The organism is Vibrio sp. 10N.286.52.C3 (assembly GCF_041468865.1).
Classification (GTDB): domain Bacteria; phylum Pseudomonadota; class Gammaproteobacteria; order Enterobacterales; family Vibrionaceae; genus Vibrio; species Vibrio crassostreae_C.
Genome location: NZ_JBFRJM010000031.1, coordinates 57672 through 111782, shown reverse-complemented (window position 1 = coordinate 111782; position 54111 = coordinate 57672). Strand labels below are relative to the sequence as shown.

The 54111-nt window shown below is 45.0% G+C and carries 43 protein-coding genes and 2 tRNA genes (1 of these 45 cut by a window edge); 25 read left to right on the top strand and 20 right to left on the bottom strand.

What is annotated here, in order from left to right:
- Positions 1-160: 160 nt before the first annotated feature.
- Positions 161-9475, bottom strand: coding sequence for a VCBS domain-containing protein (locus AB4138_RS13620; protein ID WP_372306364.1), 9315 nt, complete (start codon positions 9473-9475; stop codon positions 161-163).
- A gap of 233 nt (positions 9476-9708) precedes the next feature.
- Here AB4138_RS13620 and AB4138_RS13615 point away from each other — a divergent pair, with 233 nt between their 5' ends.
- From AB4138_RS13615 to AB4138_RS13595, 5 genes are all read left to right on the top strand, one after another.
- Positions 9709-10173, top strand: a complete 465-nt coding sequence (locus AB4138_RS13615) for a hypothetical protein (RefSeq protein WP_102428572.1) — start codon at positions 9709-9711, stop codon at positions 10171-10173.
- Between the two features lie 99 nt (positions 10174-10272).
- Entirely contained in the window at positions 10273-11715 is a 1443-nt protein-coding gene (locus AB4138_RS13610) for a TolC family protein (RefSeq protein ID WP_372306370.1), read from the top strand.
- A gap of 11 nt (positions 11716-11726) precedes the next feature.
- Entirely contained in the window at positions 11727-13469 is a 1743-nt protein-coding gene (locus tag AB4138_RS13605; RefSeq protein ID WP_372306361.1) for an efflux RND transporter periplasmic adaptor subunit, read from the top strand.
- Positions 13466-16609, top strand: coding sequence for an efflux RND transporter permease subunit (locus AB4138_RS13600; protein WP_372306358.1), 3144 nt, complete (start codon positions 13466-13468; stop codon positions 16607-16609). Before AB4138_RS13605 ends, AB4138_RS13600 begins: the two co-directional genes overlap by 4 nt.
- A 107-nt stretch (positions 16610-16716) precedes the next feature.
- Entirely contained in the window at positions 16717-17247 is a 531-nt protein-coding gene (locus AB4138_RS13595) for a cupredoxin family protein (protein ID WP_017067600.1), read from the top strand.
- A gap of 126 nt (positions 17248-17373) precedes the next feature.
- Here AB4138_RS13595 and AB4138_RS13590 read toward each other — a convergent pair whose 3' ends face one another.
- From AB4138_RS13590 to AB4138_RS13580, 3 genes are all read right to left on the bottom strand, one after another.
- Positions 17374-17631 (bottom strand): hypothetical protein, encoded by a 258-nt coding sequence (locus tag AB4138_RS13590; RefSeq protein ID WP_017067599.1) that lies wholly within the window; start codon positions 17629-17631, stop codon positions 17374-17376.
- Positions 17632-17938: 307 nt separating this feature from the next.
- Positions 17939-18013 (bottom strand) — tRNA-Gly (locus AB4138_RS13585).
- Positions 18014-18051: 38 nt separating this feature from the next.
- Positions 18052-18126: transfer RNA gene (locus tag AB4138_RS13580), tRNA-Gly, on the bottom strand.
- 523 nt (positions 18127-18649) lie between these two features.
- On the opposite strand from AB4138_RS13580, the gene AB4138_RS13575 reads away from it, so the two are divergent.
- The 6 genes from AB4138_RS13575 (at position 18650) to AB4138_RS13550 (ending at position 24050) form a co-directional block, all read left to right on the top strand.
- Positions 18650-19813 (top strand): threonine/serine exporter family protein, encoded by a 1164-nt coding sequence (locus AB4138_RS13575; protein ID WP_017058966.1) that lies wholly within the window; start codon positions 18650-18652, stop codon positions 19811-19813.
- A 179-nt stretch (positions 19814-19992) separates the two neighbouring features.
- Complete coding sequence (locus AB4138_RS13570) at positions 19993-20331, top strand: zinc ribbon domain-containing protein YjdM (protein ID WP_372306355.1); 339 nt, start codon at positions 19993-19995, stop codon at positions 20329-20331.
- A gap of 99 nt (positions 20332-20430) precedes the next feature.
- Complete coding sequence (locus AB4138_RS13565) at positions 20431-20853, top strand: N-acetyltransferase (protein WP_017067098.1); 423 nt, start codon at positions 20431-20433, stop codon at positions 20851-20853.
- A 46-nt stretch (positions 20854-20899) separates the two neighbouring features.
- Positions 20900-21352 (top strand): GNAT family N-acetyltransferase, encoded by a 453-nt coding sequence (locus tag AB4138_RS13560; RefSeq protein WP_372074764.1) that lies wholly within the window; start codon positions 20900-20902, stop codon positions 21350-21352.
- 140 nt (positions 21353-21492) lie between these two features.
- Entirely contained in the window at positions 21493-22854 is a 1362-nt protein-coding gene (locus AB4138_RS13555; protein WP_102320746.1) for a DUF1800 family protein, read from the top strand.
- Between the two features lie 8 nt (positions 22855-22862).
- Positions 22863-24050 carry a DUF1501 domain-containing protein gene (locus AB4138_RS13550; RefSeq protein ID WP_372306352.1) on the top strand — a complete coding sequence of 396 codons (1188 nt, stop codon included), beginning with the start codon at positions 22863-22865 and terminating at the stop codon, positions 24048-24050.
- A 68-nt stretch (positions 24051-24118) separates the two neighbouring features.
- Here AB4138_RS13550 and AB4138_RS13545 read toward each other — a convergent pair whose 3' ends face one another.
- Entirely contained in the window at positions 24119-24730 is a 612-nt protein-coding gene (locus AB4138_RS13545) for a LysE family translocator (protein WP_372306349.1), read from the bottom strand.
- A 102-nt stretch (positions 24731-24832) separates the two neighbouring features.
- Here AB4138_RS13545 and AB4138_RS13540 point away from each other — a divergent pair, with 102 nt between their 5' ends.
- Complete coding sequence (locus tag AB4138_RS13540; protein WP_017064462.1) at positions 24833-25714, top strand: LysR family transcriptional regulator; 882 nt, start codon at positions 24833-24835, stop codon at positions 25712-25714.
- Between the two features lie 63 nt (positions 25715-25777).
- Here the strand turns inward: AB4138_RS13540 and AB4138_RS13535 are convergent, their stop codons facing one another.
- The 6 genes from AB4138_RS13535 to AB4138_RS13510 all read right to left on the bottom strand — a co-directional run bounded on the left by AB4138_RS13535 (position 25778) and on the right by AB4138_RS13510 (position 31718).
- Entirely contained in the window at positions 25778-26722 is a 945-nt protein-coding gene (locus tag AB4138_RS13535) for an ADP-ribosylglycohydrolase family protein (RefSeq protein ID WP_372306347.1), read from the bottom strand.
- A gap of 191 nt (positions 26723-26913) precedes the next feature.
- Positions 26914-27840 carry an amino acid ABC transporter permease gene (locus AB4138_RS13530; RefSeq protein WP_372306344.1) on the bottom strand — a complete coding sequence of 309 codons (927 nt, stop codon included), beginning with the start codon at positions 27838-27840 and terminating at the stop codon, positions 26914-26916.
- 138 nt (positions 27841-27978) lie between these two features.
- The gene (locus AB4138_RS13525) at positions 27979-28788 is read right to left on the bottom strand and encodes a transporter substrate-binding domain-containing protein (protein ID WP_017067595.1); all 810 of its coding nucleotides are present in this window, start codon (positions 28786-28788) and stop codon (positions 27979-27981) included.
- Positions 28789-28800: 12 nt separating this feature from the next.
- Positions 28801-29598, bottom strand: a complete 798-nt coding sequence (locus AB4138_RS13520) for an amino acid ABC transporter permease (RefSeq protein ID WP_102320751.1) — start codon at positions 29596-29598, stop codon at positions 28801-28803.
- Positions 29598-30344 (bottom strand): amino acid ABC transporter ATP-binding protein, encoded by a 747-nt coding sequence (locus tag AB4138_RS13515; RefSeq protein ID WP_065583924.1) that lies wholly within the window; start codon positions 30342-30344, stop codon positions 29598-29600. Before AB4138_RS13515 ends, AB4138_RS13520 begins: the two co-directional genes overlap by 1 nt.
- A gap of 225 nt (positions 30345-30569) precedes the next feature.
- Positions 30570-31718, bottom strand: coding sequence for an iron-containing alcohol dehydrogenase (locus AB4138_RS13510; protein WP_372306339.1), 1149 nt, complete (start codon positions 31716-31718; stop codon positions 30570-30572).
- A 193-nt stretch (positions 31719-31911) separates the two neighbouring features.
- Between AB4138_RS13510 and AB4138_RS13505 the strand changes: the two genes are divergently transcribed.
- From AB4138_RS13505 to AB4138_RS13480, 6 genes are all read left to right on the top strand, one after another.
- Positions 31912-32796 carry an AraC family transcriptional regulator gene (locus AB4138_RS13505; protein ID WP_017067592.1) on the top strand — a complete coding sequence of 295 codons (885 nt, stop codon included), beginning with the start codon at positions 31912-31914 and terminating at the stop codon, positions 32794-32796.
- A gap of 569 nt (positions 32797-33365) precedes the next feature.
- Positions 33366-34613 carry a RidA family protein gene (locus AB4138_RS13500; protein ID WP_372306336.1) on the top strand — a complete coding sequence of 416 codons (1248 nt, stop codon included), beginning with the start codon at positions 33366-33368 and terminating at the stop codon, positions 34611-34613.
- A gap of 213 nt (positions 34614-34826) precedes the next feature.
- Positions 34827-35183, top strand: a complete 357-nt coding sequence (locus AB4138_RS13495) for a hypothetical protein (RefSeq protein WP_017062659.1) — start codon at positions 34827-34829, stop codon at positions 35181-35183.
- A 94-nt stretch (positions 35184-35277) separates the two neighbouring features.
- Positions 35278-35427, top strand: a complete 150-nt coding sequence (locus AB4138_RS13490) for a hypothetical protein (protein WP_017067591.1) — start codon at positions 35278-35280, stop codon at positions 35425-35427.
- 118 nt (positions 35428-35545) lie between these two features.
- Complete coding sequence (locus AB4138_RS13485) at positions 35546-36010, top strand: acyltransferase (RefSeq protein WP_017062657.1); 465 nt, start codon at positions 35546-35548, stop codon at positions 36008-36010.
- Between the two features lie 69 nt (positions 36011-36079).
- Positions 36080-36598, top strand: a complete 519-nt coding sequence (locus tag AB4138_RS13480; protein WP_372306332.1) for a GNAT family N-acetyltransferase — start codon at positions 36080-36082, stop codon at positions 36596-36598.
- Positions 36599-36713: 115 nt separating this feature from the next.
- On the opposite strand, the gene AB4138_RS13475 is transcribed toward AB4138_RS13480, so the two are convergent.
- A complete protein-coding gene (locus AB4138_RS13475) occupies positions 36714-37160 on the bottom strand; it encodes a DUF417 family protein (protein ID WP_372306330.1) in 447 nt (148 codons plus the stop codon).
- Positions 37161-37441: 281 nt separating this feature from the next.
- Here AB4138_RS13475 and AB4138_RS13470 point away from each other — a divergent pair, with 281 nt between their 5' ends.
- Complete coding sequence (locus AB4138_RS13470; RefSeq protein ID WP_017062654.1) at positions 37442-37804, top strand: RidA family protein; 363 nt, start codon at positions 37442-37444, stop codon at positions 37802-37804.
- 128 nt (positions 37805-37932) lie between these two features.
- Here the strand turns inward: AB4138_RS13470 and AB4138_RS13465 are convergent, their stop codons facing one another.
- Entirely contained in the window at positions 37933-39519 is a 1587-nt protein-coding gene (locus AB4138_RS13465) for a BCCT family transporter (protein ID WP_017062653.1), read from the bottom strand.
- Between the two features lie 476 nt (positions 39520-39995).
- On the opposite strand from AB4138_RS13465, the gene AB4138_RS13460 reads away from it, so the two are divergent.
- A complete protein-coding gene (locus AB4138_RS13460; RefSeq protein ID WP_017072213.1) occupies positions 39996-43163 on the top strand; it encodes a chitinase C-terminal domain-containing protein in 3168 nt (1055 codons plus the stop codon).
- A gap of 292 nt (positions 43164-43455) precedes the next feature.
- Positions 43456-44919 carry a diguanylate cyclase domain-containing protein gene (locus AB4138_RS13455; RefSeq protein WP_372182646.1) on the top strand — a complete coding sequence of 488 codons (1464 nt, stop codon included), beginning with the start codon at positions 43456-43458 and terminating at the stop codon, positions 44917-44919.
- 135 nt (positions 44920-45054) lie between these two features.
- Here AB4138_RS13455 and AB4138_RS13450 read toward each other — a convergent pair whose 3' ends face one another.
- Entirely contained in the window at positions 45055-45309 is a 255-nt protein-coding gene (locus tag AB4138_RS13450; protein ID WP_017068159.1) for a YgjV family protein, read from the bottom strand.
- A 268-nt stretch (positions 45310-45577) separates the two neighbouring features.
- On the opposite strand from AB4138_RS13450, the gene AB4138_RS13445 reads away from it, so the two are divergent.
- The 3 genes from AB4138_RS13445 (at position 45578) to AB4138_RS13435 (ending at position 47997) form a co-directional block, all read left to right on the top strand.
- A complete protein-coding gene (locus tag AB4138_RS13445) occupies positions 45578-46165 on the top strand; it encodes a DUF4136 domain-containing protein (protein ID WP_102394546.1) in 588 nt (195 codons plus the stop codon).
- 178 nt (positions 46166-46343) lie between these two features.
- On the top strand, positions 46344-47528 hold the full coding sequence (locus AB4138_RS13440) for a D-alanyl-D-alanine carboxypeptidase family protein (RefSeq protein ID WP_017064476.1): 1185 nt from the start codon (positions 46344-46346) through the stop codon (positions 47526-47528).
- A 175-nt stretch (positions 47529-47703) separates the two neighbouring features.
- The gene (locus AB4138_RS13435) at positions 47704-47997 is read left to right on the top strand and encodes a YkgJ family cysteine cluster protein (protein ID WP_080582263.1); all 294 of its coding nucleotides are present in this window, start codon (positions 47704-47706) and stop codon (positions 47995-47997) included.
- Positions 47998-48163: 166 nt separating this feature from the next.
- Here the strand turns inward: AB4138_RS13435 and AB4138_RS13430 are convergent, their stop codons facing one another.
- From AB4138_RS13430 to AB4138_RS13405, 6 genes are all read right to left on the bottom strand, one after another.
- Complete coding sequence (locus AB4138_RS13430) at positions 48164-49840, bottom strand: pseudouridine synthase (protein ID WP_372306326.1); 1677 nt, start codon at positions 49838-49840, stop codon at positions 48164-48166.
- A 150-nt stretch (positions 49841-49990) separates the two neighbouring features.
- Positions 49991-50611: a glutathione S-transferase family protein gene (locus AB4138_RS13425; RefSeq protein WP_017064479.1), complete on the bottom strand. Its 621-nt coding sequence runs from the start codon at positions 50609-50611 to the stop codon at positions 49991-49993.
- A 35-nt stretch (positions 50612-50646) separates the two neighbouring features.
- On the bottom strand, positions 50647-51678 hold the full coding sequence (locus tag AB4138_RS13420) for an NADP-dependent oxidoreductase (RefSeq protein WP_371722083.1): 1032 nt from the start codon (positions 51676-51678) through the stop codon (positions 50647-50649).
- A gap of 143 nt (positions 51679-51821) precedes the next feature.
- Entirely contained in the window at positions 51822-52412 is a 591-nt protein-coding gene (locus AB4138_RS13415) for a TetR/AcrR family transcriptional regulator (protein WP_017062643.1), read from the bottom strand.
- A gap of 172 nt (positions 52413-52584) precedes the next feature.
- Positions 52585-53058 (bottom strand): FKBP-type peptidyl-prolyl cis-trans isomerase, encoded by a 474-nt coding sequence (locus AB4138_RS13410; RefSeq protein WP_017062642.1) that lies wholly within the window; start codon positions 53056-53058, stop codon positions 52585-52587.
- Positions 53059-53134: 76 nt separating this feature from the next.
- Positions 53135-53761 (bottom strand): thioredoxin domain-containing protein, encoded by a 627-nt coding sequence (locus AB4138_RS13405; protein ID WP_017062641.1) that lies wholly within the window; start codon positions 53759-53761, stop codon positions 53135-53137.
- Positions 53762-54019: 258 nt separating this feature from the next.
- Here AB4138_RS13405 and AB4138_RS13400 point away from each other — a divergent pair, with 258 nt between their 5' ends.
- Positions 54020-54111, top strand: partial view of an OmpA family protein gene (locus AB4138_RS13400; RefSeq protein WP_104216162.1) — the start only. 544 nt of this gene lie beyond the right edge of the window; only the first 92 of its 636 coding nucleotides appear in the window; its start codon is at positions 54020-54022; its stop codon lies off the right edge, out of view.

Below are 54111 nucleotides of genomic sequence, written 5' to 3'. Positions count from 1 at the left end.
AAAGAGTCTATAAGTACCTATAACAATATGAGGCCGCACCTTAGTCTCAGGATGAAAACTCCAAATGAGGTGCATGAAAAAAGCCAACAGCTGATGCTGTTGGCTTAGTAGAAATACTGTCAACGTATTTTAGGACGAGACAAACCGAAGGGGTGATGTTCTAGTTATTTGGGTCTATGTCAGGCAGTCCGTCAACGTCATTATGATGGTGTAAAGAATCATCAATAGATGGGTTATCGGTATGGTGAGACAGCCCATCACTCATACCATCGTCAGTTTGCTCAGCCCCATAAGCACTCTCGGCATCACTGAAAATGATATCGATATCATGCGCTACTGGTACATTGTGTGACGGTGAATCTATAGACGGCGAGTCAGCATTAATACCCAGAGCGTCTAGGTAAGCATGGGCACCAGAACGCTGTTCGTGTTCGCCTATCGCTGTATGTTCTAGGTTTGCCGTCACCTCATCAAAATTAAGAGTAACTTCATCAGGGGTGCTGAAAGAGGCATCCGGTTCATCCGCTTGGCTCATGCCGGGTGCTGGAGGAGGTGGTGGAGCGATTGGCGATAAATCCATGCCAGTTAGTGTGGTTTGGTCAATGTGATGTCCGCTGTTTCCATGGACGGATTGCGAGTGCAAATGTAGGTGCACCGCGACTTGTGAGTTTTGATCGCCTCCTAGGGTTAAAACAAACGAGTCGGTTTCGTCTGTACCACTACCGTAAGAGCCTCCTGTATGTGTCTTAACGACGCCTGATGAAGTTTGTTGGTAATCGTAACTCAACTCTCCGGTTGCAGGATTGACATGCAAAGTACCAAATTGACCGTGTAATGCAGTGAGAGAGTGTCCGTGGTGATCTGATATTCCCCAGCCTGTCATTGGCGTAGGCGTTCCTTGGTGAATAATTGGAGGAATTCCGATTGAGGCATGCAGGTCCTGATTGCCTGCACTGCCGGTAATTTTTGCAGGGGCAACTAGGGTTGGCATTGGTGGAACATCGCTGTGTCCATCAATGCGCATTTCAACTTCTTGAGTTGTAATGCCCCCGTGTCCATCATCGACTAATAGAGAAAACTTATCGGTCAATTGTTCACCATTATTTAAAGCATTAACATGGCTATTGCTGTTATTAAGTGTGTAGACCCAAGTTTGTGTATTGCTATTATAGGTAACAGAACCATACTGTGGCTGATGTTGGCTATCAATACTGACAGAATGTTGATCGCTATGATCAACATCGCTGATAATAATTTGCCCAGAGGTCGCATTTGCAACATCTTCATCAATGTTATGTGCACCTGCGATAACTTCAGAAACTGTTGGTTTATCATTAGTGCCATGCACATTGATGGTAATAATTTGTTTATCACCACCAGCGGTCGTTACTTCATATTGAACCTGCTCGACTTGCCCTGCCGCTAAGTGCTGAATATTGGCATTGGGAACCGAATAAGCCCAATCACCGGCTTTTCCAATGGTCAGATGACCGCCATAGGGATCACTGATCGCATGGGCATTACGAGTGTCGTAAAAATGATCTTCACCGGCATCAGGATCGATAACATTCAACACGCCAGTGACAAATATCGTATGTTGGGCATCACCTTGTACGTGGCGATCTTCTGTTATTTGACCGCTTTTATCTCCGGTGAAGATCGCAGCATCGCCAACTGCCGAGAGTGTTGTTGATGCGCCAGTGTGGGTCACACCACCGTGAGCATCTTTAACATCATAGCTAAAATGCACTTGGCCGTTATAGTCTTTATCTGGGGTAAACGTGAAGGTGCCATCGGCATTTAATGCAATAGCACCGTGGTCAGCCTGTAGGTTTTCAATGGATAATTTGCCAATATCGTTGTCGTCAACATCGCTAGAATTGGCCAGTAGCTGTGCTGGGGTGAGGACTATCTGGGTATCTTCTAAGCCATTCGCTAAACGTACTTCAGCTGATGCAACTGGGGCATCATTGGTGCCATGAACGGTCACTGTGATATCTTTTTTAGCACTGCCATCAATAGATTCAACGGTAAAGGTTTGCTGGAAGCTTTCCCCTGCGCCTAAATGTTGGACTTTATCATTGTCAATATCGTATGACCAATGGCCCTTTGCGTTGATATTGAACCGACCACCTTCGGCGGTGGTGATGGTTTGTGCAATAAAACCGGCTTGGTCGTGATCGGGGTCAATCACGTGTAACGTGCCACCACTGCTGAGCTGATTAGTGGTATTGCCAAAGGAAGTGTGATCTTCGTAAACATGATTATTGAGGCTGGAGTAGGGCGTTACTTCAATTTTTGCTTGGTTATCTTCACCGGTCACCTTCACCATAATGGTGAGCTTTTGACCATCATTGGTTTCGATTTCGTAGGGGAGCTCCATCGACTCGCCAGCATGTAGGCTACCAATGAGATCGTCCGCATGACGATTGGTAACAGCTTCTAATCTGAATTGATAAGTGCCATTAGGCCAAACATCAAGGTGACCAGGCTCAACCCCTTGGCCTAAATACTTCCCGCTAAAAACAAACTGAGTGTTATCACCACTATCAGGGTCAATTAGCTGAAGCTGGCCTCTATAGAATTTAAATTCACTATCCAGCGCTTGTGTTTCAGTGAGCTGAATGACATTAGAAACCAGTGTGGCTTTATCATCTGTCCCGGCAATCGTAAGCGTGGCGGTTTGTTGCGTACTTCCACCATGGCCATCTTCTACTTGATAGGTGATAGCGATTTGTTGCGACTGACCATTGGCCAAATGGTTAAATGCGGGATCAGTGGCATCAACAATTAATGTATGACCATCAGTATCTAAGGTGATACCTGCGGGGATTTTCCCTGCCTGAAGTTGACCATCGATGGCATATTCAAGGTGACTGACGCTTAAAGCGTCGCCGTCTTTGTCTGTGGCACCTACTAGCAGATTGAGGGTGTGATGATTATCGGCCCCCTCACTGACACTGTCGGTTAAAGGCGTCACATCAGGGTTGTCGTTAACCGCAGCTAAGTTGGTGGTTGCGCCGGTGTGTGTTACACCACCGTGTGCATCTTTGACGTCATAGCTAAAGTGCACCGCGCCGTTGTAGTCTTTTTCTGGGGTAAACGTAAACGTACCATCGGCATTGTTTAGAATAGAGCCATGGTCAGCATGCAGGTTTTCAATGGTTAGTTTACCGGCGTCATTGGCATCCACATCGACGGTATTCGCTAATAGTTGCGCGGTGGTTAAGGTTTGGCGTGTATCTTCACTGCCATTTGCAAGCACCACTTCAGATGAACAGTAAGGTCTGTCGTTACTGCCGTGAATGGTGATGACAATATCGTGTGTTGTACCATCTTTTGAATGGACTGTAATCGTATCGGTTAAGCTTTGCCCTTCACCAAGTTGGTCAATTGCAGTGCCACGCGTTGTGGGTCTAGCACCTATACCTGATAGATGCCCAGCATCGGCATGGTAATGCCAGGTGCCATCGGTGAGTAAGATTAGATCGCCATAGGTGCCGTGATAGTCGTAACCATTGCTGCCTTGGCGTTCAAATCCTGACTCGCCTACATCGGGGTCTGTGATGGTCAGCTTGCCATCAGCATAGAGTGTTGTATTGCCAAGTGTGGCGATGCCTGAGTGAGCATAGTCGGGTGACATGTCGACACCCGCGCTGTTTTCGGTTATTGAACCAGTATCAACGCCAGCGATTTGGGCTTTATCGCCAACAGCCGAGAGCGTCGTTGATGCGCCAGTGTGTGTTGTACCACCATGCGCGTCTTTCACATCGTAGGTGAAGTGGACGCTGCCGTTGTAATTGTGGCTTGGAGTGAAGGTGAAGGTTCCATCGTGATTGTCTTGAATCGAGCCATGGTCAGCATGCAAATTAGCGATAGTGAGCTTACCTGCATCGTTGGCGTCTACGTCAACAGTATTAGCGATTAGCTCGGTTGCTGTGATGGTTTGAGCAAGATCTTCTTTACCGCTGTTCAGTTGCACTTCACCAGAACAATACGGACGGTCGTTATCGCCATGAACGGTGACAACAATATCGTGAGTGGTGCCATCAGCCGATTTGACGGTGACAGTATCCGTTATCGATTCACCTTGGCCGAGGTGATCAATCTTTCTACCTGTTGCGTCTTGGCCTATGGAAGCGTAGTAGCTCCAATCTCCGTTACTCTGAAGTATGACACGACCATGAGTGCCGTAATAAACGCCGGTTTGGGCATGGCTTTCACCGGAGTCTGGATCAACAATGTTCAGGTGACCATCAGTGTGTATTTCGTCGTTCCATAATTTGCCGATGTTTCCATGCATATGATCTGGTGAGCGATCATCGACGTAGCCACCAGACATTGTACCATCTGGTGCTGTATAGGTATGCCCTTCATGAACATCTCCAGTATAGACACCGCCGATAACGGCAGAATTATTAACCCCTGTAATCGTTATTGAGAGGTTTTGAGTGCTGCTCGCATTATGCTCGTCTGTGACTGTTACTGGAACAGTCAATGTCTTCGTGACACCTGATGCTAACGATTGATAGCTAGAGTGAGCAGGATCGAAGCTATAACTGCCGTCCGGATTAACCACCAAGCCATCAATCTGCGGTGCGCTGTAAGTCAAGGCCGCACCGGTATCAATATCTTGGCCAACCATTTGTCCATTTAGAACGCTTCCACCTTCAGTCACTGAGTGGGACTGAGCATTGATGGTTGGGGCATCGTTGGTACCATGAACCGTTAGCTCTATCGTGTGTGTTGTACCATCTGCTGAGCGTATAATGGCTGAATCGTGTTTAACTTCGCCTTGCGCTAAGTTCTGTATATTGCGGTTGTCGAGGGTATAGGTGTAGTGACCGTCGCGCATGAGCAGTATGTGCCCACCCAGTTTGGTGTCGTAGCCAATACCTTGATAGGTTTGTGAGCCTATATTCGGATCAAACTGTGCCTCTCCCTTATCAGGGTCTTGGATGTTTAATCTGCCGTCGTAATGCAGTTGGTAGTGGGTATCTATATAGCCGCGATCTTCAGTTACTCCCCGTAAGTCTGCATTGGCTTGTGCGTCGGTAATAATCGCGTTATCTGGAGTTGCGATAAGATCAAACTTAGCTTGAGTGCTGACGCTGCCCCCATGGCCGTCAACCAAATCATAGGTGAGTCGAATCTCACCATTGAAATCTTTATCTGGCGTGAAGGTATAAGTGCCATCTTTATTATCAGTCAGGCTACCGTGTGTCGCTTGCAAATTTGTCACGTGCAATACATCGCTACTATCCACATCGCTTGCATGTGTTAGCAAGTCAGAAGCCTTGATGGTTACGGGTTGATCCTCTTTACCCGCAGGAAGCTGAGTCCACGCACTGACAATTGGTTTGTCGTTGCTGCCTTGCACATCGATAACGACTTTATGAGGGACTGTCGCTCCTGTTGAATCGGTAGCGGTGATCCAGAATGATTCAGACTGATGTTCACCAGCCGCGAGTTTATCCGCGGCACCGCCGGTTGAATTGTCTAGCTGATAGTGCCAATGACCATGCTGATCAATCGACAGCGTTCCCCATTGACCTTGGGGTTGATTGATTGCCCACGTAACGGTGTCGGACTTATCTATATCAGTCGCGATTAAGCTCCCTGTCGCATCGGGGTTTCCTGCCGTGTTCAAGCCCTGTTCGATCACCGCGCCACTTGAGGTACCTGAGATAGTAGGGCGGTCATTGGTGCCATTAATCGTCACTTTGATGGTCGACGGTGTGCCATCAACGGAAGAGACGGTAAAGGTTTCTTCGACTTTATCGCCGACGTTCAATTGATTAAACGCACTGTTGGCGGTGAATGTCCATTGGCCATTAGCACCAATGGTGAGGTTGCCGTTGGTGCCAGTAATCGAATCCGGTGTGAATGCGTTATCTGGATTATCGACATCGTTGCTGGTTAATGTTCCTGAAGTCGTTACTGCTTTGTCGGTTTCATCGATAGCAACGGTCGCACTGCTGACAGTAGCTGCGTCATTAGTGCCGTTAATCGCGACTTTAATGGTCGAAGGTGTGCCATCAACAGACGATACAGTGAAGGTTTCTTCGACTTTATCGCCGATGTTTAATTGATTAAATGCGCTGTTAGCGGTGAAGAACCAATGACCATTGGCATCAATAGTCAGGTCACCGTTGGTACCGGAAATGGAATCGGGTGTGAAGGTATTATCTGGATTATCCACGTCAGTACTGGTTAGCGTACCTGAGGTAGTTACCGCTTTGTCGGTTTCATCGATGGCGACGGTCGCACTGCTGACAGTAGCGGTGTCGTTAGTACCGTTAATTGTCACCTTGATAGTGGACGGTGTTCCATCAACAGACGACACCGTGAAGGTTTCTTCTACTTTATCGCCGACGTTTAACTGATTAAACGCGCTGCTCGCGGTGAACACCCAATGACCATTAGCATCGATAGTCAGGTCACCGTTGGTACCTGAAATAGAATCCGGTGTAAACGTGTCGTCTGGGTTGTCTACATCGGTACTGGTGAGGGTACCTGAAGCTGTTACCGCTTTGTTAGTCTCATCGATGGCAACGGTCGCGCTGCTGACAGTAGCTGCGTCATTAGTGCCGTTAATCGTCACTTTTATGGTCGACGGTGTGCCATCAACTGATGATACCGTAAAGGTCTCTTCGACTTTATCGCCGACGTTTAATTGGTTAAACGCGCTGTTGGCGGTGAACGCCCAATGACCATTAGCATCAATAGTCAGGTCACCATTGGTGCCAGTAATCGAATCCGGTGTAAACGCATTATCTTGATTATCCACGTCGGTACTGGTCAATGTTCCTGAAGTCGTTACTGCTTTGTCAGTTTCATCCACACTGACCGTTGCGGTACTGACCGTCGCTTTATCGTTGTTGCCATTAATCGTCACTTTGATGGTCGACGGTGTGCCATCAACAGAATTTACGGTAAAGGTTTCCTCAACCTTATCGCCAACGTTCAATTGATTAAACGCACTGTTCGCGGTGAACACCCAATGTCCACTAGCATCAATAGTCAGGTCACCGTTAGTGCCAGTAATCGAATCCGGTGTGAATGTGTTATCTGGATTATCGACGTCGATACTGGTTAGGGTGCCTGACGTGGTTACCGCTTTGTCAGTTTCATCGATGGCAACGGTCGCACTGCTTACCGTCGCTTTATCATTGGTGCCATTAATCGTAATTTTGATGGTGGATGGTGTGCCATCGACCGAATTGATGGTGAACGTCTCTTCGACTTTATCGCCAACGTTTAATTGATTGAATGCGCTGTTGGCGGTGAATACCCAGTGGCCAGTGGTATCAATGGTGAGATCACCGTTGGTGCCAGTAATCGAATCCGGCGTGAACGCATTGTCTGGATTATCCACGTCGGTACTGGTTAGCGTGCCTGATGTGGTTATCGCTTTGTCGGTTTCATCGATGGCAACGGTCGCACTGCTGACAGTAGCGGCGTCATTAGTGCCTTTTACTGTGATAGTCACTTGATGCGGTGTACCGTCAGCAGAATGAACGGTGATGGTGTCGGTAGCGGTTGCTCCTTTGCCCAATGCTTGAACGTTAGGATTTGTATTATCAAGATCGTACGTCCAAGAGCCAGTATCAGTCAGATGAAGCGTACCAAACGAGCCTGCAATATCGGTACTTCCTGTGGATGAAGTAGCGAAGTGCGCTTCACCGGTATCCACATCCGTTACCGCAAGTGTGCCCGAGGCCTGAAGTTGGGACTCTTCGGTTACCACTCCAGCACTTGTTCCGCTTATCACGGCTTTATCATTGGTGCCGATAACGGTAATTGTAATTTGATGAGGAGTGCCGTCGGCGGAGTGGATGGTTATGATGTCTGTTGTCGCAGAACCTTGACCAAGAGCTTGAACTTGTGGTTTTTTATTATCTAGGTCATAGGTCCAATCGCCATTGTCTTTAAGGTGTAAAGTACCCAGTGTCCCCTTGAGGTCGGAATTAGAAAAATGCGCCTCTTTTGAGTCGATATCGGTGATGTTGAGTTGGCCCGAAACCGTTAGGTCTTTATCTTCAGTAACTTGGCTTGAGCCATTACTTTTCCCGATAGCGAAAAACGAACTTGGTGAATTTGCTGTACTACTCGTGATTACCGCATTGTCGTTGGTGCCATTAATCGTGACCATAACTCGATGCGCTGTACCATCAACTGAGTGAACAGTGACGATGTCTGTCGCAGTTGAACCTTGGCCAAGTCCTTGAACTACAGGGTTATTGTTATCTAAATCGTATGTCCATGCACCGTCTTTGGTGATGCTGAGCGTACCGAAATTGCTAGTTACTTGTGATGCCTGAAAATGATCTTCTCCAAGATCTGGGTCCGTTACTGAAAGTTGCCCTTGAACTTGTGTCGTTAAATCTTCAGTTAACGTGCCAGCATCCACACCCGTGATAACAGCATTGTCATCGTTGCCACCTATTGTCATATCGATGGTTTGAGGCGTGCCGTCTTTGGTGTGAATCGTGAAACTTTCATGCAGTGAAGTGGCTGCGGTTAAAGCTTGAACATTAGAGAGCGAGTTATCAACTTGATACTGCCAATGTCCATCAGCATCGATAGTTAATGAACCATATTTACCTGAGATAACTTCCGGCGTAACCGAACTTTCATTTTGGTCAGGGTCTATGACATCGATTTTGCCGTTCGCATGTAACAAGCCTTGTGAATCAATATTGTGATCTTCTGTTACCACACCTGTTAAGTCTCCAGAAATATTTGGCGTGTCTTGCTTACCTGTTACCGGTATCTGAACAATGATGCTCGAGCCATTAGATAGATGTAACGCAAAATGATCAGTACCTGGTTGGTGCTGGTTTAACAGGATGTATTGAGGAGAACTTGGATTCAATACGAATGTGTATTGACCATTTGCATCAACATGAAGCTCTCCGTACGTACCTTTTATGACTTCTGGCATAAAGGTGACGGGTAAAGCGGGCGTCGTAGGCGCATTCGAATGAGTCGGCTGACCGTTACTCCCTGAGGAGATAGTCGGCATCGATACCGAAGGAATGTAATGGACTTGCGGGTGAGAAAGCGTCGACAAATGATGAGAAGGAACCAAGTGAGAGCTCGAACCATGGGCGGCATGACTTGCACTTAAGGTGGAGTTTACGTCGCTGTCACTCGTCTGAGCTTCTTGGAGAGCAACCGCTGATGAGTCCGCCTTGCTATGGTCATCGGTGACATCTTTTTCGGTCACGTTATTTGCGGTTACTTGATCTGCAGCGTCGCTGGAATTGTCTATACTTTCCGCAGCAGCGTGTTTAGCCAATGATGGCAAAATCATCATGAGTGACTGAAAAAGTGGGATATTCACTTTTAGATGTGAATGCAGTCTGCGCTTCTTTTTTTGTGTTGGTTTCTTTTGTTCTAGCTTGTTACTTTTCTTATTTTTGATTTCTGTATTTTTCTTGTTTGCTTCGACGTTTTTTTTGTTAGCCATTTTTATCATCCGTGAATCGTGGTTGCACTATCTTAAGTAAAATACACAGATAGAGGTTTCGCTAGCTAATTGGATAATTTTTAAAGAAAAAACTGCAAAGTCGAAGAATTATCTCATTTTGATGAAAGAGAGGATGAATACTTTTTCAACGGTCAGGCAAATATCGGCACAATGGCATTGACCTTACCCTAAGGGTAACGTTTATAGTTGCGGTGTAAATTCAAAGGTAAGCTATGACAAACACATTCCGAAAAACTTGGATTATTGTTTTCAGCATCATTGCGATGTTGATGTCTAGCTATGCCTCAAGCTCCTCAGCCTTGATGACTGAAGTAATGATGATGGAAATGGGGTCGAGCAAGTCGGCTTGTTACCACAGCGATACTTCGGTTAATGATTCAATGGCGGGGTGTCATGTGATGAGTGAAGAAGTACACGCTGAAGACTCTAACATGAGTGCCCATGCTTTGATGGCTCAATGCGATATGTCTTCAATGAGCGAAGACGGTAGCTCGATGATGGGTAACCATTGTTCGAGTGTCGATTGCTGTGCCTCAATGTGTTCTGCAAGTCCCTATCCAATTCAGGCTGTTCAAGTCGCGAATCCATTTGTCTCTTCTTTAGCTCGTTTTCAATCTGTCATTATTGGGCAGAAAGTCGCACGTGCACAATCTTTGCTACGCCCACCTTCCGCATAAATCTATATCTAAAAATACAGCTCTATCAGTTAGATAAATCTGATAAGCCATTCTTTTTTATGCGCTAATTAGCGTTAGATATGGACATTCATTGTGAATATGAAACCAACAACCTCTGTGTTTGTCATGAACACGAGCTTAGTGGTTGCTGCTACCTTGCCTATGGCCTTGTTTTCAAGTGCTACGCTCGCGGCTACCACGGCGTCAGCTTCAAATGCTCAACACATTTCAGCACATGACCAAGCAAGCTCGACGCAGCAACTCAATACACTGATTGAGATTGCTTTAAGCGAAGATGGAAATCGCAAACAGTACTTTGCTCAGTCTCAAGCGATGCGAGAAACGGGCATTGCCAGCTCGACCTTAATGGATCCTAAATTAAAAGTTGGATTTGGCGGTTTGCCTGTCGATAGTTTTCAATTCGACGAAGACCCGATGACCAATATATCGGTAGGGTTGATGCAGCAGTTTGAGCGTGGCGATACGCTTAACCTCCAACAGAAAAAGGCAGGCCAGCAGGCTGATGCTTTAGCTTTGCAGGTGCAAGCAAGAGAATTGACGGTTGCGAATAGCATGACGCAGCTTTGGCTTGAGTTAGGTTATCAGCAAAAGGCTGAGTCGGTGATTCGTCAAAATCGTCGTTTGTTGGTTGAGCTTGAAAACTATGTACAAACCAATTACTCGATTGGTAAAAGCGAAGCGCAAGATCTGCTTAATGCTCAGCTTCAAGTCAGTAAACTTGATGAAAAGCTACAAGCTAATCAGCAAATTCAGCGTCGTTTAATCTCTCAGCTTTCTGAATGGTTGGGTTCTGATTGGCTAGGATCTCAGGCTCTTGATTCTCTGGGCACACTGAATGCAACTAACCAAATCGATTGGTCGTTGTTGGAAAGCAAATTAGCGACCAATATCGATTCAACCAAGCACTACAAGCTACTGACTGACCATCCTTTGATTAAGATCTCCGATGTCAGTATTTCCTCCAATCAAACTCAGGTTGAGTTAGCCGAGCAAGCTTATACCCCGCAGTTTGGGGTGGAAGTGATGTATGCACACCGTCAAGCCAATAACATGGCAGGTGAACCTGCTTCTGATCTGGTGAGTGCCTATCTGACTGTCGACATCCCGCTGTTTACGGGGAATCGACAAGATAAGAACTTATCGGCTGCTCAGTATCAAGTTGGTGCGGCTAAATCTCAAAAAGACACCTTACTTTCCCAAATGAACGCGCAAGTGAACGCATTGCTGGTGGACAGATCAAATCTGATCCAGCGATTAGATCGCTATCAAACGTCCTTGCTTCCTCAAACCGCAGCCCGAATCAGCGCGGTTGAGAGGGGCTATCAAAACAATACCGCCCAGTTTAACGACGTCATTTCAGCAACGACCGATGAGCTGGCGCTTCAGTTAGAGCAACAACGTTTGATCACCGACCTCAACATCGTTAACAGCAAACTGGCGGCGTTAGTCAGTGGCTTTGAATACCAAGTAAACCAACCACAACTCAGCTCAAGCGCAACTAAACACACAGCCAATCAATAAGGGAATAGACAATGAGTACAGTAAAAGTAGCAACAATCGCTTTATTGGTCGGTGGTGCATTGGGTTTTGGTGTGAACCATTTTCTAATTAATCCAACACATAACATGTCAGCAATGGCAACGAGTACAGGCGCAGATGTAAGTGAACAGGCCAGCGATGAGCCTTTGTATTGGGTAGCTCCGATGGATCCAAATTATCAGCGTGATAAGCCAGGTCAATCGCCAATGGGGATGGACCTTATCCCTGTGTATGCAGACGATGTGAACGGCGGAGCCAAAGATAAGCCCGGAACCGTGTTCATTGATTCGTCGGTAGAAAATAATCTGGGTGTCAAAACAGCGAAAGTTAAGTTCGAAGCGCTATCACCGCGCATTGAAACCGTGGGTTATGTGGCGTTCGATGAAAGTACATTGTGGCAAACTAACGTAAGAGCAGCTGGTTGGGTTGAGAAGCTCTACATCAACGCAGTGGGTGAGAAGGTAAACAAAGGTGATGTACTTTTCACACTCTATTCTCCAGAGCTTGTTAAAGCACAAGAAGAGTTGATCAGTGCTTATAAAACGGGTCGTAAAGGTTTGATCAAGGGCTCGACTGAACGCTTGGTCACCCTAGGTGTAGATAAAGCGCAGATACGATCCATCGCTCGTAAAGGGAAAGCCTCGCAAACCATCGAAATCAAAGCGCCTGCGGATGGTGTCATCGCTAGCCTGAATATTCGAGAAGGTGGTTATCTTTCACCTGCACAAGCGGTGATCAGTGCTGGCCCATTAGGCGAGGTATGGGTTGATGCTGAGGTGTTTGAGCGCCAAGCACACTGGATCTCATCAGGCAGCAATGCCGAAATGACACTGGATGCGATTCCCGGTAAGGAGTGGCAGGGCAACGTCGATTATGTCTACCCAATTCTGGACCCGAAAACTCGAACCTTGCGCGTTCGTTTGAAGTTCTCCAATCCCCATGGCGAGCTTAAGCCAAATATGTTTGCAAATATTGCGCTGAAACCCATTAGTGATGAAGCGGTTCTTACTATCCCAAGATCTTCGGTGATTCACTCCGGTGGTATGACTCGAGTGGTGATGTCAGAAGGTTCTGGCAAGTATCGCTCTGCTCGTATTGAGGTTGGTCGTGAAGCTGGCGAAAAAATAGAGGTGCTTCAAGGGCTAGAGCAAGGTGAGAACATTGTCACTTCTGCACACTTTATGTTGGACTCTGAATCGAGCCAATCAGCGGATCTGTCACGCATTAATGGTGTTGAGGAACAAGCTGAAACCGTGTGGGCAAACGGTGAAATTTCCGATGTTATGCAAGGCAGTCGTATGGTGACAATTAACCATCAGCCCGTTCCAGAGTGGGATTGGCCGGGCATGGTGATGAACTTCACCTTTGCGGAAGGTTTAGACATGAGTGACGTGCAACGTGGTAAGGCAATTGATTTTGAGATGAGAAAATCAGAGTCAGGGCAGTACGAGGTTGTTGATTACAAGGTGAACAAACACAAGATCGCTGGCGAAGTTTGGGTAACGGGTGACATCACTATGTTGATGGCAGATTTTGGCATGATCACCGTAAAACATCAGCCAGTCCCTGAGTGGAATTGGAAAGCGGGTGAAATGAATTTCCAAGCCAGTGATGACCTTGATTTATCTGAGTTTTCCGAGGGTCAAACCATTCGGTTTCTAGTGGCGAAGCAAGGTTCTGATTATGTGCTCAAATCTCTCGAACCGACGAATAGCACGGGTGAGGGCGAACTATGATCAATGCAATCATTCGCTGGTCTATTAGCAACCGCTTCTTAGTGTTGGTTGCTACTGTAGCCATCGTATTTGGCGGCTTATACAGCGTTAAAAATACACCTGTCGATGCCATTCCTGATTTGTCAGATGTTCAGGTGATCATCAAAACCAGTTATCCGGGGCAAGCCCCACAAGTGGTCGAGGATCAGGTGACCTATCCATTGACCACCGCCATGTTAGCTGTACCGGGTGCTGAAACAGTTCGTGGCTACTCGTTCTTTGGTGATTCCTATGTCTATATCATCTTCAATGACGATACCGATATGTACTGGGCGCGTTCACGAGTGTTGGAGTACTTAAGCCAAGTTGCACCTAACTTGCCATCGAGTGCCAAGCCAACACTAGGACCCGATGCAACTGGTGTGGGCTGGGTTTACAGCTACGTGTTGCAAGATAAAACAGGTCAGCACGACTTAGCGGAACTTCGTAGTTTGCAAGATTGGTTCTTGAAGTATGAATTGCAAACCGTAGAAGGCGTGTCTGAAGTGGCGACCGTTGGCGGCATGGTGAAGCAGTATCAAGTACAGATTGATCCGGCCAAGTTACGTGCATATGACCTAACGCTTCAGCAAGTCAACAAGGCAATTCAAGATGGTAATCAAGAAACCGGTGCCTCAGTGGTTGAGATTGCTGAAGCGGAACACATGGTTCGCACCACGGGTTACCTGACGAGTATTGAAGACATTCAATCTCTGTCATTAAAAGTAACAGACAAAGGCACACCGTTGTTACTGGGTGATATTGCTGACATTAACCTTGGACCGCAAATGCGTCGTGGTATCTCGGAACTCAACGGTGAGGGCGAAGCGGTTGGCGGCGTTATCGTGATGCGCTTTGGTGAAAATGCCAGTGAAGTGATCGACTCGGTTAAAACCAAGCTTGCTGAACTGAAAGCTGGCTTACCGGATGGTGTCGAGATTGTCGCAACTTATGACCGTTCGACTTTGATTGATTCAGCCGTTGAAAACCTTTGGAAGAAGCTGGCTGAAGAGTTCATCGTGGTCGCCGTGGTGTGTGCGCTGTTCTTGTTCCATATCCGCTCATCACTGGTTATCGCGCTAAGTCTGCCTGTTGGTATTTTAGGTGCTTTTATCGTGATGCATTGGCAGGGTATTAACGCCAACATCATGTCTCTTGGCGGAATAGCGATTGCGATTGGCGCCATGGTGGATGGTGCCATCGTGATGATCGAGAACGTTCATAAACACATTGAACGGACTACGCTCACTGACAAAAACCGTTGGCAGGTGATTGGTAAGGCAGCAGAAGAAGTTGGCGCACCGCTGTTCTTCTCTCTGATTATCATTACCTTGAGCTTTGTGCCTGTGTTCGCGTTAGAAGGCCAAGAGGGCAAGATGTTCTCGCCACTCGCGTTTACCAAGACGTATGCGATGGCGGCAGCGGCGGGTTTGGCAATCACGCTTGTGCCTGTGCTAATGGGTTACTTCATTCGCGGCAACGTGCTACCTGAACACAAAAACCCAGTAAACCGTAGCCTAGTGGCGATGTACAAACCGCTTCTGAACCTCAGCCTAAAATATCCCAAGGTGATGATTGTTATCGCACTTGGCTTAATGGCGTCTGCTTATTACCCAACCAGTAAGCTTGGTAGCGAGTTCATCCCTCCTTTGGACGAAGGGGATTTGATGTACATGCCAACCACGTATCCGGGCATCTCAATAGGTAAGGCTCGTGAGTTGTTGCAACAAACCAACAAGCTCATTAAAACCATTCCAGAAGTCGAAACCACGTGGGGCAAAATTGGTCGAGCAGAGACAGCAACCGATCCTGCACCGTTAACCATGATTGAAACCGTGATTCAGCTTAAACCGCGAGATGAGTGGCGTGACGGTGTCACTACGGAGTCTCTGCGTAAAGAGTTTGATGATCTGATTCAGTTCCCAGGTTTAACCAATGCGTGGGTTATGCCAATCAAAACTCGTATCGACATGTTAGCGACCGGTATCAAAACGCCAATCGGAATCAAAATAGCAGGGCCAGATCTGAGTGTTATAGAGGACATTGGCTCTCAGCTGGAACCTATCTTAAATGGTGTTAGCGGTACGGCTTCTGTCTACGCCGAGCGTGTTGCGGGCGGTCGTTACGTCACGATAGACATTAAACGCCGCTCTGCTGCGCGATATGGCTTGAGCATTAAAGAAGTGCAACAGGTTATCTCGACTGCGGTTGGTGGCATGAACGTGGGTGAAACCGTTGAGGGACTAGAGCGTTACCCGATCAATGTCCGTTATCCACAAAGCTATCGTGATTCTGTCGTTAAGTTACAGAACCTACCGTTAGTGACACCAAACGGTGCTCGTATCGCGCTTTCTGATGTCGCGGATATTCGATATGAAGATGGCCCTCCGATGATCAAAACAGAGAATGCGCGTCCTAATGGTTGGGTGTTCGTGGATATCGAAGGGCGTGACCTTGGTTCTTATGTGGCAGAGGCACAAAAAGTCGTTACAGATCAAATTGTTTTGCCTGCGGGTTACTCACTGGCTTGGTCTGGTCAATACGAGTACATGGAACGCGCCAAAGATCGCTTAAGTGTGGTCGTGCCTATCACCATTGCCATCATTATGTTGCTGCTGTATTTGAGCTTCCGCCGTGTCGGTGAAGTGATGATGATCATGCTGACATTGCCACTCGCGATGGTTGGCGGCCTATGGCTGATGCATGTCCTCAATTATAACTTCTCCATTGCGGTGGGTGTGGGCTTTATCGCGCTTGCCGGGGTAGCTGTTGAGATAGGTGTGATCATGTTGGTCTACCTAAACCAAGCATGGCACTACAAAAAATTGGATGCGGAGCAGAACCAGCAAGCACTTCAGAGTGAAGACTTAACGGATGCGATTCGTGAGGGTGCAGGACTGCGTGTTCGCCCAGTGATGATGACAGTACTTACGGTGATCATTGGCCTCATTCCAATTATGTATGGCGAGGGAACGGGCTCTGAAGTGATGCAGCGAATTGCCGCGCCGATGATAGGCGGAATGGCGTCGGCACTGTTGCTTACCCTACTGGTTTTGCCTGCAATCTTTAAGCTCTGGAAACAGCGAGAGATTACTCAGAGCCAAAACGAGACAAGTAAATAACGCACTGACTATAAAGCCCTTACTTGCGAGACAGGAGTAGGTAAGGGCGCACCATATGAACATGTGAAACTAACAAATAAATAACTGAATTAATCTAAGGAACGACGATGAAAAAGACACTAATTGCTATCGCTCTAACACTGACTACAGCAACCGCGTTTGCTGCAATGGACCATTCAAAAATGGATCACAGTATGATGACGAGTGGAAAGATGGACCATTCAAAGATGATGAATATGGATGGAATGATGGACATGGAAGGTATGTCAGAAGTTGGGATGCCAGCTCAAGGCGCGAAGCCCGATAAAGTGGTTCATGTGCTGCTAAGTGATGATATGAAAATCACATTTAAAAACAAGGTCGATATAGAGCCAAATGACGTAGTGCAGTTTGTTGTGATGAATACAGGCAAGATTGATCACGAATTCTCGATTGGTTCTGCCTCAGAGCAGCTAGAGCATCGTGAAATGATGAAAAACACGGGTAATCACGCCCATGACTCGGGTAGCACAGTTACAGTTAAGCCGGGTAAAGCGAAGCAATTGCTGTGGCATTTCCATGGTGATAATAACGTAGAGTTAGCGTGCAATATCCCTGGTCACGCTGAAGCGGGTATGGTGAAGTCGTTAACGCTTTAGACGTTAATCAATAGCGCTTTGTTGAATTAGAAATTCAATGAGGGCTAGAAAATTAAAGATAAGTCTTAACTTATACCTAAAGCGCTTTGCTGTGAGGGATTCGCTGAGGCTTATCTTTATTTATAGTCACTGTAGCAAGATAGAAGTTTCAAGCAGATGGTGTGCTTCGCCGCTCAGATGCGGTAGCTCTGCCATGATCTTTTTAAACTTGTCATCGATTGACTCTGCTTCATTCAGCGATCGAAAAGCCAGTACAGCCTGTTCAGGCTCGCTGTTCACATAACCTTTCAATGTATCTAGCTGAATTTTATTGGCATTTTCAACTTTTGCTAGCGCGACATTAATTGCTTTGATGCTAATTGTTAACTCATTGCTTTTAAACATTTTTTATTATTTATGGGTTGTTGCTAATGCGCGCACATTAACACAATGATTTTTGCAGATATTGACCAAGATTATTAAATTGGAACAATTTTGAAAATCATTAAAAGCTGAACTGCAATGTGTGATTTGGATAGGTGTCAGAAATACGAAGCGAATTAAGGAGTTAATAGCTTTGGTTGGTCAATCTAAGCTTAAACAAAATAAGTTTAATCAGTATAGATTTAATGACTATGGATTTAACTAACGGAGAAAGTTTTTGAATAGCGTGTCGCTGGAAGAAAGTGCGTAATGAAGCTTAAGGAGAAGTTGGAGCGTGCAGCGGGAATCGAACCCGCATCATCAGCTTGGAAGGCTGAGGTAATAGCCATTATACGATGCACGCACACTGTCTTATGAGTAAGACTGAGGCATCAAGAAGACTGGAGCGTACAGCGGGAATCGAACCCGCATCATCAGCTTGGAAGGCTGAGGTAATAGCCATTATACGATGTACGCACATCGTCTTAACGAGAGTGATAATGCCACATCTAACTGAAAACGAAACCTTTTTCTTTCATTTTTATTCTAAGTGCTCGCATAACCACCACACCGCTAGTTTTTCAATCATGTTCGGCGTTTTCAGAGTGAATAAAATGTGACTAAACTCTCGTTAAACGGAGGGCGAGAAACAATGGAAAATCCCCCGCTATTTCTGTGACAAATTCGGTTTGATTTATAAACCAGTTTGTTGGTGTTAGCTTGTCATAAAACCCATACAAATTAAGGAATTTGGAGTGTTAACATAAACTGATTTTTAATCGTGTTTTGGCGTCCATTAATAACAATATGGATGCATAAATTTAACTTACCAACCAGTCGAAGTATTCAGGAAACTAATCCCAAATGAGTAGAGTTATACGCACCTTTAAGCGTTCGAAGAAAAAAGTAACGAGTTGAGTTGATAATTTACGCAAAAGTCTCGTCAATCCGTCTATCGTTTGGTACATTTGCCGCACATTTTGTCTCCCCTAAAATACCCATGCCTTCTCAGTTCCGAATTAACAAAATTGTTGAAATTGGTGACACTCTTCACCGCAGTGGTTGTGCTCCGTATAAGCTTGAAAAATATACACAATATTATGCTAAAAAGCATGGTGTGGATGTGATGATCCAAGCAACGCCAACCGCGATCAATTATCAGTTTCCAGACGATAACAACGCTGTGATTCTTAAGCGTCTAAAGCCTGCTTCAATTAACCTGAGTTTGTTGGCTAATACCATCATTCGTATTAACCAACCGAGCAGTGAGCCTGTACCAGAGCCTGTCGGTTACTCTAAATTTGTGACTGCACTAGCCAATATGGGGATTCCGCCTGCGTATTTGATGCTGGTGGGCAGTACGTTGGAAGCGGTGGGTTTTTCTGCGTTATTGGGTTTGATGGTTTGGGTCTGTCAGCAAGTCCTTCATTCACGTCGCGCTATCGCAGTTGAATTCATCTCGGCACTGCTAACCGGTATCTTCGTGGCGTTTCTGGCGAGCACAGGGTTGCCGATTCCGGTGTGGGCGTTGTGTATCGCCTCGATTGTCTTGTTTGTCCCCGGGTTATCCATAGCTAACGCATTAGAATGTTTGGCGTTTAATGACTTGGTTTCTGGTACCAGCTTGCTAGGGCAGAGCGCCTTAACCCTGATTAAGCTGTTTGTCGGGATTATCATGGGGCTCAACATCGGTGAAGCGATATGGGGACAAGCGGTCTCCATCGACTATACCAACGCGGTACCGATGTGGATGCACATATCTGGCTTGGTGCTGATCTCTGTGTCTATCGGTGTGATGTTCAATGCTCGCCCTAAAGACATCTTACTTGGTTTGCCAGTTGCCGTTCTCGGTATGTGGGGCCCATTCTATCTAGGTTTTGATAGTGGTTGGGTTGTCGGCACTTGGGTGACGACGGTTCTTATTACTTTGTACGGAACTTGGATTGCCAAGAAGATGGAGCTCACGGGTTCTATTTATATCGTGCAAGGGATCATCATCTTGGTTCCGGGTAGCCGAGTATTAGTGAGTGCCAGCCAGTCGGTGTTTGAACAATCGATTTTGCCTATCCCGAGTATTGGTTTATCGGCGTTATTCATGTTCTCGGCAATCGTGGCAGGGCAAATTACCGCTTACTCGATTTACTCACCAAAAGTCGAACGTTAAGCCGTTCCGCTTTTCAAACCTTTAAACAAACACAGCTTAGCGGCTGTGTTTGTTCGTTTTAGGTGCTGCTCTTTTTTGAAGACAATTAGCTCTCCGTAAAACTTGTTAGATTTATGCTCGCTAAGCCTGACAAGAGCCATTAAAATGGAACAAATTCTATTTAAATTAAGTATTAACGTATGTCTCTACCTCCTTGCCCGCAATGCCAATCTGAATATGTTTACCCAGACCAAAACAACCTAATCTGCCCTGAGTGCGCCTACGAATGGAACCCAGAAGAAGAGCGTTTAGAAAGAGAAGCCGCGCGTGTTAAGGACGTGAATGGCGTTGTATTGGAAAGTGGCGATAAAGTTACCTTCATTAAAGATCTAAAAATTAAAGGCAGTTCTAGCGTATTGAAAATTGGTACTAAAGCTGTGATTCGACGCATCAATGAAGGCAAAGATCACCAACTAGATTGCAAGCTGGATGGTGGCGGTGAAATGCTGGTTACGGCGGAGTACGTTAAGAAGCAGTAACCATTGTTTCAAATAATTGTCGTAAATCTTCAATAAGTTTAAGTCGCTTCTCGACATACTGATTCGCATATTAAAACGCAATAATTTTAGAGAATTAAGATGATTAGAGAGTACAACCCAGCTGATATTGAGGTCGTTTTAGATATTTGGTTAACCGCCTCGATCAAGGCGCATGACTTTGTGGCTCCTGAGTTCTGGGAGTCTCAAGTAGGTAATATGCGCGACATATACATTCCTGCATCAATAACTTACGTGTATCAAGTAGACGGTGAGGTTTGTGGCTTTTATTCGCTTTATGAAGGTATCTTAGCGGCGATATTTGTGAGCCCACAGCATCAAGGCTGTGGTGTTGGTAAGCAACTTATCCAACACGCGAAGCTTGAATGCCCGAATCTGTCTTTGAATGTGTATAAAGAGAACCAAGCGACCATTGAGTTCTACTTGTCTCAAGGTTTCTCTATTGTGAGCGAACAAACTGATGAGCACACAGGACATCAAGAATACACCATGCACTTATCTTAAGCTTGATAACTAAACCCGGTAGAAAAGTAACAGGAATCAACATCATATGGACATGGTTAAAGCTGCTCTTTCGCATTCAACAAGAGCTGCTCAGTCATCAGATTATGAATTTCTGTTCGAGCTAAAAAAGGCGGCTGAATATGAGCCAATCAAGGCTGTTTTTGGCTGGGATGACCAAATTCAACGAGACATACACGCCGAAGAGTGGGCAGAGGAAAGGCCTGAAATCATTGAGTATCAGGGCAAAGCGATTGGCAGTGTGTTGCTGCAAGATAAAGGTGACCACTTCTACTTTTGCCGATTTTTCTTGCTGCCTGAATATCATGGTAAGGGCATTGGTAGCCAAGTACTGAAAGATTGCTTAACTAAGGCTGACAGCCTCAATAAACCCGTCGAACTTTGTTACCTAAAAGGTAATCGAGTTGGGGAGTTGTACTTGAGGTTTGGCTTTGAAATCACCTCTCAGAACGAGCAGTTTGTCTATATGTGGCGTAAATAGACACTCATTCAAAATGATCACACCGTGTCGGTAACTTGATAGGCATCTGACACTTATCTAACGTAAAACCTTGTAAAGCTCCCTATGCTTGATGACTAAGCGATTACACTTAGAAAAGATCGAGCGTAAGGGAGTGTGCAATGAATTATTACCCGACTTCAAAAATCGTGGGTGAACAAAGGTTTGGCTTTGGGCCAAAACTAGGTCAAACAACCTATTATTCTCCTGTAGAACAGTTGGATAAAAAGCCATTCGTTCACCAAGCTATACAAGACTTACCGAGTACTGAATCTACTCTGATTAAAGTAGGAGAGAATCGTGTACAACGAATGAAGGCCAAGGGTGACGAACAACAGATGCAAGCCACGAAGAAAGAAGCGCAGTCTTTTCTTCGAACGCAGTATCGACAACAAGCTCAAGCTCGCCACCTACAAAGTGTTGAAACTCCTTATGGTTTTCAAGAGCGCATCATTCAGTTTTGGAGCAATCACTTCGCCATCTCGGTCGATAATCGAAAACTGATGCCCTTGGCCGCCAGCATTGAAAACGATGTGGTTCGCCAGCATTGGAATGGTAACTTTGGCGAGATGCTGATGGCTTCTTCTAAACATCCTGCGATGCTTCTGTATCTCGACAATCAACTCTCGATTGGTCCCAATTCAAAAGTCGGAAAGCGCCGTAATAAGGGGCTCAATGAGAACCTCGCTCGTGAGATCTTAGAACTCCACACTCTTGGCGTTGACGGTTCTTACACTCAGCAAGACGTCATTGCCTTAGCAAAAGCGATTTCAGGCTGGGGCATTAAATTCAAATCTCCTGATGCTGGGTTTCGATTTGCTAATAACCTGCATGAGCCAGGAAGTATCACACTGCTTGGAAAGGCTTATTCTCAATCCGGCGTCTCGCAAGGAGAGTCGTGTTTAAAAACCTTAGCGACCCACAAAGACACTGCTGCGTACTTGGTTGGTAAGCTGTGCCAGCATTTCATTGGCGACATACCTAAAGAACTCTCAGAGCAAATGGTTGCTGAATATCTGAGAGGCGAGGGGAATTTACTGCCTGTTTATCGCTTGTTATTGAACAGTGCTGAGGCGAGTAAACCTAACCCTAATCGTTTTAGACCGCCGAAGGAGTGGCTGTTTGCCGTTCTTCGTAGTGCCGATATTTCTTTAAACGAGAAACAGGCATTCAATGCACTCAACAATTTAGGGCAGCCTCCTTTTAAACCGGGTTCACCTGCAGGCTGGTCGGATCAAGACAGAGACTACAATAGCCCTTCGGCGTTGACTCAACGTATGCAAGTTGCGAATAGGCTTGCGTCTGCTGCAATAAAATCGGCTAAAGCGTCAGGAGTTAAGCCGAAAGCGGTAGTGGATAAAGTGATCGCGGGTTTATATGGCGATGCTATTGATGAACACACCCAAATTGTATTGAACAAAGCCGACAGCGCTGCAATGCAACTTTCCCTGTTGTGGCTAAGTCCGCAGTTTCAATATCGTTAGGAGTGGGTATGAAAAAGTCAGATTGTTCTCAGAATAAAGCGCCACATAGTATTAACCGCCGCCAGTTCATGGGTATTGCGGCGGCTGTTGGCGTCAGTGCGATGCTGCCATTTCCAAGCTTTGCCAAAACAGGTTCAGACAATATCTTCATTTGGGTATCACTGCGTGGCGCGATGGATGGTTTAAATGTTGTAGTGCCGCATGCCGATCCGGATTACTCTAATTTGAGACCCAACATCGGATTAAAACCTGAACAGCTAGTGAAGTTGGATGATTTCTTTGGGCTTCACCCATCCCTAAAGCAATGCCATCAATGGTATGAGAGTAACGAACTCAGCTTTGTACACGCTTGTTCAACCGCTTATCGCGAGCGCTCACATTTTGATGGACAGAAGATATTGGAGAATGGCACTTCCGACCCGTTTAACACCGTAGGGTGGATTAACCGTTTACTCACGTTGAGCTCAGAAAAATACGATGGAATAGCGATTGATTCGGGCTTACCACTCATCATGCAGGGCGAATCGACCGTTGCAAGTTGGTACCCAAACCGCTTAAAAACACGTGATAAACAAACGGAACTGCTGGAAGAGTTGTTTCAAAGTGACCAAATGCTGTCTTCAAACTTTGAAAGTGTCATGAAGATAGATCAACTGGTGGGCGATCAAGGTGTCGGCAAACAGTTTAAATCATTGATGGGTAAAACAGGCGACATATTGTCGGCTGATAACGGACCAAACATCGCAGCGTTAGAACTCGGTGGGTGGGACACTCACGCCAATCAAGGCAACGTAAATGGACGGTTGAGTAATCAGCTTAAAACTTTGGATGTTGGGTTAGCGGCTCTCAAAGCTTCACTAGGTGATCGTTGGCAGAAGACAGTGATCATCGCGGCCAGTGAATTTGGTCGAACAGCAAAAGAAAACGGCACCAAAGGCACCGACCACGGCACTGGCAACGTCATGTTTGTTGCGGGTGGTGCGCTGCCATCGTTGAAAGGAGCGGGTGGTAAGGTTATTACCAATTGGCCGGGCTTGAGCCAAAGCCAGCTATATGAAGGCCGAGACCTTAGTCCAACGACTGATATGCGTTCGGTTATCAAGGGTGTGCTCAACCGACATTTATCGATAGAAGTGAAACAACTCAACGCTATCTTCCCTGATAGTTCCGATATTAGACCGATGAATCTTGTTTAGAGTTTTACCAAGACCCAGTTAGATGCGATTCAGTCGTTTGAATCGCATTCTATTTCTGACTCGCTTGTTTACGATTTAATTGCCAACAGTGCTCCGAACGTCACTAAGCCAAATCCACACGCTTGATTAAGCCTTTTCTTTGCTCTCAATAGATGCTTTTGCAATGTACTCGAAGTAAACAGCATAGCGACAATCCCAAACCACAAGCCGTGAAGAACGATCATGTTAAGCCCATAGCCGAGTGCGACATGCTGGTTTTCTGCATCAGGTGAGATGACTTGGCTGAAGATGCTCAAAAAGAACAACATGGTTTTTGGGTTGAGCACGTTACATAAAAAGCCTTGGGCTAAATAGCGCCAAACACTGGTGCTTTGCTTTGTATCTTCGATAGGTGCAAGCTTGTTGTCTGCACTCAAGATACCTTTTAGTCCTAGATAAATAAGGTAGGCTGCACCTGCGTATCTAATCATGTCAAACAGCTGCTCATTCTGTGAGATTAAGTAACTGATCCCAAGCATTGAATAACTGATGTGAACACAAATCGCTAAACTCACACCGATTGCAGTCCAAATCCCTGCTTGTCTTCCTTGATTGACACTGTTTTTCAAAACTAAAACGAAATCAGCGCCTGGACTAATAACAATCAATAGTCCCAATACTGCTAGGCTTAACCACTCCATAATGACTCCAACTCTTTATATTTGATGAGCCAGCATTGTATGGTTTTTTATTGCTGCCTATAATCGAAATGAATTCCACCTATCTGTGAGAAAAAATCACACATGAGACACTTGAAAGCATTTCATATTTTCCACGTAGCAGCGCATTCGAGTAGTTACAGTGAAGCGGCGGATAAACTCAATATCACACATGGCGCGGTGAGTAAGCAGATCAAGGTATTGGAAAATCACTTATCCCAAGTTTTGTTCTACAAACAGGGCAGGAATGTGTGTCTCACCAAAGAAGGGGAATTACTCAAAGGTTACACAGAGCAAGCGTTCCAAGCCTTGGAGACTGGAGTCCATAAGCTTAATCAGCTGAATCATCAAGCGTTGGAAGTTTCATGCGAACCCACATTGACCATGCGTTGGTTAATGCCTCGACTCGGTGATTTCTATAACGAATCCGGAATTGATGTTCGATTGTCGACTGCTGGTGGGCCTGTGAACTTGAATGCGACAGGGCTCGATATGGCGATTCGCCGAGATGACTTTAAATTAACCGAGCGTTACGAACAGATACCGCTAGTTGAAGAGTGGGTAGGCCCTGTGTGTTCCCCGGGTTATTGGCAGCAGGTAAAAGATAACTTAGATGATGTGAAATTACTGCACAGCAGTACACGGCCAGATGCTTGGAGTCATTGGGGTGCTATCACTATAGATAAAGTTAATGGTGGAGAGTGGTCAAAAGCTCGAGCGAACCAAACATTTGCACACTTCTACTTTTGCTTTCAGGCGGCTGTCGATGGGTTAGGCATAGCGCTTGGGTCTTATCCACTTGTCGCCGACGATCTTGAAAGAGGTAACTTGATCGCGCCGTTTGGCTTCGTACCTTCTGGTCACCAGTACATATTGCTCACGCAAGATAGCAACCATGAAGAGCCAGAAAGCCCGTTTGTTGTTTGGCTGAAGAATGAGTTATCGCAGTGTGTTCCAACTTTATAGGAACGACATCCGACCTAGAAGTGTGCTTGTCTTATGTCAGGCTCTAGTTCGTTGTTGTGGAAATCACTCAATAGGCAAAGACAGCACGCCACCATTGAGTTCGACTTGTTTTAGCCATTCGGTTGGAATTTCGCCATCTCCTTCGTAGAAACACGCCGCTAATACCGCGCCAATTACAATCGCACGACCGCAGCTGTCACCACCACATAAGATGTTGTCGCGAATGCCTTGTTGATAACTCTGAGCACCTGCAATAATGCGAATCAGCAAGGGGAACGCGGCACTCAGTTCACAATGCAATCCAAACTTCTTCGCGGCATCTGTAATCGAAAGCTCAGGATCAGCCAGTGCTTCGTCGATTTGATCGTGTATGAACTTGCTACAAGTTTGTCGCACCATTTCTACCGATTGCAGTGGAGAGTTGCCTTGAATTGCCGCTTGAACCAATAAGGTGATGGCTTGTGCCCATTCCACGGCTTTGTCGTTGTTGTTGGTCACTCGTACCGCACTCTCTACCATTGCCGGTAAGGTGTGAGAGGTGTAAGTACACGCCACTAAAGGAATTAGCTTTGAAACAGCAGGTAGCTGGGTGTCATCAGCGCCACAGGCTGTGATTGGAGCTTCTGTTAGCTCTAGTTTATGTATGTTCAGCAAGCTCATACGAGTCGCTTTATCAATGTAACCTTGCCAACTGCCACCAAAATCAAACCAGAAACGGAAGTGCTTGATGTAGCTCGCTTCATCGTATTTTTGGTTGTCGACTAAGCTATCGACCATCGCTAATAGCTGAGCACCATATTGCGATTGCTCGCCTGCGGTTTTACCTTGGTGCGCAAAGTAGCCCTTGTCTTGGTAATCGAACTGATTCGGTGAACGAAATTCTGGCTCAAAACCCGCTACGTGTAAGATCCTCTCTTGGTCATACAGCCAGTGCAGCCCCATTGAAGCGGCGTCTCCAACCAATGCGCCAACAACGGCGTAAAAAGCTCTTTCTTTATGATTGTCCATGTTGAGTGATGTCCTTGAGAAGAATCAACGCAGTTCGATACTTTAAGTATAGTGATTAGGCGAGTATTTTGCTGTGTTTCTAAGAAGAAATATGAAGGGATAAATCCTGATTGGTCAATAGCTTAAACCAATCAGGTGAAATTGATAAGGGCGTGAATAGTCTGGTGAATTCGTATTTTTGATTGGTGGTGTTATTGATGGTTGAGATAGGCACTAGAGCGCTGCTCAATCACTTTGAAAAGACGTGAAAGCGCAAAGCACAAAGCAAAATATACGAAGCCAACAATGAGCCAGATCTCAAAGATCAAACCTGAAGAGTTTGCCATTTCAGTACCAACAAACGTCATCTCTTGGATAGAAATCAGAGACACAATCGACGTGTCTTTAACCAAGGAGATTGCTTGGCCAGCCAATGGTGGGGTGATGGCAGTCAATACTTGTGGGCCAACCACAAATCGATACTTAGACAATGCAGATAAGCCAAGCGAATCGGCCGCTTCCCATTGGCCTTTAGGAATACCTTCTAAACCCGCTCGAATCACTTCCGCAATATAAGCTGAAGAGAGCAAACCAATACAAATCACACCAGACGCTAAGTTTTCCCAAAGGTTAGCTGGGCCGAACAGGAAACCTTGAACAGCGTTAATATCGCCGTTGTGTTCACGCAAGATACTTTCTAAACCAAGTAATGGAATCAGTTGGTTTGAAACGAAAAAATAGAATATGAAGACAAACACCAGCGGCGGAATATTTCGAACCAACTGGATAAAAATCAGTGCAGGGGTACGAAAGAAAGCAATTTTAGAGTGCCTAGCAACGCCAAGTAATGTGCCAAAAGAGAGTGCTAACACCATGCTCCAAACACTCAAGCGCAGTGTCGCGATCAAGCCTTGGAAAAAGTAAGGAATATTGCCTTGAGAAGGCGGAATGAAAATCAGGGTAAACGCATCTTCCCAGCGCCAATGGTAGTTAATACCAACAGCGGAACGATAATAAAGCCAACCTGCGAACGCGAAAATGATCGCAAACAACACTCCATCTAATAGATTGAGGCGTTGATACCAAGGCTTCGTGTGAAGGTTGGGCTTGGGCGTTGATAATGCGCTAGTACTACTCACGTCATTCCTGTTTAAACAATGATAATTAATATGCTGTGAGAGTGGCTATGAGTTTATAGCTATCTCGGGTGTTTCTTAAAAGACAGTACCAGCAAGGTACTGCCTTGATTGGTTCTTTAGCGTCTAATTGGCAGTTGATTACTGACCTTGAGCAATCTGGTCTTGCCAATCTAGAGTAGAGAACCAGTACTCGTAACGCTCTTTCAACCAACCGTCTTCAGTACGTGCTTTGATCCACTCGTTGAAGAATTCTGTCTTGTCAGTTTCACCTAGGCGAACTGCAAATGCTTCATTACCTTTTGATAGGCGTTCTTCGAATGGAATAAATAGCGTGTCTGCGTTTTTAATCGCTTCGTGTTCTGGTTTCGGGCTAGACGCGATAACCGCGTGTGCGTTGCCGTTTAATACTTCTTGGAATGCTTGAGCATCGTCATCGAACTGTAGAACTTTCGCTTTAGGGAAGGTTTCACGAGCTACTTGCACTGTGAATGCACCACGACGCGCTGCAATTTTTACACGGCGAGAATCAAAATCAGAGATTTGTGTAAAACCTTCTGCTAGCTCTTTATTCGCTGCCAGTTGAACGCCAGAGTGCGAGTAAGGTTCAGTGAACAATACGCTTTTAGCGCGAGCTTCAGTGATAGACATACCGCCAATGATTACATCAAACTTGTTCGAAAGTAGAGAAGGAATAATGCCATCCCATGCCGTCGGTACGAATTCAACTTTCCAGCCAGAATCTTCAGCAAGACGTTTTGCTACATCGATTTCAAAGCCAACAAGATCGCCTTGTTTGTTACGCATCGCCCAAGGAACAAATGTCGACATACCAACGCGTAGAGAGCCACGTTCGTTTATTTTGTCTAGGTTAGGCGTTTCAGAAGCAAGTGCAGGCAAACTGACGGCAAGCGCAAGTAGGGCTGTAATTGCGGTTTTAAATAGCTTCATGCTGATAAATCCTTATTGTGTTCGCCAGTTAGCTCCGAGCTTATGCTCAAGCCAAGCTGCAACGGCAGAAAGTGAAAGTGTAAGTGCAAGGTAAATGATCGCCACAGAGAACCAAATCTCAAATGGCATCGCGGTTTCAGAAACTATGTTTCTGGCTTCGGTTGTTAGGTCAAAGATAGCCATGACACTCACAATTGAAGAGTTTTTAATAAGAGAGATCACTTCATTGGTCAAAGGTGGCAAGGTGCGTTGCACCACCTGAGGAAGAATCACATCCCAGTAAGTATAGGTCTTTGATAAGCCCAAGGATTGAGCTGCTTCAAATTGTCCTCTCGCAATACCATTTAAACCAGCACGAAATATCTCGGCGGTGTAAGCGCCTTGGAAAAGTGCCAAGGCTAAAACGGCAGTGCTAAAACGATCCAGCCCTAACACGGGGCCAAATACAAAATAGAGCAAATAAATTTGTACTAATAACGGCGTGTTACGAATCAACTCAACATAGCTGGTGGCTAAGGTGCGTCCAACCACCGAATTGGAGTTTCGCAATAGGGCTGTGGTTAAGCCAATCACCAGCGTTGCAACCAAAGAAATCAGAGAGATATTGATGGTAACCAGTAGCCCTTCAACTAACTCTGCAGGCCACCATTCGCCATCTTCATAGAAAGCAATATAGTCCGGCACGCGCTCCCATTGCCAGCTGTATCCCATGGTTTGTGCGCCAGAATCGAGAATCCAGACAACAGCGGCCACTAGTACAACAATTTGTATTAGAGCGGAAAGGGCTGGTTTAATAATTCGAATCAACATCAATAAGTCAGGATCTGATTTAGGAACGCTTGAGTACGTTCATGTTGAGGGTTTTCAAAGAGCGCTTGTGGGGTATTCGATTCCACAATTTGTCCTTCATCCATGAAGATAACGCGGTCGGCCACTTGTTTTGCAAAGCCCATTTCGTGTGTCACACACACCATAGTGATGCCTTCGCTCGCCAGTTCAACCATCACATCGAGCACTTCGTTGATCATCTCCGGATCAAGCGCTGAAGTGGGTTCGTCAAACAAGAGTAATTCCGGCTTCATACACAGGGAACGGGCGATAGCCACGCGTTGTTGCTGACCGCCAGAAAGTTGCACTGGGTATTTGTTGGCTTGTTCTGCAATGTGCACACGCTCGAGATAGTGCATTGCTATTTTTTCGGCTTCTTGTTTGCTTTTTTTAAGCGTACGAATTGGAGAAAGAGTAAGGTTCTCAAGCACGGTAAGATGGGGGAATAAATGAAAGTGCTGAAACACCATTCCGACTTGGCCCGGTGTGTTGAACTTACCCGGGAGTACTTTTTCTAGCACGGAAAGTTCGCCACTTTCGAAAGGTTCTAGCTGATTGATACAACGGATCAAGGTTGATTTACCCGAACCAGACGGCCCGCAAATCACCACTATCTCTCCTTGTTCAATATTTAAATCTATATCCTTTAGGGCATGAAAATCACCATACCACTTGTTAAGTGACTTAAACTTAACCATTTCCTTGAGATTGTTCAAATCGTTGTTCATACCTAGTAAAGAGACAGGTTTACCTTAACAATATAGAAATATGATTGCACATAAAATTAGGGACTTATGAGAATTTAATAGCATCTTGTAGGGCAAATTAAAAAGCAGCGCCCAAAATGAACGCTGCTTCTGTTGTACGAAAGAAAAAAGTAATGGGTTCAGTCAGATGTGAAAATTCATCGTTGTATGACCACTATCTTTACTTTCTCTCTATTTTCCCGATTCTTAGTGAATCGCAGACTCTAGAATCTCACGTGTTTTCTCTGGCGTGATTGCTTGATTCTCACCAAGTTGTAGGTAGCCGTGTGATTCAAGTTGAGCGACAACATTGTCAATCGCCGTTGCTTTGTTTGTTTCGTAGCCGTCAAACATGGTTGCTACGTCTAGGCTGTGGTAGAACGCTTCGATTGCAGCGATTGTGCGTTCTGCTAAATCAGCACCCGCTTCTAGGCCAAATACGTTACGACCCATTTGCTCTAGCTTGCCACGTTTTGCTTCGATTTGGTTACGAAGTAGTGAAGGTTGAACAATCGCAAGCGAACGTGCGTGGTCTACGTGCCATAGTGCTGTGAATTCGTGGCCAATCATGTGAGTTGCCCAATCTTGAGGAACACCCGTACCAATTAGGCCGTTAAGCGCTTGGTTTGCTGTCCACATTAGGTTTGCACGCCATGCGTCGTTGTCACGCTCGTCGTATTGCTTACCCAGTACAAGTAGGTTCTTAAGCAGTGTTTCCGCGTAACCGTCTTGAACCATCGCGTCTGTTGGCATCGTGATGTATTGCTCACACACGTGTACCCACGCATCAACTAAACCGTTGATCAATTGGCGCTCAGGTAGAGACTTCATTACATCTGGGTCCATAACCGCAAACTTAGGCTGTACTGCAGGGTTAAGGAAAGCAAGCTTCTCTTGAGTCGCTTTACGCGTGATTACCGCACCCATGTTAGATTCAGAACCTGTCGCAGGAAGTGTCAGTACCGCACCGATTGGCGTCGCTTCAGTTACTTGGTGTTTGCCCGTTAGGATGTCCCAACCGTCGCCGTCATATTTAGCCGCTGCAGCAACGTACTTAGAGCCGTCGATTACTGAACCACCGCCAACAGCGATAATGAATTCTACGTTTTCTTCTTTAACAAGAGCGACTGCTTTGTCTAGCGTCTCTTTGGTAGGGTTTGCTTCAACGCCAGAGAGCTCGATCCAAGAGTGATCTTTCAAAGATTCTACAACTTGGTCGTAAACACCGTTGCTCTTGATTGAACCGCCACCATAGATGACCAGTACTTTCTTCGAAGTATCAACCGCTTGGCTGATAGCGTTGATTTGGCCTTGGCCGAAATGGATAACAGTAGGGTTAACGTAAGTAAATTGCATCAGAGATTCCTTGTGTAAAGCGAAATTTGTTATTTTGGTTTATTGCTCAATTTCTATATTTGCATATTAGTACAGTAATCTAGGTCAATGAAGAGCTGTTCCTCCAAATAAATTGCCTATTTCTACAAACTTGATATTCTTCCTCTGCTTTAGCTTACTTACTCTTAGCACTTGGAATGGAAAGTCGCCACTTATGAAAACACTCGCTCAGTTGTTACAGTCATATGTAGAACACAAAGGTTGGGATGATCTCGAAGGGATCAGAGAAACTGAAATTAGCGGCGTGTGGTTGTATAGGAGCAGTGGAGGGAATCAGCGTCAGCCATTTACTTACCAGTCTGGCATTATCATGCTCGGACAGGGTAAAAAGAACATCTACATTGGCGAAAGGCCAGTGACTTACGCTGCAGGTGATTATCTTGTGGTGGGTGTGCCAATGCCGTTAGAGTGCGAAGCCTTGCCTGTTAATGGTGAACCATTGCTTGGCTTGTCGATTAGCATTGATTCTCAACGCTTGCATAGCTTAGTCAAAAAGCTCGAAGATCAAGGCTTCTTAGAGAGCTACTGCAACAAGCACAAACAGAACTCGAGTGGCTTAGAATCGACGCCAATGGAAGAGCAAATGCTAGAGAGCTTTACCCGATTGGTGAAAACGCTGCATTGCGACATTGAGGCCAACATATTGGGCGATGCCATGGTAACGGAGATTGTCTACCGCGCATTAACCGGTTCAGAAGGGCGTGTGCTGTTTGATTTAGCTCATCATGATGGCCATTACGCACGTGTTGCCAAAGCGCTGTCTAAAGTGCATGAAGAGTACGACCAAACCATCACCGTTCAATCGCTTGCTGACGAAGCCAACATGAGCGTGTCTGCCTTCCACAATGCATTCCGTAATGTCACCTTTGAATCACCTCTTCAATACTTGAAAAAGGTTAGACTTAATAAAGCCAAAGAGCTGATTCAACTAGAAGGCCTTCGTATTAGTGATGCTGCACGTCGAGTCGGTTACTCCAGCCCATCTCAATTTAGCCGCGAATTTAAGCGCCACTTCAATACTACTCCAAGAGCGGTTTAGTTCTTCTTTCAACGAAACTATGTGTTGAGAGCTATAATGCCAAAAGCTATGGTGACGATTGCTCATATTTGTTGAATTATATGAGTAAATGTATCTAATCATAGGCATTGTCAGATTGTAGGTATTTGATTCTCGAATATATTATTAACGTACTTATATAAAATAAGCTCTCGAAAATAATTAATTAAATAGCCTAAGAGTTTATGCACAGGTATAGGGGAGAAACTCACTAACTTAGCTATTAACGAAGTTTTAGTGTGAACAACCTATCAAATATTATCTAAAATTCTGGAATTACTCACCGTACTATCAGAGAGAGTATTCAGGATTATTGAATAGACTTAAAATTAAAGATAATTTAGCAGTTGATAAAGCCTAGTACGACGGATAATTAGTCGTTTGATGACTAATTATTCTGTAACTTGCTGATTTATAGTCAACTGAGAGTCTGATGGATATCACGTTTACCCTAAAATAATTCACTTAACATGGCGCTACTTTAATCATTCTTCCAAATACGATTGTTAAATATAAATACGTATACCTATTTTATTTAAAGGATAATACCGATGAGTAGCGATATCATTAAAATTTCAAGAAACACTGAAAACGCACCAATTAATTCTGTATCTACACAAACGGTCGCTTTTTCTCATTATAATAACTTTTCTGCTCAACTTCCGATTGACCCTAAAACGGGTGAAATAGTCATCGGTGATATTAAAGATCAAGCAGCACAATGTTTGAATAATATTAAAGCGATTGTTGAAAGCATCGACCATGTTATGGATGATGTCGTGAAGATTCATGTTTTCGTTAAGAATATTTCTGATATCGATGCTATTGATGAAGTTTACAAAAACTTCTTCCACAACAGCCTTCCAACACGCACTGTCGTGGGTGTCACTGCACTGCCAAGCAGCGATGCGCTGGTTCAAATGGATGCTCTCATTTCTAACGGTGAAGGCACTAAACCACAAGCTCCTTGCGCGCTAATTAAGGTCTCAAGAAATACGGATAACGCACCTCAAAGTGCTGTGTCTACGCAGACTGCAGCCTTTTCTCACTACAACAATCTTTCAGCTCAGTTGCCTATAGATGTAGCCACAGGTGAGTTGGTTGATGGTGGTATCAAAGCGCAAACAGCGCAATGTCTATCAAACATTAAAGCTATTTTAGAAAGCATCGGACACGTCATGAATGATGTGGTTAAAACGACTATCTACCTAAAAAATATCGCAGATGCGGAAGTGGTAAATGAAGTATGTGCTAAATTCTTCCCAAGCTACGTTCCTGCTCGCACCGTTGTTAACGCAGCTGAATTACCAATGGGTGCTTTAATTCAAATTGATACATCCATTTCACATGGCGACGGTACACCGCCGCAATTACCAGAAGACACTCGCTTACTGGTTATTGAAACCAATAATACTGTTTCTGCACCATTCATGCCTTATTCGCATACTGTTGCTTTCTCTCACTACAATCATATTTCAGCCCAATTACCTTTAGATCCGAAAACAAATGAAATTGTTGCTGGTGGTGCAAAAGAACAAGCTGAACGATGCTTAAACAATATTAAGGCGATAATTGAAAGCGTTGACCATAGCATGGACGATACGGTGAAAATTAATATTCAACTTAAGGATATTTCAGATATTGATGCGGTAAACGACATCTACACCACATTCTTTAATGCTGAGTTGCCTGCAAGAACGGTAGTCGGGGTTTCAGAAATCCCAATGAATGCTTTAGTACAAATTGATGCTGTCGTTTCTAACTGTGAAGGGACACCTCCACAAGACGTTGTTGCATAAATCAATTGAACCCTTCTCGATAATATCGATCAGATCTCGGTTTAGCTTCCAAATAGGGAGCAAACTCAACAGGCCGAGATCTGATCCGTTCACTTCATTACTCAAGTCCATCGAAGCGACACACCTAAGCTTATCCCGTAAACATGGTATTTATAAGGTTGAAGTGTTTTAATATGAAAAACGGACGCTTAACGTAATAAAGAAAACCAGTTTATGCAATTTCGAGCCATTTTACTGCTATGCCTTACCCTAATAGGGTGTTCGTCCAATCAAGAGTTGGTACCCGACCCAACAACCATCACGCTATTTTATGGTGATACATCCATCGCCGCAGGTGTTTTAGAGGATAAAACATTCAATTCAGTCCTTGCCGATAGGGTTGAAAGCGTTACGTTTTCGGGCTCAATATCAAAGAAAGACTCTGGCTATTTTGTCGATATGTTAGTGATTCGAGAAACAAAAGAGCCACGTTCAACACGACAGCTTAACACCTCGCTTCTAATGAAACCGGGAGAGTTAGTAGATGTTGGCGGCGTGAATAACGATGTGTTCAGGGTAATCCTCGAGTAACAAAAATAAAGTGTTCAATTAATCTGATTTTTTGCTTTACCTCAACCTAACTTCAAGTCTTAAGCTTCTCTTACTGATTAAGAAGGAGCTTATTATGCAAAATAACTACATAAAAGAACTCGCCGTTAAAACTTACCAAGAAGACCTTCAAAAAGAGTACGTTAGATCTAAAGCTCAGCCATTCCACGCCCCAAGTTTTATCGGTGGGGTGCTGTTGTCAGTTGTGCTGGTAGGACTGTTTTAATTTATGCAGAATTTCTGATCCATTGCCAACTCTCAACATATCTATTTGCTGCACTTTAATGGCTACGGCACAATCTCTTAGGTTGAATTGTGACGCTAATGTCGAGAGGAAGTGAAGTATGGCAAGTCCAAGAGTATTAAAGTCACAGATTACTGATATTACCTGTGGCGAGAATGTCACTATCATCGAGCCAAGTAACGTTTATGGCTGTGAGCTTAAAGATGATGTGTTCGTTGGCCCCTTTGTTGAGATTCAAAAGAACACCGTGATAGGTGCGAGAAGCAAGATTCAATCTCACACCTTTATCTGTGAGTATGTGACCATTGGAAGTGACTGCTTTGTTGGTCACGGAGTCATGTTTGCCAACGACTTATTCAAAGAGGGAAAGCCAGATCCTAATCCTGAAAGTTGGGGGCGTACCTTGATAGCTGACAACGTCACGATCGGTTCTAACGCTACGGTTCTGTCTGTCAGCATTTGCGAAGGTGCAGTAATCGGCGCGGGCAGTGTGGTAACGAAAGACATTACTGAGAAAGGTATCTATGCAGGTAACCCAGCCAAGAAATTGAGAGGTTTACCGTAACCGTATTAATAAGCCGTGGTTCATGAATCATAAGGTGCGGCTTTTTAGGGAAACATTAGAGTATTTGTCATGGATGTATTTTTACACTTACTTCAACCGAATGACGCGAGTGCGCTTTTGGATTTTGAGGTCGAAAATCGAGAGTGGTTTGAGCAATTTATTCCAGTTAGGGGTGATAGCTTCTATTCAAATGCAGGTGTGACCGAGCAAATCACCAGCTTTCTAACTGAATACGAGAATGGTGAGATGATTCCTATGTTGATCAAAGACGCCAATGGCACTGTCTGTGGAAGAATCAACATCCGCGATATCGACCAGATCGCCCATAGTGGAGAGCTAGGGTATCGAGTAGGTCCTTCCTTTGCTTCAAAAGGCATTGCGTCTAACGCAGTAAAGCAGTTTCTACTCTATTTGGAGGAACAGACCAACCTTAAATATGTTGATGCCTATGCGTTAGTGGGCAATATCGGTTCCAACAAAATCTTATCCAATACCGGTTTTGAATTGGTCGAGTATGTTGAGAGCTACGCGGTGTTTAAAGGAGAACATCAAGATGCTAATTTTTATCGTAAGGTTTTAGCTGACTAGGTGACTATCAGTGCCTTATACATTAGAAGCTGGCAGCGTCCTTCTAGCCAGCTTCGAGTCTTTTTATTTAAAGGTTTAAGGTTACTTCTAGGTTTGGCCACTTCTAGATTTACGGTTACTTCTGAGGTTTGTTATGTTCGATTACGCTAATCGCGATAGCCAAAAACAGGATATCTTTCACTAGGAAGAAGTTAGTGACTAAGATGCCATCCGATACTTTCCAAGCGTTTGGCGTTGTAACCAGGAAGCTAAGTGTCACAACAAAGATAGCCGATGCAGCAATGCCTGAGTAGAAAGCTACTGTCGGCTTCTTAAATCCAACGATCAATCCAATCGCGACGATGATCTCCGCGCCACCCACCATGTTAGACACAGCTTGTACTGAGAACAGATTGTAAAACCAGTTCATTGCAGGATGATTCGCGATTAGCGGTTCAATGAGCATCGCTTCAGTTGGCGTAAACTTATAAATTCCAATCCAAGCGAGCACTAATGCTACTCCAACCACTCCAAGGTTATATCCCACATTACTCTGTTTTAAATCATAGGTTTGAACATGCATAAAAGTACTCCATTTAATAAAATCCTTGAATATGACCGCAAGAGTTCAGATTAAATTTCGCATTGAGAATAATAATTAATATATTTATCTAGAGATTTGACACGTGGCGACTTATTGTCTCGATAGGGGCTTAAAGGCTAGTGATGTTGAGAACCAAAGCAATGGGGAAGCGATAGTGCTGTTCAAAAGGTACCGCGAGTTTTCCAATTTTTGTTTTCAATATTCGCGATTTGGATTAGATTACGCTGATGTTCACCCTAATTATAAGAAGAGTATAACCAGTGAAAATTCATAGAATTAACCCGACCAAACGTTGGTCTGATGTAACTGTTTTTAACGGTATTGCAAGCTTTGTGGAAGTGGCAGAGACGGATACAACAGCAGGAATTAAGAGTCAGGTTCAGCAAATCTTCGAACAAGCCGAAGAAATGATGAGTTTGGTAGACAGCGACAAATCTCGCGTATTGTCAGTGACTATTTATCTCACGGATTTCGCTAACTTTGATGCACTCAATGAAGTTTGGGAAGCGTGGTTCCCTGAAGGCTGCGCGCCAAGCCGTGCATGCGTGAAAGCAGAACTTGCTAATCCTGAGCTACTGGTTGAGATGTCGTTTATGGTTGCTGCGGGTGAAAAGTTTCAATAAGCCGAACTATCGATTGAAATAAGCTTCGTAGATAGAAGTAACGAACAGATAAAACAAAGCCACTCAGGTGAATCACTTGAGTGGCTTTTTAGTGTTCTACGCTACCCGAAACTAAATCGGGTCAGGTATTAAGCGATACCTTGATCTCTTGCCATCTGCTTCGCGATCTTCGGCGCGTGCCATAGACACGGGAGCAAGATAAACGATACCGGAACCGCTGTGATTACAATGAACGACTGTAGAGCGGAGATGCCGCCTGAACCCATCGAGATAAGTGTGATCGCTACCGCACCCATGATGATACCCCAGAAGGTACGTACCGCTGCGTTTGGCTCTGTCGTACCCGTCATTACCACACTGATTGTGTAAGTCATTGAGTCACCTGTTGTCACGATGAACGTGGTCGTCAGGATCAGGAACAGAATTGCAATCAAAGTCGGGAACGGCAGTTGAGCGGTAATGGCCAGTAGCACAGCAGGAAGGTTAAAGCCTTCGAATGCACTAGAGATCACACCTGGGTTCTCTAATTCAAACGCTAAACCGCTACCACCAACGATGCTGAACCAGAAACACGTTACAAGCGGTGCAACGATGCTGATAGAAACGATCATTTGGCGAATAGTACGGCCACGTGAGATGCGAGCAATGAAGATAGCCATCATTGGGCCATAACCTAAGAACCAACCCCAGAAGAATACCGTCCAACCACCTAGCCACGCTGTATCTTGGCGGTATAGCGCCATTGGGATGAAGTTATCAACCATTTCGCCCATACCTTGCAGGTAGCCATCAACGATGAAGCTCGTTGGGCCAACAAGAAGGATGTAGCCGATTAGACACACAGACAAGATGATGTTGTAACGGCTTACCAGTTGGATACCTTTGTTCACGCCGCTCAAAGCAGAAAGCGTGTACATTGCGATAGCAAAGATAATAACGACACTTTGTGTAGCAAAGCTGTCGGAAATACCAAACAGTTCGCTTAGCGCGTAGCTGATTTGTAGGCCAAGGAAGCCGATAGGGCCGATAGTACCTGCGGCTACAGCCACGATGCTGCATGCGTCGACTACGTTACCAACCCAGCTGTTAATCGCTTTGTCGCCAAGTACTGGGTAAAGCAGCGTGCGAGGCTTAAGAGGAAGGCCTTTGTCGTAATGCAAGTGCATTAACACGATGGAAGACAAACCACCTAAGATTGCCCATGCAAGGAAACCCCAGTGCATGAAAGATTGTGATAGAGCATTGAACGCCATCGCTTGAGGATCTGCGTTGCCATACAGTGGCGGAGCTGAAACAAAGTGAGCAATAGGCTCTGCGGCTGCCCAGAACACCCCACCGCCGGCTAGCAGCGTACATAGGACGATAGACATCCATTTAAAGGTGGTCATTTCAGGTAGGGCAAGCGTTCCTAAGCGAACGTGGCCAGTGCGACCTAGTGCAAGCACTAAACCGATAATGAAGTTGAGAAGTAGTAGGACTTGCCAGAAAGCACCGAACCATTTAGTTGAATAACTAAAGCCGATGTTTACAAGTTCGGACAACACGGAGGTGTTGGTGAAGGCTAGGATGACAAAGAGGGTTAAAAAACTGCCACTAAGCCAAAAGACTGGGTTTCCGAGTTCCAGCTTTTCACCCAAAGATTGAGCTTTATTGAAATCGATAGAAGTAGATTCTGCGTTGATGTTTTCGTTGGCGACTTGCGTCAAGTTGGACATTATTTCTTCGCTATATTTGGCTCTTTCAAGCCTATGTATTTCTCCCACACTTGCATTGGAAATGTGAGGTTCGTCAAAAAAATCCGCGATACTACCACAATTGTTAAGGAAAAGTGGGCAAATTTAGAAAAGAAATCAGTTCTACGGCGAAATCAATCCCTTTTGGTTAGTTTTAAAACGAAATTTCAGAACGAACAAATAAAGCAGATATGAATAGAGTTTTGTAATTAAGGATACGAATTAGGCGATATTTTTTAGCGTACCGAAATAAATTTAATATTAGTTGTTCGTGCAAAATAAGTGTCGACTCATTGCATGCTATAAACAAATTAATGCGAGTCATTTTATAAATATCGAATATTTTAGGTGTTAAATTGGCACTGTTACCTACAGTTGTTTTGCGAAGAGATTTAAGTGATGAGAAATATGACACTTAAATTAAGCATCTTGAAACAATAACTTAAGGGACAGCTAACATGCACCTAAACCAAGGAAGAGTGGCCAAGAAGGTTTTTACACTCAGTACTCTCACCGCGTCATGCTTAATGGCGTTCAACAGCTACGCGGCTGTGGATTGTTCAACGTTAGAAGCGTGGGATTCCGCCACGGTGTACACCGGTGGTGATCAGGTTTCACATGACGGCAGCGCGTACTCAGCGAATTACTGGAATCAAAATAACAACCCGAGCCAATTTGAGGGTGACTATGCACAATGGAAAAAGATTGATGTGTGTAGTGGTGGCGGAGGTGGCGGTACGCCAAATGAAGTACCAACGGCTTCATTAACGGCACCCTCTGCTTCTGACGTGATTACTGAAGGCGATAATGTTGTATTGAGTGCAACAGCACTAGATTCTGATGGCAGTGTGGCTTCGGTTGAGTTCTTTGTTGATGGCGCATCTGTTGCGGTAGTCACAGCGGCACCTTTCGAAGCGACTTGGGCTGCAACGTCGGGTAATCATCAGGTTTCTGTTGTTGCAACGGATAATGAAGGCGCAGCAAGTGTTGCAAGTGCGGTTTCTGTTTCTGTTGATTCAGCACAACCAGGGAATGAAGCACCGACAGTTTCAGTTGCACTTTCAGTGACATCTGTTGATGTTGGTGGTGTAGTCACACTGACAGCAACGGCAGCAGATAGCGATGGCACGGTTGATAAGGTTGATTTCTACGTAGCGGGTGCTCTTGTGGGCACTGCTGCAACGAGCCCTTACACGTTAGATTACACAACAACTCAAGCGGGTTCTTTAGCAGTTTACGCGAAAGCAACAGACGACCAAGGTGCGACTGCAGATTCTGCGTTGGCATCTTTGACCGTGAACGGCGCTCCAACAGTGAGCACATGTCGCCCTGATGGCTTATATCAAACTCAAGGTGTCGATGTTCCTTACTGTACAATTTACGATGATGAAGGCCGTGAGAAAATGGGCGCAGACCATCCCCGTCGTGTCATTGGTTACTTCACAAGTTGGCGTGCAGGGGATGACCCACAAGCTGCCTACCTAGTAAATGATATTCCTTGGGAACAACTCACACACATTAACTACGCTTTCGTGAGCATCGGTTCAGATGGCAAAGTAAACGTCGGTGATGTAAACGATCCAAATAACGCAGCGGTTGGTAAAGAGTGGCCGGGTGTGGAAGTTGATCCGGCATTAGGCTTCAAAGGTCACTTCGGTGCATTAGCGACAGCGAAGAAAAAACACGGCGTGAAAACGTTAATCTCAATCGGTGGTTGGGCTGAAACAGGTGGTCACTTCGCGACTGATGGCAGCCGCGTGGCTGATGGTGGTTTCTACACCATGACGACCAATGCTGATGGTTCTATCAACCATCAAGGTATCGAAACATTCGCGACTTCAGCGGTCGAAATGCTGCGTAAGTACCAGTTCGATGGTCTAGATATCGATTACGAATACCCAACTTCTATGGCTGGCGCAGGTAACCCATACGACAAAGACTTCATGGAGCCGCGTCGTCAATACCTGTGGGCGTCGTACCAAGTGTTGATGAAAGTGCTACGTGAGAAGCTCGATGCGGCGTCTGCGCAAGATGGCAATCACTACATGTTAACGATCGCAGCGCCTTCTTCTGGTTACCTATTACGCGGTATGGAAACATTCGATGTAACCAAGTACCTCGATTACGTAAACATCATGTCTTACGACCTTCACGGTGCGTGGAACGATCACGTAGGTCATAACGCAGCCTTGTTTGATACGGGTAAAGATTCAGAGCTAGCGCAGTGGAACGTATACGACACGGCGGCTTACGGTGGTATTGGTTATCTGAACACGGATTGGGCTTACCATTACTTCCGTGGTTCTATGCCAGCAGGCCGTATTAACATCGGTGTGCCTTACTACACTCGTGGTTGGCAAGGCGTAACGGGTGGTGAGAATGGTCTTTGGGGCCGAGCAGCACTGCCAAACCAATCTGAATGTTCAGCGGGTACGGGTGAAGGCGAGAAAAACAACTGTGGCCATGGCGCTATTGGTATCGACAACATGTGGCACGATACCGATCCAAAAGGTAACGAAATGGGCGCGGGTTCTAACCCTATGTGGCACGCGAAGAACCTAGAGAAGGGTATTTGGGGCTCTTACGCTGAAGCTTACAAGCTTGATCCTGTGAATGATCCTTCAGATGTTCTAACGGGCACTTACACGAGAAACTACGACAGTGTGGCGGTTGCCCCTTGGTTGTGGAACGCAGAGAAGGGCGTATTCCTTTCAACAGAAGATAAACAGTCTATCGACGTGAAAGCGGACTACGTTATCGACAAAGAGATCGGCGGCATTATGTTCTGGGAACTAGCAGGGGATTATAACTGTTATGTTCTCGATGCGAATGGCAACCGAAGCTCTATCGATACGACTGAGCAAGCGTGTAACAGCGGTAACGGTGAGTTCCACATGGGTAACACCATGACGAAAGCTATCTACGATAAGTTTAAGTCTGCAACACCATATGGAAACAAAGTAGCGACGGGTGCTATTCCAACAGAAGCGCTAGATATCGCGGTATCGGTTGGTGGCTTCAAAGTCGGTGACCAAAACTACCCAATCAACCCTAAGATCACGTTCACGAACAACACAGGGCAAGCTCTTCCGGGTGGAACTGAGTTCCAATTCGATATCCCAGTATCTGCACCTGATAACGCGAAAGATCAATCGGGTGGTGGTTTGACCGTGATTGCTTCAGGTCATACTCGCGCGGATAACATCGGTGGACTAGATGGAACCATGCACCGAGTGGCGTTTACGTTGCCGACATGGGAAGAGCTTCCTGCTGGCGGTGTGTATGAGTTAGACATGGTGTATTACTTGCCAATTTCTGGCCCTGCTAACTACGCGGTGAATGTCGGTGGCGTTGATTACGCGTTTAGCTTCGAGCAGCCAGATCTACCATTAGGTGATATCAGTTCAGGTGGCGGTAACCCTGGCGATGGTGGCACCAATCCAGGTACATGTGATACGGCAGGTTTAGCGGTTTACCCAGACTTACCTCAGAAAGATTGGGCAGGTAACCCAAGCCATGCAAACACAGGAGACCAAGTGGTTCACAACGGTAGTGTTTACCAAGCAAACTGGTGGACAAGTTCTGAACCGGGTAGCGATGGTAGCTGGACTCAAGTTTGTTCTTAATTTAATGCTAAGCAAACTATTTATAGACAATAGAGTGTAGTAATAGGTAATAAACACAAATGCTTTTAAGTCTATTTATCAGGAATTAGTATCAATTAAGTAATCAATCTAGACGTAAAATCAAAAAGCCGAACTGAATCCAGTTCGGCGTTTTTGCTATAAGTCACAGATTGCGTATAGAAACCTCTCAGAATATCGACACTCGTTCAGTAAAAAAGATAAGTATGATATAAAACAGTCTGCCTATAACAAAAAATAGCGTTACCTAAAATTAGAAAGCTATGGGGTAATCTTGAAAGTCAGACGTAAATACATTCTTAGTTTCTCAATTGTGCTGGCCGTAGTTTCTCTGATCCTCTCTGCTGTTCAATTCAACCGGACGAAAGAATCATTATTAGATTCCAACCAATTCTTCTTTCGTACTATTGTGAACGCGAGTTACGACATCGTAGACACCACAGTCAACGAAGCGATCAAAACCTATCTAAAAGGTGTGACTGATACCGTCGCCTCTCACGCACTGCGTGTCTCTCCAGAACAAGAAGTTGAAGAAGTCATTCGAATTGCCAACGAATTGGTGATTGGAGAGTCTGGTTATATCTACCTGATGTCACCACAAGGTATTCATCTATATCACCCGTTTTTACAAGGGAAAAATCGCGCGCATTTAACCCATATTCAACAACAACTGAGCTTACAGTCTGGAATGACCCAATACTCGCACGCCAATCCACATGAAGTTGGCAAGCGTGCGAAGGTCGCATATTCAGTGAGGCTACCGAGTGGCAATACATTGGTGGCGACCACCTATAAAGATGAACTGATGTACCTGGTTGATCTCGAAGCACTTAAAGACAAATTGAGAAAGTACTCGTATGGCGATAGTGGCTATGTATATATCGTTGATTTACAAGGCACGTTAGTCCTTCAACCTAACTTTGAACACGAGCACTTAAAAACCTTGATTGATGACTCTTCAGAGTTGCTTATCGATAAAGTCGCCGATGAACCTGAAGGTCACTTTAGTTACTCTATCTCTACGGCAGATGGCACGACGAGTAAAAACATCTTCTACAAGTTTTATCCGTATCTTAATTGGGTTATTTCTGCTGGTGTCTTAGAACAAGAGCTCAACAAGAACCACAGCTTATTGTTGGCAAGTTTGATGACGTTGGTTGTTAGTCTACTGAGTATCATTGTTGTTCTGGTGCTTTACCTGCGGCATCGTCATCTCAAAATATTGGATGTTGCGAGCCTCGATTACCTCACAGGCCTTCCTAGCCGACGGAGTTTTATCGAGCAGCTAAAACTGAAAATTACTCAAAGGTCGCCTTATCCGCTAACAAATGTCGGTGTCATTTTGCTGGATATTGACCATTTCAAGCGGGTGAACGATCAATATGGTCATGCTCAAGGCGATAGGGTTATCTGTGAGGTCGCAAAATCACTGAAGAGATTTGTTAACCGTCGTCGTTTGATTGCACGCTATGGCGGTGAAGAGTTTATTTTGGTGACGTTTGATTGTGATGAACATGAGTTATTCGAATTATCAGAGGCGTTACGGTTATGTGTTGAGCAACTTCAAGGCTTAGTGTCGCCAGTAACAATCAGCGCTGGTTGTTGCCATGCTCAAGCACTGACTGACATTGAAACCGCTATCGATAAAGCCGACAAAGCGCTTTATCAAGCAAAAGAGAGTGGACGTAACAACACTCAAGCGTATCGAGAGAACGAATATCACGTTGCTTACATGTGATCGGTTGAAAGCCTCATTGAATTGAAAAGTTTTGTTCACACAAATCGAGCTCTTGAGAACGACAAACACAAAAAAGCCCAAATAGATCGCTCTATTTGGGCTTTTTCAGAATTATTTGAAAGGCTAATCGTTAATTTAAGCTTTCGCTGCTTTCATCGCTTCCGTTTTTTTTTCCTTTTGCATTTTTGCAAGGAAGTAGATGTTTACACAAGCGATAAAGCCGTTGGTGGCTGCAACTGGCCATGCGTCAATCATGATGCCGTATGCTGTGAAGAGTGCACAGCCAATAAAGTTAAGGACACGCAGACGAACGATATCTTTCATTGTTAATGAAATTGCGACCATAATAGACGCAGCGTAACCTAAAATTTCAACCATATTGAATTCCATTGTTTGACCCTCTTAAATTTGCCGATACTTTGTCGGTACCAATTCTTCTCTTCATGAGATGATTGAGGAAGCTCCGTGCCTCGAATGGTCTGGTTTTGTTTAACGGGGAGAACTATACCAACTCTGTTTTTGTGATTAAACCCCCAAAACAGACAGAGGTGAAGGTTAGCGATTACGCAAACGTTTAATGACCTTTCTATTAACATAATTACTATTTATGTTGGAGGTTGAATTGATAGTTATTTTTATATGGGTAAGGAAGCCTCGAATGATAAAACGATCCATTTGTGCAACAAAAAGCATAAAAAAAGCAGCACTATTGGCTTTGATGGCTATTGGGCTGACCGCATGCTCTACGCAAGAAATACCACCCACACACAATTATGGTGTGGTCACTAGCGGTGACTTTGGTTTCATGAAACACGGCGTGATGACGTACTCCTGGCACCCTGAGTCAGAAAAGGTTTACCTTTCTCAAAAATACGATGAAACCGTGGTAACCGATTTAGTGCGTGATTCGATTCAAGAACAGCTCTCAAGTAAAGGTTATCAGTTAAAGCAGGATGGTGTCGGTGATGTTGTTGTAGGCTTTGGATTAGCGGAAGAATCGGAACTGAACGATGAGTCTATCTTCGATGCGATTAAGCTATCTACTGGTGTGCCATTTTACGATGGTGAAGGTAAAGTCGCGGAGAAAGGGTCGTTGTACATTGCGTTTTTCGTACCTAACTCAGAGGTCGTACAATGGCAAGCATTAGCACAGTCTGGCATCCAACCTGATTTAGAGCCAAGCGAGAGCAAACAGCGTATTACTGGCTTTGTTGAAATGTTATTTAGACGCATTCCTGAGCGATAGCATTAGGCGTTGAATGCATTCGTGGAGTAAATATTAGTTGTGGAAAATATGGTCAGATCGCAGATTATACTTTTTTATTTGTAACGAATGGTACAAATACGTAAAGCAACGTAAAGTTCGCGCTTCTTTTGCTAGCATTTGTCTATACTGCTCAAAACGTTAACTTAGGTTTGATTCAATGAAACTGTTTTCCAAATACTCTCTCCCTCTATTAAGTATATTCATTGTAAGTAACGCCGCGATGGTAAGTAATGCAGCTATCGCAGCACCTTCTATAGTACCAAGCCCACCTAGCCTAGGCGCAAAAGGGTATGTGTTAATTGATTTTAATTCTGGTGATGTGCTGGTAGAAAAAAACGCACATACGAAGTTAAACCCAGCAAGCTTGACCAAACTGATGACCAGCTATGTGGCAGGTCAAGAGATGAAGCGAGGCAACATCTCTGCTGATGATCAGGTACGAATCAGTGAGAACGCGTGGGCGAAGAACTTCCCAGACTCTTCAAAAATGTTCATCGAAGTAAACACCGATGTAGCAATGATGGATCTTTATCGTGGCTTGATTATTCAATCCGGTAATGATGCTAGCGTTGCGATTGCAGAGCATGTTGCAGGCTCACAAGATGCATTCGTTGACCTGATGAACTCTTGGGCTACCTCTCTGAAGCTAGAAAACACCCATTTTGCCAATGCACATGGTTTGGATGCAGACGACCTCTATTCGACTCCTTACGATATCGCGTTACTCGGTCGTGCCATTATTCGTGATTTACCGGATGTGTATGGCTTATACAGCGAACGCTCTTTCAGTTACAACGGCATCACTCAACATAACCGTAATGGCTTGTTGCGTGATAGAAGCTTAACCGTTGATGGCATGAAAACGGGCTACACCTCTGGTGCTGGCTACAGTTTGGCGAGTTCAGCGACACAAGGTGAGATGAGACTTATCGCGGTTGTGATGGGCGCATCAAGCGTTAAGAGCCGTGAATCAGACAGCAAACAGTTGTTGAGCTACGGTTTCCGTTTCTTCGATACACTAAACCCGCATAAAGGCGGCGATCAAGTGGCTGAAGAGAAGGTATGGTTTGGTGAGCAAGACACATTGAAATTAGGTGTGGCAGAAGACACGTTCATTACGTTGCCTAAGTCAGACAGTAAAAAGCTGACTGCATCTATCGAGCTTAACTCTGAACTGAAAGCGCCAATTGCAGAAGGTCAAACTCTAGGTGTGGTTCATTACACCGTTGATGGCGAAGATGTTCAAACTCAGCCTTTGATCGCGCTTGAAGCGGTTGAACAGGGCGGTTTGTTCAAACGTTTAATAGACTACGTTAAGCTGTTCTTCGCGAGCCTGTTCTAAATAGAGCCTGTGGCGATAAGCCGCGCTGAAAAGTCGAAATATTATGGGTGTTGTGAGTGAATCACAGCGCCCTTTGTTATTTCTACATCAATGAAAACGCCGCGCCGCACTATCTTTATTAGCCGTAGCGGGCGGTTTCGATTACTATACGCAAAATTTAGCAGTGTAGTCACTTATGACGATAGATATAAAGAACGTAACCGAACCCGAAGTAACCTGTGCAAATTGTCAGGCATGCTGTTGTCGTTTAGAGGTTATGATCATCACAGATACGGGCGTACCTGAAGAGCACATCGCTTATGATGAATGGGGCGGTGAAACCATGAAGCGCTTAGACGACGGCTGGTGTTCTGCGGTAGATAGAGAAACACTGATGTGTACTATCTACGAAAACCGACCATGGATCTGTCGCGAGTTCGAAATGGGCTCTTTCGAATGTGTTGACCAGCGCAAAGATGTGATGGGCTAGGCGTCTGCAGTATTGAACTCAGTAACTAAAGTACGCTAATGAACTGTGATAATCACATTAAAATTAAATATCAGGGTTCTATACCTTAAGCAGTTGTAGAACCTTGATGCGTTTTATGAGATCAAATATTGAGTGAGATAAGAGTCTTAGCTCGATAAGTTAGAGTTTAGAACTCGGAAGGCACTTCAAACTCCATCCATTCACCGGTTGTCGGGTGAATCAACTTTAAGTAGCCAGCGTGCAGGTGTAAGCGCTCGCGTTTGTATCCGTATAAGTCGTCACCACGAATAGGTACAGCAAGCCCTAATGGATGAGCACAGTGCACTCGCAGCTGGTGGGTTCGCCCTGTTTTAGGGTACAAGTGAACCTTGGTTTTGCCATTGTGAGTGCTAACCACTTGCCAATGGGTCTCTGCATTTCGGCCGTGTTGGTGACAAACCAGTTGTCTTGGTCTGTCCGTGATGTCGCCGCGCAAAGGAAGGCTGATATTGCCAGATTCGCCCGTTATCTCGCCATCTAACAAAGCGGTGTAGCGTTTCTCTACGGTTCTATTAATGAACTGCTTCTGAATATGCTTGTTTGATTCCGCCGTGAGCGCCAAGATCAACAAACCTGACGTCGACATATCCAACCTATGGATAATCAAAGGACCAGTCGCATCCGGGTAACGCGCTTTTATGCGGGTATAAACTGAATCTTCGATGAACTTACCGGGAACCGACAAGAACTCTTCAGGCTTATTGACGACTACGATTTCATCGTCTTCATAAACAATATTAAAAGACTTACCAACCGCAGGGTTCACGATAAGCGGGTTATCTTCTAGCTCTATGCCACTTAACTGGTGTTCGAGGATCTCAAAGCTTTTACTCTGACAAACAGGGTAGAGGTTTGCGTGTTGTCGAATGATGTCTGTAGGCGGTAATCCCCACCAAAATTCAGACAAAGCTAACGGTTTGAACCCGTGTTCAAAGGCGAAGTTAAGCAGCTTTGGTAGGCAACAGTCGCCAGAGCCTTCAAGCGCGTCTTTACCATCGAGCAACTCGAGTAAATTCTTAGATTGCTTGGCTTGATTGATAAAGCGATAGTGAGAGAGGCGTTGAGTTTTCAACTGTTGTGAAACTGCTTGGTGATCTTGCTTACGGTTTTTCAGTTCGCTTTCAATCAAATCAATTTGTGATTGGCGCTCTGCGATCTTCTGTTTCCACTCAATACGAAGTGCTTTTAGGTCACGTTTCTCTTGGCTACTTTGATTGCCCAGTTGTTTGAGCAAATTCGCCGCTGACTCTAGATTCCCTAATGCTTTTTCTTGATTGGCTTGTTCTCTGAGTTCGTTACGCTGAGCTTTGTTTGCGGCCATTGCTAACTGAAAGGCTTCGATAGCTTTTGCTGATTCGATTTTTGACCCTTCAAGCTCGGCCAATAATGTGTCTAGATTGTGCGACTGTTGCAGCTTTTCAATGTCGTCCGAGAGCTGCAATTGTCGAGCAAGGTTCGCACTGTTTTGAGATTGAAACTGTTTTGAATCGAAGGCTGGTGGAACAAAGTGAATGTTGTTTAACTGAGAGACCAAAGCCGGATCTAACTGCAAGCCTGAAAACGCAGAAAGGTAACCTAACCCTTGTGTGGTTGGATTCTGAACAAGAAGCACAGCGTAGAGATTACCTTGCGAGGTTTCATTCACACCACAGTCGACAAGTGATTGCTGAAGCTGCAGCATAGCGAATTCACACACAGGGTGCGGGGTATAGTAATACGGAAACGTAAAACGAGTCGGTAGCGCTAAATCGACATTCGTGTTTGCTAGGTGCAGAGGTGTGTATTGAGCGACGTTTGTTGGCATTAAGATCAAACTCTATGGCTGTTCAGTTAGAGTTCGGTATTGTTGTCGAAATGAAGACAAATGAGAAGCCAAAGCAGAAGATAAATCGGCTTTGGCTTCATTTAGTTTCTTGTGTTTACTCTAGCAAGCACGTGTTTGAGTGAAACTCGATCAGTTCGAGTGTTCTAGCTCTACTTGCTCAGCTTTTTGGTAAGCAGGGTGGCTCTTTAAAAGTTCACCGTATTTAGCGATGTTAGGGTAAAGCGCAGTTGCACCAAAGTTACCCACGATTTCTACGATGAACGACATCATAAAATCTGCACCTGTTAGTGTGTCTGCAACCAAGTAGGTTTTACCTTCAAGTGCATTATTCACGTAAGTGAGGATCTTTTGGTTTTCGTCGTCTGCATAACCGCCTAGGAAGTTAGTTTCGCAGCCGTCTTTCATCACAAAGATCTTAAGTAACATTGGCAAAATACCTGAACTCTCAGCGAAGTGAAGCCATTGCGAATACTCAACGTAGTTTGCGGTGCCGCGTGTAGGTGCGAACTTACCCTGACCGTATTTGTCGATTAGGTATTCCGTGATAGCACCAGATTCAGTGATCACGACGCCATCGTCTTCAATGACAGGAGATTTACCCAATGGGTGAATGGATTTGAGTTCTGGTGGTGCAAGAAAAGTGACACTGTCTCGTTGGTAGGGTTTGATTTGGTAATCTACCCCAAGCTCTTCCAATAGCCAGATGATGCGCTTTGAGCGCGACTTATTCAGGTGATGCAAAGTAATCATGATTCTACCTAGTTAACGGGTTCAGTTTATTGAATTTATTTAGCTTCGTTCGTTTTGATAACAAGCTTACCGAAGTTCTGACCTTCCAATAGGCCCATGAATGCTTGTGGCGCATTTTCTAGACCTTCAACCAGGTGCTCACGATAGTGCATCTTGCCTTGAGACAACCATTCTGTCATTTGAACAGCAAATTCGTTGTAACGGTGTGCGTAGTCATCAAAGATGATGAAACCTTGCATCTTAATTCTTTTAACAAGCAGCATACCCATCAGGCTAGACATACGATCTGGTCCTTCAGGCAGTGAAGTCGCATTGTATTGAGAGATAAGGCCACACACAGGAATACGAGCACCTGTGTTAAGCAGAGGCATTACTGCATCGAATACCTTGCCGCCAACGTTTTCAAAGTAAACGTCGATGCCGTTGTCACACGCTTTAGCCAATTGCTCCGCGAAGTCGTCAGCTTTGTGGTCGATGCATTCATCAAAGCCAAGAATCTCTTTCGCGTACTGACACTTCTCTTGACCGCCTGCAACGCCGATAACACGACAGCCTTTTAGTTTGCCGATTTGTCCAACGGTTGCGCCTACAGCACCTGTTGCTGCTGCAACGACTAGCGTGTCGCCTTCTTTAGGTTGGCCGATATCAAGCAAGCCCATGTAAGCGGTAAAACCAGGCATACCCATGATGCCAAGCGCGTAAGAAGGGTGCGTTGGTTCTTTGCCGAGTTTGATTAGGCCTTCACCGTTAGACACACCAAGATCTTGCCAACCTGTGTAAGCCAGTACCCATTCGCCAACTTCGTAATCAGCGTGGTTTGATTCTTCAACCTGACATACGGTTGCGCCAACCATCACCTCATCAATCTCGACAGGGTCTGCGTAAGATTTAGCATCGCTCATACGACCACGCATGTAGGGGTCTAGAGAAAGGTAAACTGAGCGAAGTAACATCTCGCCGTCTTTGATGCTTGGCGCAGCTATTGTCTCTAAACGGAAGTTGTCTTGAGTCGGTGCGCCAACTGGGCGAGAAGCCAATACGATTCGGCGATTGTCTTGTTGAGTCATTGGATGTCCTTAATTGTGTATTTTATACATTTAGAATTAGACCAGTCGTCTAGTCTTGTTGTCTAAAAATCCCGCCGTCATCAAATTGATAAGAGGGCGGGTGATTTTTTTAAGTTAAAGCCAATAAAGCGCGCTGCGCGTTATTAGCTTTCACCTTTTAAAATTCGTTCGGTAAGGCTCAAAGCTGACTGTAAGCTATGTGAGCTTTGGCTCAGCTTGCTCAATAAGCTGGCGCCTAACCACATTGAGTATAGGTTCTGAGCTGCTTCTTGGCTCTCTTCAACCTTTATGGAGCCATCTTCAATACCGCCGACAATGCACTGTTCGATGGTATTCGTCACTTTTTCTGCACCCTTTAATAGCGCTTGGCGCATAGGATCAGAAAGATCAGAAACTTCCGCGCTGAGTTTAACGACCAAGCATTTATGAGCATTGCAGGTGCCGTTTTCAATCTGTGACCATCGAGTGAAATAACTGACAATTCTCTGGTAATGGTTGCCTTCACCATGAACCAAAATAGTTTCAACTCTGCTGATGTAGGTCTCAAAATAGTGCTGGATCAGAGCCTCGCCAAATTGCTCTTTCGATTTAAAGTAGTGGTAAAACGACCCTTTCGGCACGTCCGCTTCTTTAAGCAATTGCGATAAGCCAACGCCGTTAAAGCCGTTGTTCACTATTAATTGGTAGCCAACATCTAAAACATGCAGGCGTGTGTCATTCGTTTTTTCGTTCATGGGCGGTACTATAAGTTAAATTAGACCAGTCGTCTAGTGGTCGGTTTTCGAGGGTATATTTGGTCGTTGTTACAGTAGCTAAATAGCTCAATATCTAAAGAGGCTTCAAATGTTCAGATATAAAAAAGCCCCGACATAGCGCGTATGTTGGGGCTTAAATCAGTAACTTCGATTATTTGATAGAGATGAGTTCTACATCAAAAATCAGAGTCGATGATGGTGGGATAGGGCCTGAACCGCCTTTACCGTAAGCTAGAGTGCTTGGAATAAATAGACGAACTTTTTGGCCTTCAACCATGTAAGTCAAACCTTCTTGCCAGCCTTTAATTACTTGCTTAAGAGCAAATGAGATTGGCTCGCCGCGCTCAACAGAGCTGTCGAAAACAGTGCCGTCGATTAGCGTACCGTGGTAGTGAACCGTTACTTTGCTGTTCTTAGTTGGGTGCTCTGTGCCTGTACCTTCTTCAAGAACAAGGTATTGAAGACCGCTTTCAGTCGTAATCACGCCTTCTTTAGTGCCGTTTTCAATTAGAAATTGTTGGCCTTGTTCGAAGTTTTCTCCGCCAGACTTATGATTCGTCCAAGTACGGTAAATCATGAAACCCGCCAAAAGAAAGACAATGACCGGGATGACAAATTTAGACATAGTAAAACCTATTTATATTGAGTGCTGAATTTCGTAGTTAATACAAAATGTGTTAATCAGTTGACTAAAGCCGTGATTATGGTTGAGTCAAAAGGTAGTTGATCGTTTTTGCAATGCCAGCAACGTCTTGGTGACCTGCTGTTAGTACTTGGTATTTACCGTTGATGATAAAGGTTGGTACTGAGTTGATCTGACCTTTTACTGAGATCTCTTCTGCTTGCTTAACGTAGTCGAAAAGAGCGACTTGCTGTTCTTTATTCAGCTGGTATGGGCTAACCAAACCACGAGAAGTAAACGCTGTCTCTAGTGCTTGTTGACGCTGCTCAGGTGTTGCATCTGCACCCATTTGAACGGCACCAAATAGGTCGTCCATGAATGCGTGGTCAGGCGTCGCATCAAGCTGCATCACTGCTGTGTAGTAGATCATTGCGCTGATTTGAGCGCTTTCGTTGAACGTCACGTGCATCTTGCCAATAGTTTGGTCTGTTAGAGATTCAATCTCTGGAATGGCACTTTCCATTTGACGGCAGTGACCACAGTTAAGAGAGAAGATTTCAGTGATCGGAGACAAGTTAAATTCTGTTAGAGCAGTAGGAAGCGCTTCGTATTGAACGCCTTTTTGTGGCTCGTCTGTTTCACTACAACCCGCGATAATGAGTACGGCAGCGAGTGCTGTGATGAATTTAGTAAATGGTTTAAACATAATGTTTGCTCTAGCGTTGAGAAGTCGTGAGATTCTAACTATTTAGTACGAATTGGAAAACAATTATAAGGTAAATAAATGCAAACAGTTCGAACTAGCGGCTGAAGACAAGCTAGTAGACGGTTAACTGTGATCAACAGCACTTTTTTGGGTTCTGCTTTCTTTTCGTCTAAAGTTTTTCCCTCGGTGCCGATATAGACATTAGTGAATGGTTTATCTGCATGAGTGGTTGGTGAAGTAATGAGATATTTAGCGATAATGTTAAGCATAGCTTTGGCTGGGTGTGAAGCCACGTCACCAACTGACTTACTTGGCGGTGACATGCTAGAGACTGCACCACAAACCGATTA

Excerpts from the sequence above, each read along its gene's own strand:
- AB4138_RS13545 (WP_372306349.1), bottom strand. The coding sequence starts at position 24,730 with ATGGAGTGGTTAAGCCTAGCAGTATTGGGACTATTGATTGTTATTAGT.
- AB4138_RS13540 (WP_017064462.1), top strand. The coding sequence starts at position 24,833 with ATGAGACACTTGAAAGCATTTCATATTTTCCACGTAGCAGCGCATTCG.
- AB4138_RS13510 (WP_372306339.1), bottom strand. The coding sequence starts at position 31,718 with ATGCAATTTACTTACGTTAACCCTACTGTTATCCATTTCGGCCAAGGC.
- AB4138_RS13605 (WP_372306361.1), top strand. The coding sequence starts at position 11,727 with ATGAGTACAGTAAAAGTAGCAACAATCGCTTTATTGGTCGGTGGTGCA.
- AB4138_RS13410 (WP_017062642.1), bottom strand. The coding sequence starts at position 53,058 with ATGTCTAAATTTGTCATCCCGGTCATTGTCTTTCTTTTGGCGGGTTTC.
- AB4138_RS13575 (WP_017058966.1), top strand. The coding sequence starts at position 18,650 with ATGCCTTCTCAGTTCCGAATTAACAAAATTGTTGAAATTGGTGACACT.
- AB4138_RS13480 (WP_372306332.1), top strand. The coding sequence starts at position 36,080 with ATGGATGTATTTTTACACTTACTTCAACCGAATGACGCGAGTGCGCTT.
- AB4138_RS13465 (WP_017062653.1), bottom strand. The coding sequence starts at position 39,519 with ATGTCCAACTTGACGCAAGTCGCCAACGAAAACATCAACGCAGAATCT.
- AB4138_RS13600 (WP_372306358.1), top strand. The coding sequence starts at position 13,466 with ATGATCAATGCAATCATTCGCTGGTCTATTAGCAACCGCTTCTTAGTG.
- AB4138_RS13420 (WP_371722083.1), bottom strand. The coding sequence starts at position 51,678 with ATGACTCAACAAGACAATCGCCGAATCGTATTGGCTTCTCGCCCAGTT.
- AB4138_RS13550 (WP_372306352.1), top strand. The coding sequence starts at position 22,863 with ATGAAAAAGTCAGATTGTTCTCAGAATAAAGCGCCACATAGTATTAAC.
- AB4138_RS13505 (WP_017067592.1), top strand. The coding sequence starts at position 31,912 with ATGAAAACACTCGCTCAGTTGTTACAGTCATATGTAGAACACAAAGGT.
- AB4138_RS13405 (WP_017062641.1), bottom strand. The coding sequence starts at position 53,761 with ATGTTTAAACCATTTACTAAATTCATCACAGCACTCGCTGCCGTACTC.
- AB4138_RS13435 (WP_080582263.1), top strand. The coding sequence starts at position 47,704 with ATGACGATAGATATAAAGAACGTAACCGAACCCGAAGTAACCTGTGCA.
- AB4138_RS13415 (WP_017062643.1), bottom strand. The coding sequence starts at position 52,412 with ATGAACGAAAAAACGAATGACACACGCCTGCATGTTTTAGATGTTGGC.
- AB4138_RS13460 (WP_017072213.1), top strand. The coding sequence starts at position 39,996 with ATGCACCTAAACCAAGGAAGAGTGGCCAAGAAGGTTTTTACACTCAGT.
- AB4138_RS13515 (WP_065583924.1), bottom strand. The coding sequence starts at position 30,344 with ATGAACAACGATTTGAACAATCTCAAGGAAATGGTTAAGTTTAAGTCA.
- AB4138_RS13490 (WP_017067591.1), top strand. The coding sequence starts at position 35,278 with ATGCAAAATAACTACATAAAAGAACTCGCCGTTAAAACTTACCAAGAA.
- AB4138_RS13620 (WP_372306364.1), bottom strand. The coding sequence starts at position 9,475 with ATGGCTAACAAAAAAAACGTCGAAGCAAACAAGAAAAATACAGAAATC.
- AB4138_RS13475 (WP_372306330.1), bottom strand. The coding sequence starts at position 37,160 with ATGCATGTTCAAACCTATGATTTAAAACAGAGTAATGTGGGATATAAC.
- AB4138_RS13445 (WP_102394546.1), top strand. The coding sequence starts at position 45,578 with ATGATAAAACGATCCATTTGTGCAACAAAAAGCATAAAAAAAGCAGCA.
- AB4138_RS13590 (WP_017067599.1), bottom strand. The coding sequence starts at position 17,631 with ATGTTTAAAAGCAATGAGTTAACAATTAGCATCAAAGCAATTAATGTC.
- AB4138_RS13485 (WP_017062657.1), top strand. The coding sequence starts at position 35,546 with ATGGCAAGTCCAAGAGTATTAAAGTCACAGATTACTGATATTACCTGT.
- AB4138_RS13610 (WP_372306370.1), top strand. The coding sequence starts at position 10,273 with ATGAAACCAACAACCTCTGTGTTTGTCATGAACACGAGCTTAGTGGTT.
- AB4138_RS13570 (WP_372306355.1), top strand. The coding sequence starts at position 19,993 with ATGTCTCTACCTCCTTGCCCGCAATGCCAATCTGAATATGTTTACCCA.
- AB4138_RS13535 (WP_372306347.1), bottom strand. The coding sequence starts at position 26,722 with ATGGACAATCATAAAGAAAGAGCTTTTTACGCCGTTGTTGGCGCATTG.
- AB4138_RS13425 (WP_017064479.1), bottom strand. The coding sequence starts at position 50,611 with ATGATTACTTTGCATCACCTGAATAAGTCGCGCTCAAAGCGCATCATC.
- AB4138_RS13520 (WP_102320751.1), bottom strand. The coding sequence starts at position 29,598 with ATGTTGATTCGAATTATTAAACCAGCCCTTTCCGCTCTAATACAAATT.
- AB4138_RS13430 (WP_372306326.1), bottom strand. The coding sequence starts at position 49,840 with ATGCCAACAAACGTCGCTCAATACACACCTCTGCACCTAGCAAACACG.
- AB4138_RS13450 (WP_017068159.1), bottom strand. The coding sequence starts at position 45,309 with ATGGAATTCAATATGGTTGAAATTTTAGGTTACGCTGCGTCTATTATG.
- AB4138_RS13495 (WP_017062659.1), top strand. The coding sequence starts at position 34,827 with ATGCAATTTCGAGCCATTTTACTGCTATGCCTTACCCTAATAGGGTGT.
- AB4138_RS13615 (WP_102428572.1), top strand. The coding sequence starts at position 9,709 with ATGACAAACACATTCCGAAAAACTTGGATTATTGTTTTCAGCATCATT.
- AB4138_RS13595 (WP_017067600.1), top strand. The coding sequence starts at position 16,717 with ATGAAAAAGACACTAATTGCTATCGCTCTAACACTGACTACAGCAACC.
- AB4138_RS13560 (WP_372074764.1), top strand. The coding sequence starts at position 20,900 with ATGGACATGGTTAAAGCTGCTCTTTCGCATTCAACAAGAGCTGCTCAG.
- AB4138_RS13565 (WP_017067098.1), top strand. The coding sequence starts at position 20,431 with ATGATTAGAGAGTACAACCCAGCTGATATTGAGGTCGTTTTAGATATT.
- AB4138_RS13525 (WP_017067595.1), bottom strand. The coding sequence starts at position 28,788 with ATGAAGCTATTTAAAACCGCAATTACAGCCCTACTTGCGCTTGCCGTC.
- AB4138_RS13555 (WP_102320746.1), top strand. The coding sequence starts at position 21,493 with ATGAATTATTACCCGACTTCAAAAATCGTGGGTGAACAAAGGTTTGGC.
- AB4138_RS13500 (WP_372306336.1), top strand. The coding sequence starts at position 33,366 with ATGAGTAGCGATATCATTAAAATTTCAAGAAACACTGAAAACGCACCA.
- AB4138_RS13440 (WP_017064476.1), top strand. The coding sequence starts at position 46,344 with ATGAAACTGTTTTCCAAATACTCTCTCCCTCTATTAAGTATATTCATT.